This is a genomic window from Pseudomonas sp. AKS31 (genome assembly GCF_023634765.1).
Classification (GTDB): Bacteria; Pseudomonadota; Gammaproteobacteria; order Pseudomonadales; family Pseudomonadaceae; genus Aquipseudomonas.
This window is the reverse complement of sequence record NZ_JAMLFX010000001.1, coordinates 775789-832013: the sequence shown is the minus strand read 5'-3', so window position 1 is coordinate 832013 and position 56225 is coordinate 775789. Positions and strand designations below refer to the sequence as shown.

The window sequence follows — 56225 nt, the reverse complement described above, 5'->3', positions numbered from 1 at the left end:
AATGGCTATCGCGAGCAGGCTCACTCCTACAGGGGAATGCATTCCAATGTGGGAGTGAGCCCGCCTGTCAGCTAGTCGGTTTTACGGAAGACAAAAGCCAGTCCGACAATGATCAACAGCATGCCCAGCACACTTAACGCCGCCAGGCGATTGCCGAAAATCAGATAGTCCATCACTGCCGTCACCGCTGGCACCAGGTAAAACAGGCTGGTGACGTTGACCAGATTGCCCCGTGCGATCAGCCGATACAGCAACAGCGTCGCCAGCACCGAGACCACCAGCCCCATCCACAACACCGGCACGATAAAACCTGTGCTGTGCTCAAAGTGGAACGGCTGGAACGGCACGAAAATCCCGCACAACAACAGCCCGGCCAGGTATTGCACCGGCAGCGTACCGAGAGGATTGTCGGTGATGCGCTTCTGCATGATCGAGCCCAGCGTCATGCTTGCCAGCGCCAGCAAACCCCAAAGCATCCCCGCCCACGACATCCCGGCCAGACCAATGCCTTGGTAAACCACCATGATCAGACCGGCCAGCCCCAGCGCCAGACCGAACATTCGGCTCGCGGAACGCTGTCGCTCCATCAACACCACGGTGAGAATCGGCTGCACTCCCATGATGGTCGCCATCACTCCCGGGGTGACTCTGCTGTCCAGGGCCAGCAAATAGAAAATCTGATAGGCCCCCAACAACACCACGCCGGTGGCGATCGCAAACATCATTGGTTTGCCGCCCTTGGGCAACTTCAGTTTGAGCAACGGCGCCAGCAGCACCAGCCCGCACAAGGCAATCACAAAGCGAATCAGCAGAAAGGCAAACGGCGAAGCGTGGGCCAGGCCCCATTTGGAGAAGATCGCGCCGCTGCTCCACAGCAGAACGAACAGGCTCGTGGACGCGGCCGCGAGCGCGGATTTTTTCGACAGGACAAACATGAATACCACCTGTAGTCAGGCAAGAAGCCAACTCAGCCGAAGCTGAAATTCAGTAGGTTTTTCTGGCGGGCGCAGGGAGCAGCAGAAACTGCCGATCAGCCCGAAACGCCAACGCCCGGCGGTGATACGACTGCGCACACCGGCGTGCTACTGACAGGTGGAGGGTAATGACTGATCTGCTTGGGCTGCTGATTCCCGCACGGCACGACGCCAGCGTTGACCGCTGAATCGACTACCGCGTTGATGAGGGATGCAGGCATTTGCGCAGATCTTTTTTGAAGGGTTGGAGGGTGAGGCATACGTCTCACGTGCGCCGACTATAACCAGCGGGCGACATGGATTGCAATGATTTGGGCAAAGGGCCGGCAGGGACAACTGGACGCACGGTGAATAGGCTGGATTGCGATGGCGACACCCAACCATGGGGACAAGGGCTAATTGACTAAGACTAGTATCGAACAACTGCTCATTTAATGATCAACGCCGGAGGCACCATGAAGGCTGCCGTTGAAAAAAAGGCGCCAGGCGCCAGATCGATAAAAGCTGATAGAAAACGCTCATCCGGAAAATTGTCTGAGCGGGAGTTGCACCGAATCAGAGAAACGTTGATGAGTCCAGTCGTAGAAGAGCCCGGAGGCGTTCTCGCCGGCAACTCGTTCACCTTCTCCTCATAAAAAAAACCGCTCACAAGGAGCGGTTTTTTATTGCCTGATCCAGCCTCAACCAAACAGCCAATACCCCAACAACGTCAACACCACCACCGCCAGCACCGGCCGCATCACGCGGTAGGCCTTCGGATGACGGCGCTTCCACTGCTTGACCACGCCACTGAACCTGTCACTGAAGTTCTTGCTCCAGGCGTAGGCCTGGTTGATCCCGCCGACGCGTTCGTCGTCGAGGTTCTGCGGTGCGGTAGCACGACCGAGGAAAGCGCTGATGGAGCGGTTGATACGGGTCATCAGACGGTTGCTCAGCGGACGCTCGACGTCGCAGAACAGGATGACGCGGGTCTGGTCGGTTTCGTTCTTGACCCAGTGCACGTAGGTCTCGTCGAACATCACGTCTTCGCCGTCACGCCAGGCATAAACCTGACCATCAACGAAAATCCGGCAATCGTCGGAGTTCGGCGTCGACAAGCCGAGGTGATAACGCAGGGAGCCGGCGAACGGATCACGATGCGGGTTCAAGTGGCTGCCACCCGGCAACAGCGCGAACATAGCGCCTTTGACGTTGGGAATCGCACTGACCAGCGCCACGGTTTTCGGGCACAGGGTTTCAGCCGATGGCAGCGGTTTGTCGTACCACTTGAGGTAGAAACGCTTCCAGCCCTTCTTGAAGAACGAGCCGAAACCGGCGTCGTTGTTCTTTTCTGCGGCGCGGATATAGCCCTCGTCGAACAGGTGCATGGCCTCGTCGCGAATGGTTTCCCAGTTGTCGCGCAACACGTCCAGTTCCGGAAATTTGCTGCGATCCAGGTACGGCTTGGACGGCACGCCGGAGAAAAGGTACATCAGGGCGTTGTACGGAGCGAACAGCGCCGAGTGGTTGACGAACTGGCGCAGAACCGGCAAACGCGCCTTGCCGCGCAAATGCACATAGAGGATGCTGCCCACGAACAGCAGCAACACCAACACCTTGGCGGCTAACGAAAAGGTCATCAACGACTCCTTGAATAAAAACAACGCTGCGCAATGCCCTTTACCCGACATGGCAGCCGGCCATGATAAACACTACCGGCGCCGGGCAAAACCCGCCTTACACAAGATTCAGTGTTAAGAATTGCGCAACAAAGCATTTATTAGCATAAAGATCCTGAACCCCGGCTGATCTGAATCAACGCGGTTACTGCTGATTCTCCTGTTCGGTAAACAGATCGCTGAACAACATGCTCGACAGATAACGCTCACCGGAGTCCGGCAGAATCACGACGATGGTCTTGCCCTGCATTTCCGGCGTCTCTGCCAGACGCACCGCAACTGCCATCGCGGCGCCACAAGAGATGCCGCACAAAATCCCCTCTTCCTGCATCAAGCGCAGCGCCATGGCCTTGGACTCTTCGTCGCTGACCTGCTCGACCCGGTCGACCATCGCCAGATCCAGGTTCTTCGGCACGAAACCGGCACCGATGCCCTGAATCTTGTGCGGGCTGGGTTTGATTTCTTCACCGGCCAGCGCCTGGGTGATCACCGGCGACGACATCGGCTCCACAGCCACCGAGAGAATCGGTTTGCCCTGGGTATTCTTGATATACCGCGAAACGCCGGTGATGGTTCCGCCGGTGCCGACGCCCGCGACCAGCACATCGACGGCGCCGTCGGTGTCATTCCAGATTTCCGGACCGGTGGTCTTTTCATGGATGGCCGGGTTGGCCGGATTATCGAACTGCGCCGGCATGAAATATTTGTCGGCGTCGCTGGCGACGATTTCAGCCGCTTTCTCAATCGCGCCTTTCATGCCCTTGGCCGGCTCGGTCAACACCAGTTCGGCGCCCAGAGCCTTGAGGACTTTACGACGTTCGATGCTCATCGAAGCCGGCATGGTCAGCATCAACTTGTAACCACGGGCCGCGGCAACAAAGGCCAGACCGATCCCTGTGTTCCCCGACGTAGGTTCGACAATGGTCATGCCCGGCTTGAGTTTGCCGCTGCTTTCGGCGTCCCAGATCATGTTGGCGCCGATCCGGCACTTGACCGAATAACCGGGGTTGCGCCCCTCGATCTTGGCCAGAATAGTCACGCCTCGCGGTGCGATGCGGTTGATCTGCACCAGCGGCGTATTACCGATGGAATGGGCGTTGTCAGCAAAAATACGGCTCATGGCTGGGTCCTTATGCAGCGTTGAATTCAGCCTTCCAAGGTATGCCTGTTGCCTGGCGCAGTCCAGTCGGGTCGAACGACTGCGCGACGTAACAGTCAATCGCTTACATCGTCTGGGAAATGCTGTCATGAAGCGTCGCTACAGTTGGCCACTAGGGATTTTCACCGTCGTCGTTGTGCTGTTGATCGCACTGCATATCGCCCTGCCTTACATGGTGCGTGACTACCTGAACGGCAAACTGGCGGACATGGGTGACTATCGGGGCCAGATCACTGATGTCGATCTGGCCCTATGGCGCGGCGCCTACAAAATCAATGGACTGAAGATCGTCAAGGTCGATGGCAAGGTTCCGGTACCGTTCGTCAACGCGCCGCTGATCGATCTGGCAGTCAGCTGGCATTCGCTGTGGTACGACCACGCCGTTGTAGCGCAAGTAAAGTTCGTCAAACCTGAGGTCAACTTCGTCGATGGCGGGGCCAACAAACAGAACTCCCAAACTGGTCAGGGCACTGACTGGCGTGCGCAATTGGGGAAGCTGCTGCCGATCACTCTCGACGAGGTCCAGATTCAGGAGGGCAAAATCACTTTCCGTAATTTCAACTCCAGGCCACCGGTCAATATGAACGCCACCAACGTCGAGGCCAGCATCTACAACCTGACCAACGTGGTCGACAAGCAGGGCAAACGTGACGCGCGCTTCGAAGGCAAAGCGCTTTTGCTCGGCCATGCGCCACTGGAAACCACTGCCACCTTCGACCCGTTGAGCAATTTTGAAGACTTCCAGTTCCGCCTGCGCGCCAAAGATATCGAACTCAAAAGCATGAACGACTTCGCCTCGGCCTACGGCAAATTCGACTTCAATGCCGGTCACGGTGATGTGGTGATCGAAGCCCAAGCCAAAAAAGCCCAGGTCAACGGCTACATCAAACCCCTACTGCGCGACGTCGAAGTGTTCAATTGGCAGCAGGACGTGGAAAACAAGAACAAAAGCATCTTCCGCTCGGTCTGGGAAGCCATCGTCGGCGGCTCGGAAACCGTGCTGAAGAACCAGGCGAAAAACCAGTTCGCCACCAAGGTCGAACTCAGCGGTAACGTGCATCAGCAAAACATCAGCGCGTTCGAAGCGTTTTTGCAGATTTTGCGCAATGGTTTCATCCAGGCTTTCAATGCGCGGTATGAACGACCGAAGCCGGATGCGGGTTAGTTTTTTGAAATGGGAGACCAATTCCCTCGCCACAACCGTGTTGTCTGGCGTCAGGCCGAGACCGAGTCAACATGTGACGCCCCATTCAGAGACTGAATAAGCCGTCTGCGTTCACAGTCGACCGGGCTGCGCGTTATAGTCGGGCATCCGATTATTTCGCCCCCGCCCTGCCCGTCAGGTCGGCGTTACCGTTCGAGGATTAGCAGATGAAGTTCGAAGGCACCCAGGCCTACGTCGCCACCGATGACCTGAAGCTGGCAGTCAACGCCGCCATCACCCTGGAGCGGCCGCTGCTGGTCAAGGGCGAACCGGGCACCGGTAAGACCATGCTCGCCGAGCAACTGGCCGAATCGTTCGGCGCCAAGTTGATCACCTGGCACATCAAGTCCACCACCAAAGCGCATCAGGGCCTGTACGAGTACGATGCGGTCAGCCGTCTGCGCGACTCGCAACTGGGTAATGAAAAAGTCCACGACGTGCGCAATTACCTGAAGAAGGGCAAGCTCTGGGAGGCTTTCGAGTCCGAGGAGCGGGTCATTTTGCTGATCGACGAAATCGACAAGGCCGACATCGAGTTCCCCAACGACTTGCTGCAAGAACTCGACAAGATGGAGTTCTACGTTTACGAGATCGACGAGACCATCAAGGCCAAGAAACGCCCGATCATCATCATTACCTCCAACAATGAGAAAGAGCTGCCGGACGCTTTCCTGCGCCGCTGCTTCTTCCACTACATCGCCTTCCCCGACCGCACCACCCTGCAGAAAATCGTCGACGTGCACTACCCCGACATCAAGAAGGATCTGGTCAGCGAAGCGCTGGACGTGTTCTTCGACGTACGCAAGGTGCCAGGTCTGAAGAAGAAGCCGTCGACCTCGGAACTGGTGGACTGGCTGAAGCTGCTGATGGCCGACAACATCGGCGAAGCGGTTTTGCGTGAACGCGATCCGACCAAAGCCATTCCGCCACTGGCCGGTGCGTTGGTGAAGAACGAACAGGACGTGCAACTGCTTGAGCGCCTGGCGTTCATGAGCCGTCGCGGCACCCGCTAAGAGGCTGACGCCATGTTGCTCAACCTGTTCAATGAAATGCGTGCAGCCAAAGTGCCCGTGTCGGTGCGCGAGTTGCTCGACCTGATCAACGCGCTGAAACAGCGCGTGACCTTCGCCGACATGGACGAGTTCTATTACTTGTCGCGGGCGATTCTGGTGAAGGACGAACGCCATTTCGACAAGTTCGACCGCGCGTTCGGCGCCTACTTCAATGGCCTGGAAAAGCTCGACGATCACTTGCAGGCATTGATTCCCGAAGACTGGTTGCGCAAGGAGTTCGAGCGTTCGCTGACTGACGAGGAACGCGCGCAGATCCAGTCCCTCGGCGGTCTGGACAAGCTGATCGAAGAGTTCAAGAAGCGTCTGGAAGAACAGAAGGAACGCCACGCCGGCGGCAACAAATGGATCGGCACCGGCGGCACCAGCCCGTTCGGCTCCGGTGGGTTCAACCCGGAAGGCATTCGGGTCGGCGATGCCGGCAAACGCCAGGGCAAAGCGGTGAAGGTCTGGGATCAGCGCGAGTACAAGAACCTCGACGACTCGGTGGAACTGGGCACGCGCAACATCAAGGTCGCCCTGCGTCGTCTACGCAAGTTCGCTCGTCAGGGCGCGGCGGAAGAGCTGGACATCGACGGCACCATCGACCACACCGCCAAGGACGCCGGCCTGCTGAATATCCAGATGCGCCCGGAACGGCGCAACACGGTGAAGCTGTTGTTGCTGTTCGACATCGGCGGCTCGATGGACGCCCACGTGAAGATCTGCGAAGAGCTGTTCTCGGCCTGCAAGACCGAGTTCAAGCATCTGGAGTATTTCTACTTCCACAACTTCATTTATGAATCGGTGTGGAAGAACAACATGCGCCGCACCTCCGAGCGCACCTCGACCCAGGACCTGCTGCACAAGTACGGCGCCGACTACAAAGTGATCTTTATCGGTGACGCCGCCATGGCGCCGTATGAAATCACACAGGCTGGTGGCAGTGTCGAGCACTGGAACGAAGAGCCGGGCTACGTGTGGATGCAGCGCTTCATGGAGAAGTACAAGAAGCTCATCTGGATCAATCCGTATCCGAAAGATACCTGGGGCTATACCTCGTCGACCAATATCGTGCGGGATCTGATCGAGGATCAGATGTATCCGTTGACGTTGCGCGGGCTTGAGGAAGGGATGCGGTTTTTGTCCAAATAATCTGTTTTGTCAGTAATGGCCCCTTCGCGAGCAGGCTCGCTCCCACATTGGAATGCATTTCAATTGTGGGAGCGAGCTTGCTCCGGGCGGCGTTCCGACGAAGCTTTTAGCTATTCAGAAAACGCTGCAGATATTTGATGTGCTCACGGTGCGCAACGTCTTGCACCACCGGCCGCAACCGCACCTGCGTCCCCGGCAGACACTGCGCCAACCGCGCCAACGCCAACGGCGTCAATGCGCCCAATCGCGGATAACCACCAATCGTCTGTCGATCATTGAGCAACACAATCGGCTGGCCGTCCGGCGGCACTTGCACCGCACCGAGCGGAATGCCTTCGGAAATCATCGGTTGTCCCTGATAGTGCAAGGTGCTGCCCAACAAGCGAATGCCCATGCGATCGGCGCGGCTGTCCAGCGCCCAAGCCGTGTTGAACACGTCGAACAGACTCTGCCCGCTGAACTGGCCGATCTGTGCGCCGAGCACCAGATCCAACGGTGCATTCGATTTCAGATCCGGCCGCAACGGCAAAGGCACTTCACGCAGCAACCGCGATTCACCGCAATAACCCAGCGCAGCCCCTTTGGCCAACGGCAAGCCCATGCCATCCAGACCACCGAGTTCTTCGCGAACCACCGTGGCACTACTGCCCAACACCTGCGGTGCATCAAAACCGCCGGGCGCGGCCAGATAAGCCCGGGCACCGAGCAACGGCTGAGTGAGTTGCAACGTCTGCCCTTTGCCCAATTTGAAACTGCGCCACGGCGCCAGCGGCTGCCCGTCGATCCGTGCGCCAAGATCCGCACCGGCCAAGGCCAGCCAACATTCTTCTTCGGCCACCACGGCAAAGCCGCCGAGGTTGATTTCGATCACCGTTGCACCCAGCGCATTACCCAGCAACCAGTTGGCCCAACTCATCGAACACCAATCCGCCGCGCCGCCCTGGGTCACGCCCAGATGCCGCACGCCGAAACGCCCCGCGTCCTGCAACAGGCACAGCGGCGTACTCGCTTCAATCGTCAGTCGGCTCATGCCAGTGCCTCCAGTGGCGTATCGTCGCCGCCGAGGTTGATGAACTCGGCATGACTGACCGCTTCGAATCGTACCGTGTCGCCGGGCTGCATCAGGCTGTAACCATCGCGATTGCGGTCGAACAGTCTCGCGGGAGTGCGGCCGATCAGGTTCCAGCCACCGGGGGATACCACCGGGTAGGCCGCCGTTTGCCGCTCGGCAATGCCGACGCTGCCGGCTGCGACCTTCTTGCGAGGCGTGTTCAGACGTGGCGCGGCCAGAACCTCTTCAACCAGCCCCATGAAGGCGAACCCCGGCGCAAAACCGAGGGCGAACACCTGATACTCCCGCGCACTGTGCCGCCGGATCACCTCCGCCACCGCCAGACCGCTGCGCTCGGCGAGCAAGCTCAATTCCGGACCGACGCTCAAGTCATACCAGACCGGCAGCACATGGCACTGGCCAGCGGCTCGCGCATTCGGCGACAGGTCGATCATTGCCTCGGCGATCAACGCCCGCGCCTGATTCGGGCCCAGTGCAGTCAGATCGTAATGCACCATCAACGTCGTATAGGACGGCACCAGATCAATCAACTGCGCCCCGAACGCCGCACGCAAACGCTCACTGGCAGCGAGCATCCACGGCATGTTGACTTCGGCGATCTCATCAAACAGACGCAGCATCAGGCAATCCAGTGCCACCACTTCAATCCGTGGGTTCATGAGGCACGCTGCTGATTCAAGGCCTCGCGAATGCGCTGCACGGCGGCCACCGAACTGGCGTTGTCGCCGTGTACGCAAAGGGTGTTGGCGTGCAGACGCAAGGCGCTGCCGTCGCTGGCGGTGAGGTTGTCGCCACGGGCGATGGTCAGGGCCTGCTCGATGATTTTCTCCGGGTCGTGATGCACCGCGCCCGGCAATTGCCGTGAAACAAGTTTGCCGGCGCTGTCGTAAGCGCGGTCGGCGAAGGCTTCGAACCACAGGGTCACGCCATACTCATCGCCGATCTGCTGCGCTGTCGAGTTGTCGCGGGTGGCCATCAGCATCAACGGCAGGCTGCGGTCGTAAGCGGCTACCGCCTGAATCACCGCACGCAATTGCGACGGGTTGGCCATCATGTCGTTGTACATCGCGCCATGGGGTTTGACGTAACTGACGCACCCGCCTTGCGCCTTGCAGATGCCGTCGAGGGCGCCGATCTGGTAATGCAGAATGTCTTGCAGCTCTTGCGCCGAATACGCCATGGAGCGGCGACCGAAACCGACCAGATCCTGATAAGCCGGGTGTGCACCGATCTGCACGCCGTGGCTCAACGCCAGGCTGACGGTCTTGCGCATGATGCCTGGGTCGCCAGCGTGGAACCCGCAGGCCACGTTGGCGCAATCGATGAAGGGCATGACCTCGGCGTCCAGACCCATGGTCCAGCTGCCGAAGCTCTCGCCAATGTCGCAATTCAATAGCAGGCGGCTCACGGTGAACACTCCTGTAGGTGCTTGTCTTCTTATCTGTAGGACTGTGCTTCGCAGGTTATCAGTTACTGCGCATCGAGTTGCTTGCCGCGAGTTTCCGGCAGGCTCAACGCCGCGATAATCACCACGCCGTAAGACACCGCTGCAAAGGCGCCAATGCCGACGCTCAACGGTACTTTCTGGCTGAGCAGGCCGATCAGCAGCGGAAACAAGGCTGCCAGCGCGCGGCCGATGTTGTAGCAAAAGCCCTGCCCCGAACCGCGGATTCGCGTAGGGAACAGTTCAGTCAGAAACGCGCCCATACCGCTGAAAATCCCCGAGGCGAAGAAGCCCAGCGGAAAGCCCAGCCACAGCATCACACCATTGCTCACCGGCAGTTGCGTATAGAGCAGAACGATGGTGAACGAGCCGACCGCAAAGAGAATGAAGTTCTTCTTACGCCCCAGCAGGTCGGTGAGATAAGCACTGATCACGTAGCCGACGTAGGAGCCGACAATCACCATCGCCAGATATCCACCGGTGCCGAGTACGCTCAAGCCGCGCTCGTTTTTCAGGAAGGTCGGCAGCCAGGAAGTGATCGCGTAATAGCCGCCCAGCGCACCGGTGGTCAGCAGTGAAGCGCGAAACGTGGTGAAGAGCATGCCGGGCGCGAAGATCTCGTAGAATTTCGATTGAGTCTCCGGCGTTTGTTGGGCCTTGGCTTCGCGATAGATCTCCGGATCCTTCACCAGACGACGGACAAAAATCACAAAAATTGCCGGCACGATGCCGAGGATGAACAGTGCGCGCCAGGCATCTTCCGGCGGCAACACCGAGAACAACAACGCATACAGAATCGCCGTCAGTCCCCAGCCCAGTGCCCAACCGGATTGCACCATGCCTACCGCTTTGCCACGGTCCTTGGCGCGGATCACCTCACCGATCAGTACCGCGCCAGCGGTCCATTCGCCGCCGAATCCGAAGCCCATCAACGTGCGCGCGATCAGCAGTTGTTCGTAGTTTTGCGCGAAGCCGCAGAGAAAAGTGAAGAAGGCGAACCACAACACGGTGAGTTGCAGGGTGCGCACGCGACCGATGCGGTCAGAGAGAATCCCCGCCACCCAGCCGCCAATGGCCGAAGCAATCAACGTGCTGGTGTGAATCAGCCCCGCTTCACCAGTGGTGATGCCCCACATGGCAATCAGTGTCGGCACGACAAAGCTGAGCATCTGCGTGTCCATGCCGTCCAGACCGTAGCCGATCTTGCAGCTCCAGAACGTGCGGCGCTCCTGCTGGTTGATGTTGCGATACCAATCGAACGGACCAGGACGCGCCGTTGCCTTGGGGACTTCTAGGGTGTCGGGAGCACGCATGGCTTATCTCCGCAGGTTTTTTATTGGTCTTGTTCGTAGCCCCGACGACGCCTATCGTGGGGACCGGATGCGTCGATTTTTCGTCGCGCGGCCCTGCTGCGTCCAACGAATAAAAACCCGCCTTAGCCATAAGAAAAATTTGTCACCCGAGCCTTGCCCATGAACCTGAAGTTTCTCGAGACCTTTGTCTGGGTCGCCCGACTGAAGAGTTTTCGCCTGACCGCCGACAAGCTGTTCACCACTCAGGCGTCGATTTCCAGCCGCATTGCGGTGCTGGAAGGCGAGCTGGGGGTGAAGCTGTTTCTGCGCGATTCACGCGGTGTCAGCCTGACGCCCGAAGGCCTGAAAGTGCTGGAGTATGCCGAGCAGATGCTCGACACGATGTCTGCACTCAAGCAATCGATCGAGACCCGCTCGAGCAAGGTCGGCCGTGTACGTATCGGCGTGATGGACACGGTGATTCACACCTGGCTCAGCCCGTTGGTGGCGCAGATGACCGATCTGTATCCACGGGTCGAAATCGAGCTGGTGGCAGATACCTCGCTGAACCTCTGCGATCAGTTGCAAAAAGGCTTTCTCGACATCGTTCTGCAAACCGACCTGATCCGCCATGAAAGCGTGCGCAGTCTGGAGTTGGCCAGTCATCCGTTGGGCTGGATTGTTGCCAGTAACTCAATCTACAACCGCGATTACGCTGACCTTGCCGAACTGGCGCAGGAACGGATCATCACCTACTCGAAAAACTCCCGGCCACACCAGGATCTTTTGGCGCTGATGCAAGCCAACGGTGTGCTGGCGCCGCGCTTGAATTGCGTGAATTCGGTGTCAGCGATCACGCGGTTGCTGCGCGATGGTTTTGGGATTGGCGTGTTGCCACCGGTGTTAGTGGCTGAGGAATTGGCGCGGGGCGAGTTGACCTTGCTCGCCATCGATCAGCGCCCGCCGAACCTGCAGGTGGTGGTGTCGTGGCGGGTGGGCGTTGAGTGGGTCGAGGAGATTGTGACGTTGTGTCAGCAGGTGCTGGAAGGTTATGCGCGCAAGGTGGGCAAGGACTACATCGCGTTAAGTTGATCGTTCCTACGCTCTGCGTGGGAATGCAGCCCGGGACGCTCCGCGTCCCTCGAAAGCCGAACGCGGAGCGTCCGTTGAGGCGTTCCCACGCAGAGCGTGGGAACGATCATCAGAGGCCGCGCACGTCGCGGTCTTCGATCGGCCGGCTCTGGCGCAGGCGGCGGCCACCGAGAACGACCCAGTCGATCAAGCGGAACAGGCACTCGATGCCGAACGACAGCAACAGCGCACCGCTCATGCCCCAGATCATGGCTTCCGGGGTCAGTAGGATCTGGTAGCTGTAACCGTTCCAGGTTTCCTTGCGAATGTCCGGATCGGCGGCCAGCACCACTTGCAGAAAACGGATGTACCACGGGCCCTGCATCGCCTGGAACTGCTTGTCCAACGCCACCTGACGCGTGAGCAAGGTGTTCAGACTGTCGGCGTCGCTGCGGAAGATCGGATCTTCACTGGCGCGGTAATGCGCGACCAGCGCCTGCATATCGCCCTTGAAAAACTGCTCGGCCGTGCCCTGAAAGCCGCGCAGGCCGGTCTGCGCCTCGATCAGGTGCGCCTCGACACGTTTGGCGTAATCGTTGATGAACCCCGGCACCTGGACACCGATCAACAGGCCCGCCGCAAACAACACCAGCCGTACATAACTGAGCAACATGGGGTGCAATCCTTATTCGGTCTTGCCCTGACTGACGCATTCGCCGCGTCGCCACAGGCTCCATTGGCCCGGTTCGTAGCGGGTCCAGGTTTCGTTTTCGGTCAAAGGCTCGGTGGCGATCACCGTGACCACGTCGTTGGGCGTGGTTTCCGCCTGGAAATCGACGATGACATCGACGTCCTTCAAACGCGCCGGGCCGAACGGTGCGCGGCGGGTGATCTGTGCGAGTTTGGTCGAGCAATAGCAGAACAGCCAGTCGCCATCGCTGAGCAGGCAATTGAACACGCCTTTGCTGCGGTACTCGGCGCACGCCGCGACCAGATCCGGCAACAGTTCTTCTATATCGACCGGCTCTGGGAATGCTGCACGCACGCGGTTGAGCAAATCGCAGAACGCCGCTTCGCTATCGGTATCGCCCACTGGGCGGTAAAAGCTTTTGATCGGAGTGAAATCGGCAAGCTGGCCGTTGTGCGCAAAGCACCAGTTGCGCCCCCAGAGTTCACGGACGAACGGGTGGGTGTTGGACAGGCAGACCTTGCCGACGTTGGCCTGACGGATGTGGCCGATGACCACTTCGCTCTTGATCGGATAGCGTTGCACCAGATTGGCGACTTCCGATTCGCAACTGGCCGCCGGGTCCTGAAACAGGCGCAAGCCGCGCCCTTCATAGAAGGCAATGCCCCAGCCGTCGCGGTGCGGGCCGGTGCGACCGCCGCGCTGCATCAGGCCGGTGAAGCTGAACACGATATCGGTCGGCACGTTGGCACTCATGCCCAGTAATTCACACATGTGCGGACTCTCGGGTTACAGGCGCGGCTCGACCCGCATGCGCTGCGGATTGTTCGGCACTGGCGGGCGACCGTAGCGGTCATCACCGGCGCCGCCGAACGGTTGATCGTCGTCGCGGTCATCAGCGCGAGCGGCGGCCTTGGCGGCTTCTGCCTGTTCACGACGCGCACGGGAAGCACGCTCGATCGGGAAGCGGATCAACACGAAAATCAGGTAGATGCCGAACGCGATCATGCCGTACATGAACAGATCGGAGACCGCCCGCCAGGCGTTGTTGCCGACCTTGAAGGCCAGATCCAGTGCAGTGATGGCGATGGACGGCGCAACCTTGGCCTTCACCGGATCAATGATGGTCGGGCTGAACAGCAACACCGCCATCAACACCCGCAACGGTTCGCGCAACCAGCGCCACATCCAGGTGGTCAGGCGCATCCATACCAACAGGCAGCCCACAGCGGCAAAGGCGTAGAGGCCCCAGGCGATCAGATAGTCGTTCTCGGTCATGGTGTCCATGGCAAGGCAGGCAAAGAGGCGCTTATAGTAACGACTTTTCGCCCGCCAGGCTTGTCCCAATAGACACACGACCTGTGGGAGCGAGCCTGCTCGCGAATACGGACTGTCAGTTGAAACATTGTTGTCTGACCCACCGCTTTCGCGAGCAGGCTCGCTCCCACAAGGGTCTGCGACGGTTTCAAGCGCTGCGAAAACCCTATTTCCGAACTTTGTCCGAGAGCCTTCCATGCCCCAATCCGCCAACGTCATCAGTGCCCCGATTGCCCACAAGGCGCCTGGTGCCGACCCGTATGCCTGGCTGCAGGAGCGCGACACCGACGCGGTGCTCGATTACCTCAAGGCCGAAAACGCCTGGCAGGAAGCGCAAACCGCCGATCAGGCCGATTTGCGTGAAAGCCTGTTTGAAGAGATCAAGGGCCGGATGCTTGAAACCGATCTGTCCCTGCCCTCGCCTTGGGGCCCCTACCTGTATTACACGCGCACCACGGCGGGCGACGAATACGCCCGGCACTACCGCTGCCCGCGTCCGGCGGACGACAGCCTGACCCTCGACGAAAGTCGCGAACAACTGCTGCTTGACCCCAATGTACTGGCCAAGGGCGGTTTCTTCTCACTGGGCGCTTTCAGCATCAGCCCGGACCACCAGCGCCTGGCCTACAGCGTCGACGCCTCGGGGGATGAGATTTACACGTTGTTCGTCAAGGAACTGGCCAACGACAAAGTCAGCGAGCTGGAATTTCAGGACTGCGATGGCAGCATGACCTGGGCCAACGACAGCCTGACCCTGTTTTTCGGCGTACTCGACGACACCCATCGCCCACACAAACTGTTCCGCTATCGCCTCGACGGCACCGCGGCCGAAGAGGTGTTCCACGAGCCGGACGGGCGTTTCTTCCTGCACTGCTACCGTTCCAGTTCCGAACAGCAATTGCTGTTGTCGCTGGGCAGCAAGACCACCAGCGAAGTCTGGGCGCTCGACGCCCACCAGCCGCACCTGCCGTTCACTTGCCTGGCGCCGCGGGTCGAGGATCATGAATACGATGTCGATCACGGCCTGCTTGATGGCGTGTGGACATGGTTTATCCGCACCAACCGTGACGGCATCAACTACGCCCTGTATCAAGCGCCGGACACCGGCACCGCGCCGACTGAGGCCGAGTGGCAAAACCTGATCCCCCACAGCGATACGGTGATGCTCGACGGCGTCAGCCTGAACACCGAGGCGATGACCCTGAGCTTGCGCGAAGGTGGTCTGCCGATAATCGAAGTTCACCCACACGGTCTGGCGCCTTATCGCGTGCAATTGCCGGACGCGGCCTACAGCCTCTATGTGCAAAACAGTCTGGAATTTGAGAGCGACCGCATTCGCCTGCGCTACGAGGCGTTGAACCGCCCGGCGCAGGTGCGCCAACTGATCCTCGCCAGCGGCGAGCAAACGGTGTTGAAAGAAACCCCGGTGCTCGGCCCGTTCGACGCCGACGCTTACGTCAGCCAGCGTCTGTGGGCGACGGCGCCGGACGGCACGCAGGTGCCGATCAGCCTGGTGATGAAGCGCGAAATGGTCGGCCAGGCAGTGCCGCTGTACCTGTACGGTTACGGCGCTTACGGTTCGAGTCTTGATCCGTGGTTCTCCCACGCGCGCCTGAGCCTTTTGGATCGTGGCATGGCCTTCGCCATTGCTCACGTGCGTGGCGGCGGTGAACTGGGCGAAGCCTGGTATCGCGCCGGCAAGCAGGAACACAAGCACAACACCTTCAGCGACTTCATTGCTTGCGCCGAGTTCTTGATCCTCAACGGCATCACCACTGCGGAAAAACTGGCAATCAGCGGCGGCAGCGCCGGTGGTTTGCTGATCGGCGCCGTGCTTAACCAGCGTCCGGATCTGTTCGGCGTGGCGATTGCTGAAGTGCCGTTCGTCGACGTGCTCAACACCATGCTCGACCCGGAGCTTCCGCTGACCGTCACCGAGTACGACGAGTGGGGCAATCCCGAAGAGCCGGAGGTTTACGAGCGGATCAAGGCTTATGCGCCGTACGAAAACGTCAGCGCGCAGAATTACCCGGCGACGCTGGTGATCGCCGGCTACAACGACAGCCGCGTGCAGTACTGGGAAGCGGCCAAGTGGGTGGCGAAATTGCGTGCGACCAAAACCGACAACAATGTGCTGCTGCTCAAGACGGAACTGGGCGCCGGGCATGGCGGGATGAGCGGGCGTTATCAGGGATTACGTGACGTAGCGCTCGAATATGCATTTGTGTTCAAGGTTTTGGGCCTGGCCTGAGGAACTCCGTCGGTCACTTGGGTCTTAATTGCAGACCCAAGAGGCCGATCCCCCCAAGATCCCTGTAGGAGCTGCCGAAGGCTGCGATCTTTTGATTTTTTGAAAGGCAAGATCAAAAGATCGCAGCCTTCGGCAGCTCCTACATAGGGACCGTGTGAAGCCTGAAACAGTGAAAACAAAAAGACCGTGACGACATGTCAGAACCGACCTTCCTGAACAACGAAATCCGCGACTGGCTGATGGACTGCGGCCTCTTCGATCAATTGCAACTGGCTGACTTTGCGGCCGCTGCCGGCTACTTCAGCATCAGCACCGTGGCCGAAGGCGAAGCGATTTTCCGCGAGGGCGATGCCGGCAGTTTCATGTGCATCCTCCACACCGGCCAGGTCGCCGTGCAGAAAACCGGGCCCGATGGTCAGGTGATCACCATGGCCACCCTGCGCAGCGGTCGTGCGTTCGGTGAAATGGCTGTGCTTGATGGTGAGCGACGTTCGGCCACCTGCATTGCCGCGAGTAACTGCCAACTGCTGAACCTGGGCAAGGATTCGCTGGAAAAAATGCTCAACGACGCGCCGAAGATCGCCGCGAAGATCATCCGCGCCCTCGCCGTTTCCCTGTCGAAACGTCTGCGCATGGCCGACGGCCAACTGGCGGCGCAACAGGTTTAACCCCCGGGCGTTTTCGCCTTGGTGCCGCTCGGCTCGATGCCCGGCACCGGTTGATCCTTGCTCGGCGGGCTGGGCATTTCGATCGGCACCAGCGGCGGGCTGCCACTGCCGGCACCGGACTTGGGAATGTTGATTGGCGTGATCTGCGGATACGGCGTCGGTGTCGCGGTGCCGGGCGAGCCGGGTTGCGGCGCCGGGCTGACCGGAATGGCCTGTTGCGCCTGCACTGCAGTAATCGAGAGCGCGGCCAGGGCAATGACCGTTAGAATGGTGCGCTTCATCAAGGGCTCCGTTTGGCCTTAGTCTGCGCTCAGGCTACTCCCAACGCGCCTGCTTGCCTTCCCCCTTGTAGAGATTTCCATGAAACGTTTCGTTCTGCTCGACACCACCCCGATCCCTGAAAGCGGCGGTGCCCTGTGCCTGTTCGAATATGGCGAGGATTTCGTCATCAAGATCCAGGGCGGCGATGGCGGGCAATTGATGAACACGCGCATGCACGGTTCCGAAGATGCGCTGGCCGAAATTCCGTGCCGCAAGGTCGCTGGCCGGCCGGATTCGCGGGTGCTGATCGGTGGCCTGGGCATGGGCTTCACCCTCGCCTCGGCGCTCAAGCATCTGGGCAAGACCGCTGAAGTGGTGGTCGCGGAACTGGTACCCGGCGTGGTCGAGTGGAACCGTGGCCCGCTTGGGGAAAAGTCCGGCCGCCCGTTGCTTGATCCGCGCACGGTGATCCGTCAGGAAGACGTGGCCAAGGTGCTGCAAAGCGAGCCAAACGGCTTCGACGCGATCATGCTCGACGTCGACAACGGCCCCGAAGGCCTGACGCAGAAGGCCAACAGCTGGCTGTACTCCGCCGCTGGTCTGAATGCCTGTGCCAAGGCCCTGCGTCCCAAAGGCGTGCTCGCCGTGTGGTCGGCCAGTGCTGACCGGCAGTTCTCCGACAAATTGAAGAAGGCCGGTTTCAAGGCAGAAGAAGTCCAGGTCTTCGCCCACGGCAACAAGGGCACGCGCCACACGATCTGGATTGCCGAGAAGCTCAAAGGCTGAGCTAAACTCTGCCCATAACCGTCATCAGTCTTTTACAAAGGTGAACCCATGAGTTCGTCCACCCCAACCAATACGTCGAAGCTGGATCGCATCCTCGCCGACAACCAGCGCGACAAGGAAATGGGCTACCGCGACAAGGCCCTGAAAATGTACCCGCACGTCTGTGGCCGCTGCACCCGGGAATTTTCCGGCAAGCGTCTGAGCGAACTGACCGTGCACCACCGCGACCACAACCACGACAACAACCCGCAAGACGGCTCGAACTGGGAATTGTTGTGCCTGTATTGCCACGACAACGAACACTCGCGCTACACCGATCAGCAGTATTTCAGCGAAGGCTCGCTGAGCACGCCGAAGATCGCCAAGGCCACGCACAACCCGTTTGCCGCATTGGCCGGGTTGATGAAAAAAGAAGATTAAAAGCAAAAGATCGCAGCCTTCGGCAGCTCCTACAGGGTGTACGCCATCCAACTGTAGGAGCTGCCGAAGGCTGCGATCTTTTGATCTTATCCCCGTATAATCGCGCTCTTTTTCCCGAAGGCACCCCGCTCGTGGCAGACAAACGGTACAGCTGCATTGGTTTGTATAACCCCAAATCACCGGAAAACGTCGGTTCGGTGATGCGCGCCGCAGGCTGCTATGGCGTGGCCTCGGTGTTCTACACCGGCAAGCGATATGAACGCGCCGCCGACTTCGTCACTGACACCAAACGCGTGCACTACGACATCCCGCTGATCGGCATCGATGATCTGAAAAAGATCCTCCCGCTCAACTGCGTGCCCGTCGCTGTGGAGCTGGTCGAGGGCGCCCGACCGCTGCCGGAATACACTCACCCGGATCGCGCCCTGTACATCTTCGGCCCGGAAGACGGTTCGCTCGATAAAGAGATCCGCGACTGGTGCGAAGACGTCGTGTACATCCCGACCACCGGCTGCATGAACCTCGCCGCCACGGTCAACGTCGTGCTCTACGACCGCATGGCAAAGGGCTTGAACACCCGCTCCGGGCCGAAATTCCGCTGAAGCGTCGCACATCCGATGGAACGAGCTGACCGCTCTGGCAGTCAGCTTGTTTATCCATTATTCATTGCCTGGAGAAAGATCATGACCGAACTCAAACGTGTCGAACGTATCGAATCCACCCCGTTCCAGAGCCGTTCCGAGCAGAACGTCGAAGGCTGGGAGCGCATTGGCTCATTGGCCGGTGGCGTGATCATGGTCGGCAAAGGCCTACGCCGTGGCGGTGTGTTCGGATTGATTCAGGTGGCGATTGGCGGTGTGGCCATGGCGCGCGGGATTACCGGGCACAGCTCGGTGAAGAGCCTGATCGAGAAGAGCCGTCAGGACATGAACAATGTGCGGGCGAAAATCGAGCGGGCCGGGGAAGAACTGAGCAAGCTCAAGGCCAATGCCGAGGCGGCGACCAGCACCGCTACCGTGACCGGCAATGATTCAGTGAAATCGCCGAAAGCCGGGGTTTGATAGCTTAAAAGCAAAAGATCGCAGCCTTCGGCAGCTCCTACAGGGAAAACGCATTCCACAGGTAGGAGCTGCCGAAGGCTGCGATCTTTTGATCTTTACTGTAGCAACGCGGTATCAAGGACTTTCGAGGACTCGCCCAGCACGCTCTCGGCCAGTTGCACAAACGCCTTGGTGCTCACCGTCCCCAAATGCATCGCCCCGCGCAACACATCATCCAGCGAGCGCTTGTTGCGCGTCTTCAGGCGAATCTCGCCATCCAGTTCCTGCAACACCACCACCGCTTTCGCCACTTGCGCCGGGCTGATCTGCTCGCCGCGCAACGTCGTGACCTTCTGGCCATCCCTGGCCAGTTTCGCCTGTAACGCCTGATAACGGTCATCGCTCATGCCGCCGGCACGGCGCACCAGTTCAATGGCGTAATACTCGGCAAAACCCTCACTGATCCAGTCGCTGCGCTGCTCGTCGTTGATCCGCCCGAACACCTGCGCCAGCTCACGCACCAAAGCGCTGCTGCCACTTTCGCTGACCAGCGGCAATCGCGTGTTCACGTAGATGGATTCATGGGCACCGAGGCTGCCGCGCCACATCGGGTCATTGGCGCCGACGACCAACAGTTTCGCGGGATGGCGTGGATAAACCGCCTGCACCTGCGGCCAGACGAATGTCAGCAGGGTCAGCACGTCCATCCGGCGCATGCCCTGCCCTTGCGGCGAGGCCACGGTGACTTCGGTTTCGCCCAGGCGCGTACGGCGGCTACCGAGGTGGCCAGCGAGCATCCACCCGGTCGGACGGTCGAACAGGCGTGACGGGTTGTCGATACGAAATTTGTTTTTGCCGATACGTGGCCAGGCGGTTTCGATGCTTTTCCAGCCATCGGGCAATTCGAATTGCAGGCGCGCGACCAGTTCGGTGCCGTCTTGCTGATCGAGTTTGGCTGGCGGCACCAGTTCATCGCCACGCATCAACGCCCAGTTCGGGGTCATGCGGGTGTCGAAACTGCCGTTCTTGCGCCCGTGGCTGATGCGCACACGGTAAGTCAGGCTGGCCTTGTCACTGGTCGGGCGCCAGACGCCCCGTGCGTTTTTGCCCGGGGTCAGCAGCCATTGGCCGTCAGCCTTGAAATCGCTGTAATGGCTGCCGTCGCCAAGGTCGAAATCGAGACTGCGCACCGCCTCGCCTTTGGCCAGGGTCAGGCGCACCTCGGCCTGATCGCTTTGCGGCAACAGGCGCACGTGATAATCCAGATCGACTTTCTTCGCCGCCCACACCGGGGCGCTCAGCGCCAGCAGCGCCATCATCAACGCTCGCTGCAGTCCGACAGCCATACACACTCCTTGGTAAAGCTTGAATCAGCAGGTATTCAGCCCGCGCGGAAAATCAGGTGATCTTCCCAGTCATCCTCCGGCACGCTGCCCTCGGCGAGCATGCGCCCGGATTGTGAGATCCGCTCATGGTGCACCGCATCGCGATCGCCACACACCAGGTGGTGCCACAACGGCAGATCCTTGCCTTCGCTGACCAGTCGATACCCGCAGGTCGGCGGCAGCCATTTGAACTCTTCGGCCTGACCCGGGGTGAGCTGGATGCAGTCAGGGACAAACTTGATGCGGTTCGGGTAATCGCTGCACTGGCAGGTTTTCAAGTCCAGCAGTTTGCAGGCGATGCGCGTGTAATAAACGCTGTTGTCCTCTTCATCCTCGAGCTTTTGCAGGCAGCACAGACCACAGCCATCGCACAGCGATTCCCATTCCTCGTGATCGAGTTGATCGAGGGTTTTGCGTTTCCAGAACGGTTCGACTTTGGCGGCCATGGCTCAAGCATCAACATCAGGTGGTGAAAAGGCCGCCAGTCTAGTGCCCAAGGCCTTGCGGGCCAAGCGCTGGCGACCGCCGGTTGCGCAGGACTTGTCAGTTTTTGTGGCGGCGCGTAGCTTTGCCAGTCGCAAGGAGCCTTGCCCGCAAGCCATTAACGCTCGACCGCGTTGCATTGTGGTGAACCCTCAGGCTCGGAAAACCCCATCGTTCAGCGCAACTGATCCCGCCGGGTTTTCATTCAAATCCCTGACTCAAACGTAGCAAGGAATCTCTTGATGAGTGCCAACCCTCGCGTTGCCGATTACGCCATTCACCCGCAATTCACCGACCGCTGGTCGCCGCGCGCCTTTACCGGCGAAGCGATCCCGGAAGAAACCCTGCTGAGCTTCTTTGAAGCGGCACGCTGGGCGCCCTCGGCGTACAACTCGCAGCCTTGGCGTTTCCTTTATGCGCGTCGCGATACGCCGAACTGGGAGCGCTACTTGGGTCTGCTCAACGAATTCAACCGGAGCTGGGCGCAGCATGCCTCGGCGCTGGTGATCGTGATGTCGAAAACCACCTTCACCGCACCGGGCGCCAGCGAAGAAACGCCGGCGCTGTGGCACACCTTCGACACCGGTTCGGCGTGGGGCCACCTGGCGCTGCAAGCGAGCATCAGTGGCTGGCACACCCACGGCATGGCCGGGTTCGATCAGGAGCTGACGCGCAAGGAGCTGAATATTCCGGAAGGTTATGCGCTGCACGCGGCGGTTGCCGTTGGCAAACTGGGTGACAAGGCAACGTTGGCTGAATACCTGCAGGCCCGTGAAGAGCCGAGCCCGCGTCGTCCGCTGAGCGAGCTGGCGGCTGAAGGCGACTTCACCCTCTAAGCCACACCGCAAATGATCGTTCCCACGCTCCGCGTGGGAATGACTCAAGGGACGCTCCGCGTTCCAATGGGACGCAGAGCGTCCCCGGCTGCATTCCCACGCGGAGCGTGGGAACGATCTGAAGCAAGGAGATCAATACCCGCGACTGAAATCCACTTCCCCGCGCAACGCTTCACCCGCCTGATACGCCTTCAGGTTCTCGACAAACAGCTGCACCATCAACGCCGGTGACGTCGGTGCCGAGCTATGCCCGGTCAGCAGCAAGCCCCACGCCGTCCAGAATGGATGGCGCTGCGGCAGGGGCTCCTGACGGCAAACGTCGATCACCGCGCCTGCCAGATGACCTTCCTTCAATGCTTCCACCAGATCGGCATCGACCACCGCGACACCGCGCCCGGCATTGATGAACAACCCAGTCGGCTTGAATTGCTTGAACAGCGCCGCGTCGTAGATATCGTGGGTGTGTTCGGTGTTCGGCAGCAGATTGACCACGTAATCCACCTCGCCCACCAGTCGCGGCAGGTCAGCCATCGAGCCGACTTCGACAAACGGCGCCTGCTCACGGGCGCTGCTGGCAATACCGTACAGCTCGATGCCGAACGGCAGCAGGAACTGCGCCACGCTCTGGCCGATGTCGCCAGTGCCGACGATCAGCACTTTGCGCCCGACCAGGCTCTGGCCGCTGCGGTTGTCCCATTTGCGTTCGACCTGGCTGACCAGTCGCGCCAGCACTTCACGCTCATGGCCGAGGATGTAGGTCAGCACGTACTCGGCCATCACCTGACCGAAAATCCCCACCGCGCGGGTCAAGCGGTAATCGCGGCGCAAGCCGTCAGCGAGCAACGGCGTGATACCGGCCCAGGTCGATTGCAGCCATTGTGGTTGATGGCCCTGACGCAACAGGGTCGCCAGCAAGTCCGGTTGTCCCAGCCACACCGGGCAATCGGCGGCCTGACGGGCCAGCTCCGCGGAGTCACCGCTGGTCAGTACTTCAAGCTCGGGTGCTGCCTGACGCAGCAGCCGGGCGTATATCGCGTGGTCGTGTTCGGCAATCAGAACGCGCATCTTCAAACCTTTCGCAAACCGTGCAGACGGCCGCCGGATTCGGCTGGCCATCGCGGTAAAAACAGTTCCAGGGTAAACCGAGACTCAGAACAGAGCCTCGCAGATCAGACCGGGTCGTTGCGTCGCAGCAACTCTTCTGGCAAGTGCTCGATGTACTCGTCCTCGGCCGGCGGCATTTGCAGGTGGTAGCCCTGCTTGTCGAGGTTTTCCAGGACCACGACGATGTCCTCGCTGGCCAGTTTGCGCTCGGGTGAGAGCACCAGGTCGAAGGCATGCTTCGGTTTGCCGAACGCCAGCATCAGCGCTTCCGGCACACGCTCCAGCGCATCGCTTTTGAGCACATAAAGGTACATGCCGCTGCGCTTGGTGCTTTGGTAAATGGAACAAATACGTTTCAAGGCTGTTCTCCGGCGGTGGCCAGGCTGTCGAGCAGTTTCTGACCCATGAGTTCGCGGCGCCAGCCACGCAACGACTCAGGCAATTGGTAAGGACCCTCGGGAAAGCCGCTTTTGACCAGGGCTTCGAGGGTTTTCTTGCGCAGCATCAGTTCCGGGGCAATGCCCAGACGCTCGGCCTCAGCCTGGCCCAATGCGCGCAGTTGTTTGATCAATGCTGCGGCTTCGATCGGCAAGGGCTCCGGTACGGCGGGCGGCCATTGATCAGGCCCCACACTGCCAGAGCGCTTGATCAGATCAAGCAGAAATTGGCCGTCCTGACGCACGGTACGCGGGTGCATGTCTTCGATCTTGCCCAACGCCGCGAGGTTGTCCGGTTGTGTGCGGGCCAGCGGCCACAGCGAATGCTCGCGGACGATGCGGTTACGCGGCAGATCGCGGGCGCGGGCTTCCTTTTCCCGCCAGGCGCACAGCTCACGCAGAACCGCCAGTTGCGCACGGGAGAGTTTCCACGCCAGTTTGGCCTCGCGATAGACCTCGTACGGGTCGGTTTCACGGCGCAGGTTGGCGACCAGTTCAGCGCCGTCCTCCAGCACCCAGGCGAATTTGTCGTCAGACAGTTTCGGCCGCAGCTGTACGAAAACCTCCGCCAGATGCACGGCATCTTCGGCGGCGTAGCTGATTTGCGTGTCGGACAGCGGACGCTGCAACCAGTCGGAACGGGTCTCGCCCTTCGGCAGTTCGATGCCCAGCACTTCCTGCACCAGCCGCGAATAGCCCATCGAGAACCCGAGGTTCAGGTAAGCGGCGGCCAGTTGCGTGTCGAACATCGGCGCCGGCAGGCTGCCGGTCAGGCGCAACAGCACTTCGAGGTCTTCGCTGCAGGCGTGCAGGACCTTGAGCACCGCCGGGTTCTCCAGCAGCGCAGCCAGCGGTTGCCAGGCATTGATGGTCAGCGGATCGATCAGGTAGGCGCGCTTGCCGTCGCCCACCTGCAACAGGCCGGCAATCGGGTAGAAGGTGTCGACCCGCATGAATTCGGTGTCGAGGGCAACGAACGGCAGCTGCTGCCACTCGGCGCAAAACTGCGCGAGGCTTTCGTTGTCGCGAATCCAGTGAATATCGATGGCCACACGGCTCTCCCTTGAAGAATGGCGCGCAGTATATATCGCCACTGGCGATTTACGCGCCTGCGAAGGGCAAGAGCTGTAACGAAATGTCCTGCCCAAGGGAAAGAATAGTCTGACAGAGGATAAGGACAGCTCCGTCGCGTCAGAACGACGGAGCCGATTGGCCTCAGTCCTTGGCGAGCACGCCGTCGATCACCGCACCACGGCAACCGGCAAACATGTCCAGACCCGGCTGATAGACCTTGCTCTTGACCTCGAGCAGGCCAAGCATCGAGTGGAACAGGTTGTCCTGGCTCAGCGGTTTGTCGCGGCTCATTTGCAGGCAATGCGTGTCGACCGAATAAGCCTTCTGATAGTTATCGGAGAACCACGCCAGCATCGCTACATGCTTTTGTTGTTCAGGCGCCAGCATGTAAGGCGTGCCATGCAGGAACAAGTTGTACTCGCCCAGCGACTCGCCGTGGTCCGACAGATACAACATGGCGGTATCGACTTTGTCCTGATTGCTGCGCAATAGATCGATCAGGCTCGACAGCACATGGTCGGTATACACCAGCGTGTTGTCGTAACCGTTGACGATACTTTCACGGCTGCAATTGTTCAGCGCATTACTTTCACACACCGGGGTGAAGTGTTCGTATTCCTTCGGATAACGCTTGAAGTATTCAGGGCCGTGACTGCCCATCTGGTGCAGGACCAGCACGGTGTCCTTGTCCAGATGATCGATGAAGCTTTGCAGGCCTTGCAGGAGAATCTCGTCGCGGCACTCGCTGTTGGCACACAGCGCCGGGTCTTTCAGGTTGCTGACATCTTGCAGGGTGACTCGATCGCAAGTGCCTTTGCAGCCGGACTGGTTGTCGCGCCAGATCACGTCGATACCGGCACGCTTGAGTACATCGAGCAGACCTTCCTCATTCTTCGCCTTACTGGCGTCGTAATCCTTGCGGCCCATGTTGGAGAACATGCACGGCACCGATACCGCCGTTTCCGTCCCGCAGGAATGCACGTCAGTAAAAGCGATCAGCCCGGCTTCCTTATCAAGTGTCGGCGTGGTGTCACGGTGGTAACCGAGGATGCCGAAGTTCTCCGCCCGGGCACTTTCACCCACCACCAGCACAGTCAGGGATTTACGCGGTTGAAATTTAAAATCCGGGTTGCGCTCGGCGTCCTCGCCGATCTTGATGAAAGGCTGCCGCGCCGAGACCACTTGCTCACGTAGATAACCCGCCGAAGCGCCGATGTAATTGCTGGGCACCAGCATCAGGCGAATTTCGTGGTGATTGCGAAACAGCGAAGACAAGCCCTGATAGTTGGCCAGTGCCACCCCGCCAATCACCGCCGCCGAGGCGACACTGACTATAACTTTGCTGAACAACTCACGGTGCCAGCGACGATAGTTGACTGGAACTTTCCATAACAACCAGGATGGCAAAACACCGAGCAGCAGAATATAAGCAACCAACTTCAACGAGAGCAGATCGCGCACTTCCGTTGCATTGGTTTCGGCAAAGTTGCGAAACATGCCGGCGTCAATCATGACGCCATATTGGCTCATGAAGTAAGCCACACCGGCGCTGATCAGAAATATCAGGGTCAGCAGTGGTTTGAGCAACGGGCGGAAAGCCAAAAGCGTCAGCACGAAGTTGAATGCCGCGAGGATCATCACCCCGAACGCCACGCGCATGGCGATGCCCTTGCCATCGGCAGCGGTGATCTCGAACAGGTGCTGCCAGAGGACAACATTGCAGCCGATTAAAAGAAAGGCACTGGCAATCAACGTCACCCATTCCGGGCGCACGGCTTTTAACTTCAACATAGAAGGGGCGATTCCTGAAAAGAAGAGCCTCGGCCAATGAGCGAATATTCAATTGTGAAAATTTCATTAACTTAGGCACGACAAACTTTAAGCAGGCAACCATCAATTTTTTGTGAAAAAGACGCCAACGATTAGTTGGCTTTCGGCAATGCGATGAAACTTGCGAAGTATTTGAGAATGGTTCAGGTTCTATTCAGCAGACAATGCGCCCTCTGTAGGAGCTGCCGCAGGCTGCGATCTTTGATCTTGATCTTTAAAGCCAGATCAAAAGATCGCAGCCTCGTTGCACTCGACAGCTCCTACAGGGATCGGTATTTGATTTTTAAAAAGGGCTGTGGATTTTCTGGTTTGCCCGACACAAGCGGTTCCGCGCTTAATCATCTGCCCCGCTCAAAGGTCTGATGATGGAAAACGTCCGCGCCACCGCTCGCCCCGCTGCCTGGTTGATGCTCGCGATCATGCTCGTCGCCCTCAATCTGCGTCCGTCGATGGCGGCCGTCGGCCCGTTACTGTCGGCCATTCGCGCTGACATCCCGCTGAGTTTCAGCGTCGCGTCGCTGCTGACCATGCTGCCGGTGATGGCCATGGGGCTGGCGATGTTTTTCGGCATTGGCATCAGTCAGCGGCTGGGCGAACAACGGACGGTGTGGCTGTCCTTGCTGATCATTGGCCTGGCGACGTTGTCACGGCTGTTTATCGAGTCGGCGCCCCTGTTAATCGTTAGCGCGGTGCTGGCCGGCCTCGGCATTGCGTTGATTCAGGCGTTGATGCCGGCGCTGATCAAATCGCGCTTCGCCGACAATGTCGCGCTGTGCATGGGTTTATATGTCACTTCGATCATGGCTGGCGCGGCTATTGCGGCCTCGTTCGCACCGCTGGTGATGGTGCAAACCGGGAGCTGGCGCAGCGGTTTGGCGATCTGGGCGATCCTGGCATTCATCGCGCTGTTGTTCTGTAGGTCGCAACGCCGCCAGCAGTCCTCCACGGTGACGGCGACAATCGGAAAAGATTCGTTCTTCAGCCATTCCCGTGCCTGGTTGCTGGCCATCTTCTTTGGCCTGGGAACAGCGTCCTACACCTGCGTGCTGGCCTGGCTCGCGCCGTATTACGTGGAAAAAGGCTGGAGCGAACAAAACGCCGGGCTGCTGTTAGGCTTTCTGACGGCCATGGAAGTGATTTCCGGTCTGGTGGTTCCTGCTATCGCCAATCGCAGCCGGGACCGGCGCGTGATTCTGATGACGTTATTGGCGCTGATCATCGCCGGGTTTTGCGGCCTGATTGTCAGCCCGCAACAATTCAGCCTGCTGTGGCCATGCCTGTTGGGTTTGGGTATTGGCGGTTTGTTTCCGATGAGCCTGATCGTCTCGCTTGATCACCTCGACAACCCGCAACGCGCCGGTGGCCTGACCGCCTTCGTGCAAGGTATCGGCTACCTGATTGCTGGCCTCTCTCCGCTGCTGGCAGGAATGATCCGCGATCAACTCGGTAGCTTCGAATGGGCGTGGTGGTCGTTGACCGCAGTAATGGTGATGATGCTGCTGATGGTGTGGCGCTTCGATCCCCGGCATTACGCAAGGCACTTTTCCTGATCGGGCTAAAGGCCTCTGGCCATCTTTGTGCGGTTTGACCCGTGACGTCGTGTTAGTAAAAGTTTCTGTCCCACAACTGACTGTGAAACGTCCTACAGGGCTTTGTCCTGGCACCATCGTTCCGTTAGGATCATTCGCACACGTTTGCGCGGATTCAGCGCAAGGAGCACAGCGGGACGGAACGGATGCTGAACAGTAACTTGCTTCGAAAGCTCGACATGCAGGATCTCATGGTGTTTATCGCTGTTTATGAGCAGAGCAGCGTCACCGATGTGTCGGAAACCCTGTTCGTCAGCCAGTCAACGGTCAGTTACTGTTTGAAAAAACTGCGCACCAGTTTCGAAGACGAACTGTTTATCAACACCCGCACCGGCATGCGTCCGACCTACAAGGCCAGCACCATGTACGGCCATGTGCAGAAGATCCTCGAAAGCATCAACCTCTGCCACGCCGGTGCCCCCACGTTCGACCCGACCCGACAAGCCGTCACCTTCAACATCTGCGCCCCGGAATACTTCGAGCAACTGATCCTGCCGCGTCTGTTGAAGCGTTTCGATTTCGACGATTTGCCGGTGATGGTCAACATGCACAAATTCGAGACCGATGTCCCGGCGGATGAGCTGCGCGATGGCAGCCTCGATCTGGTGATCAGCTTCGGCCCCAACTTCCACCGTCATCACGCTGACCTGAAATCACAAATGCTGCTGGAGGACGATCTGGTCTGCGTCTTCGACAAACGTGCCACGCCACTGGAGCCGCGCCTGAGCCTGCAGGCTTTTACCGAACGCCGGCACGTGTTCCCGACGCCATGGACGTCGACCACCAACATGGTCGATGGCTGGCTGGCGCGGCAGGCGCAGAAGCGTCAGATCGTCGCGCGCTCGAACAGCTACAGCGCGGCATTGAAAATGATCACGGGGACCGACTTCATCCTCACCCTGCCCCGCCGCATCCAGCGCTTGCTGACCAACGAGGCCGTGTTCAATCACTGCGAGGCGCCAAACGGCCTGCCGGGCTTCACCCTCGACATGCAGTGGAGCCAGAGCGTTGATCAGGACAGCGCCAACCTCTGGTTGCGCGAGCAGGTGGTCAAGGTGTGCGGCGAACTCGAAGCAGCCTGATTCCTACACGCCAATGGCGGTTTTGCTGTAGGACTCACGGTCCATGTCGACCAGTTCGACACACAACTGCACCTCGACACCGGCCGGCCATTCGCACAGGTCCTGCAAGACTGCCAACAGGCTTTCTGACAATTGCTTCTTGACCTGCGGTGAACGCCCGCTGAGCAGCGCCAGCTTCACATAGACGAAGGCGCGCTCGGCCATCGCGGTGCCGACCTTGAAGGTCTCGACTTTCACCGCACGGCTCTTGATATCGAACTCCGCCGCGAACTGACCGGAGCCCACCAAGGTGTTGTTGAACCGCATCAACGCGACGTCGGCGTTCAACTGCGGCAGGTTGGCGGTGTATTCCATGTGCAGGTGTGGCATTGCAGGTCCCCGGTGGTTGGCAGAAAGGTCGTACGTATAGCACATGCAGCTCATCACTAATCCCTGTAGGAGCTGTCGAGTGAAACGAGGCTGCGATCTTTTGATCTTGGGATTTGAAGATCAAAAGATCGCAGCGTGCCGCAGCTCCTGCAGGGAAGTGTTGTAGCTCAGGATAGCGTCAGTGGCCGTTCGCTCATGAACTGCTCCAGCCTGGAACGCAACCAGCGCTCCGCCGGATCGCTGTCCACATGACTGAGCCAGACCATCGACAGGTCCAGCGTCGGCGTCTTGAACGGAAACGGTTCCTTGAACAGTAACCCGGAGGCCGCCATGGCGGCGGCGGTGTAATCCGGCAGACTGGCGATCAGGTCGGTGCCGGCCAGCAGTGCCGGCAACGCGCTGTATTGCGGCACCGACAGCACCACCTGACGGGTACGACCCAGCTCTGCCAGCCACTCATCCGCAAACCCACTGACGTTGGCCGTGTGCGAAACCAGTACGTGGGGGCGCGCGCAATATTCATCCAGCGTCAGCGGTGTATCGCTGGCGTCGGCGCGCAGGATGCTGGGCTGGATGTGCCGCAGCAGTTTGCGCTTGGCATTGGCCGGCAAGCCACGGGTCTGGCTGATGCCAACCGTGATATCACCCGCCGCGAGCAGATCGGGAATGCGCCAGTAATCGACGTGTTGCACCACGAACACCACGTTCGGCGCTTCCTGACGCAGCACACGCAACAGCGGCGGCAGCAGGCCGAACTCGACGTCATCGGACAGACCGATGCGAAACGTCATGGTGCTCACGGCCGGGTCGAAATCACGGGTCAGGCTCAGTGCAACCGACAGTGAATCCAGCGCAGGCTTGAGATGGCGGAAAATATCCTCGGCACGAGCCGTCGGTTCCATGCGGTGGCCGACGCGGATAAACAGTGGATCGTTGAGCATGGTGCGCAAGCGATTGAGCGCCGAGCTGATGGTCGGCTGGCCGAGAAACAACTTCTCGGCCGCCCGGGTCACGTTGCGTTCGAGCATCAAGGTCTCGAACACCACCATCAGGTTGATGTCGGCCTTGCGAAGTTCATTGCGGTTCATCCATTGCCCCCTGCCCCCCGGAATACCGGCAGTGTAGAAAGGCTAAGGCCCCGCCGTCCATCGCCACGCTGCGTCAGTTCACCGTCAGGCGCTTCAAGCCCAGTCCCATGATTCGCGAATCGTCATTGATGCCCAATTGTTCAGGGCTGACGGCGTCGGGCAATTGCAGCTCGATCGTCAGGCGATCATTGTCAGCCAGATGCTGACGGATCGCAGGACTGATCGGGATCTCCAGATGATTATCCTCAAGTTGTACCAGCCGCGTGCTCAGCACCTGCTCGCCATTCAAACTGACAATCACTCGCTGCGCCGGGTGTTGCGGCAAAACGAATGCCATGACCTCCAGCGCAATCGAGCGCGCCTCGGGTGTCACCCGCAAGTCGAGTTGCGCCTGCAGCCCCGTCGACCATGTTCCCCAGTTTTCCGGGATGGACCAACCACTGGTCAACTGCCGGGCGGCGTAGTTGAAGATCAGCGCCTGACCGGGACGCATCAACGCCAGCGATGACATCTGCCGCCCTTCATCCGGCATGCTCAGGCACCGCGAGCAACGCTTCCAGCCCGGCGCCAGCACCACCAGACCATCCACTCTGGTCAGCAGATCCGTTTCACTGTTGATGCTTTTGGCGGCATCGGCCAGTACGGAATCGTCGAGGATGTACAACGAGTCGGCATCGTATTGACCCGACTCAAGCATGCGCTGCGTTTTCTGCCGAGCCTGATCCAGTGCTTTGGCACTCATGCGTCCCAGATAAACAGCGTCGGTTTTCAGGCCATGGGTCGCGGCGAAACCGGCAATCACCTGCCAGCGTTCGGACTGATTCTGCGGCATCAGACTGCGCACCTTCGAGTAATGCGCCGCTGCACTCGCCCAGAACGGATCGCGCATCGGCGTTGGCCATTCTGCGGAGGGCGTCATCATCTTGCTGTTGCGCAAGCCCATCCAGCCGTTGCGCGTGTCGATGACCTGTATCGTCAACGCCACCGCGAGCAGCGCGACGACGATGCGCGGGCGGTAACCGCGCACCAGCAGGAAGATCACCATCAGGACGAGCGCGTACAACACCGGCCAGAACATCCGCCCCGAGGCGCGAAAAATATTGGCCAGTTTGAGGGCGATTTTCGGCAGCGGGTAGCTGAACGTGTGCGCACCGACACCGATCTGGTTCGATAGCGCGAACAGCCACAAACCGATCAGCGCCAGCAACAGCCAAGGACGAACGCGAAGCTCATCCTTCAGCGGCTGGCGATTTCTCAGAAAGGCAATCAGCGCCAACGGCACCAGCAACAGCACGCCGAGGCCCGGGTAGTTGAAGCCTTCGTAATCGCCGCTGGCTTTCGGCAGATCCGGCAAAATGAACGACCAGCCCGCCGGGTCGATGGGCGACAGCAGGTTCATCCGGTACAAACCGAAACCGCCGGACTGCGCGCCGTCGGCAATCGCGAAGTAACCGGCCTGCCAGCAACACACACTCACCACGGCAAACAGCAACAGGCCTTCCAGCAGCCCCTGACGCCGAGTCAATTGTTGGCTGAAGGTCTTGCCAAGCAGATCCGCCACCCAGATCAACGCCACCATCGCCAGCAGGTACGCATGCACCATCGCCGTCACCGCCAGCAGCGCGCCCCAGGCCAGACGACGTCGAGACAGGTTCGGCAACAACGCCAGGTACAGCGCTGCCAGAATCAGAAAATGCCCGGACAGGGAAAGGTGTCCGCCCATGCGCAGGAACATCGGCGGTGAAACCACCAGCAAACCGGTGCCCAGCAAGCGAATCAGCGGATTGCCCGTCATCAACCCCAGCAGTTTCCAGGCGAACCAGGCTTGCAGCACAAAACACGCCAGTAGCCACAGACCGAAATACTGGAAGGTCGCCGGCAACCAGGCATTGAACGGTTTGAACAGCAGCGCCAGCAGCGGATTGGAGTCGGAAAAAATGATCGAACTGCCCAGTTCCAGACCATAGGACGGGTTGAGTCCGAGCGGAAAGGTCCAGGGTGAATGGCGAAAATACTCCCAGCCCAGATAATGCGTCGCCGGATCACCCTGCTCCAGCCAGGCAATGTTTTGCGGATCCAGCGCTTGCGGCCCGATCACACAGAAAAATGCCAGTACGCCGAGCAGTAAAGGCAACAGGCCCAGCGCCGGATGGTTTCCTGAAGCCTTCATCGATACGTCCAGAAGTTGTGCAAGACAAAGGTGAACGCGGGAATCGTCAGTGCTACTGCAACGATGCCCAGTAGATAGTGCAGCCCGGCAGCCTGCGCGGCCCAGGCAACGAACATCGCGAGGAAAAAGCCGCCCATGGACACCAACAGAAAACGCACCAGGGTTCGTCCGTGCAAGCGGGCAGAAAAACTCCAGGTGGTGTTGATTACATAGGAAACCACCGTCGCCACGGCAAACGCCACGCCATTGGCCAGTGGCGGTTGCGCAGCAATGAAATTGATGAACAACACCGCCACCAACGCATGCAGCGCAGTGACGAACAATCCGGTCACGGCAAAGCGTAAACCCCGCTGAATCAATGCGTTTTTTTGCGTCGAGGTCACGGTTTGCGCGCCAGCACGAACACACTCAACCCGGCCAGACGGTTCATGCTCATCAACGGCAGTTCGAGGCGGCATAAAGTATTGAGGACGCCGTTCACCAGCGGATGATGACGCTTGAGCTGCGAGCGCGGCGCCTGGGCTTGCGCGCCCTGCGGCAGCAGGCGCAACGCCGCCGCGATCGGAAACACCGCGCCGAAATAATAGGCTCCGCGCTGCACCGTCAGACCGGCATCCCGCGCCAGGGTTTCGAACTGCGCCAGGGTGTAACGGCGCTTGTGCTCAAGAAAGTCATCGTGGCCACTCCACAAGAACTGGAATGCCGGCACCGTCATCAGAAACCGGCTGCCCGATGGCACTTTGTCGACATACATCTTGAGCAGGCCGAGGTCATCATCGACATGCTCCAGCACGTCCATCAACAGCACCAGATCGGCCTCGATGCTTTCAATCCCGCGCCGGTAGTGCACCGGTTTGCCGGCGGTGGTTGCACTGGAGTCGGCCGGATAGCTGATATCCACGCACCACGCTTCGCGGGCATCGGTATGCGTCAGCAAGTGGTGGGAGAAAAACCCTGAACCGGCGCCGACATCGAGGATTCGGCTGATGGGCGCATCCCCCAGCATACGCTTTGTGGCCGCAGCCTTTGAACGGTAATACCAATGCTCGTTGATGCTGTCGCCGAGGATGTCGGTTTCCTTGAGATCCATGTATCAGTCCTTGGGGTCGTAGACGCGACGCACCAGAAAAACCGGCCGGCGTTTGGATTCAATATACGTGCGGCCCAGGTACTCACCGAGCACCCCGATGCCAATCAATTGCAGCCCGCCGAGAAAGGTCACGGCCACCATCAGCGAGGCATAACCGGGCATGTCGATACCGTGAATCAGCGTGCGTAGGACAATGAATATGGCGAAGGCAAATGACACCAATGACACCAACGCGCCGACATACGTCCAGATCCGCAACGGTTCAGTGCTGAAACTGGTGATGCCTTCCAGCGCGAAGTTCCACAGGCGCCAGCCATTGAACTTGCTCTGTCCCGCGACGCGCTCCGGGCGCTCGTAATCGACGTGGGTGGTGCGAAAGCCGACCCAGGCGAACAGGCCTTTCATGAAGCGCCGGGACTCCGGCAGGGTCAGCAAGGCATCAACCACGCAGCGATCCATCAGACGAAAATCGCCGACATTCTCGGGCAAAGGCTGTTCAGCGATCTTGTTGTGCAGGCGATAGAACCAGTGCGCCGATGTCTGTTTGGCCCAGGTATCGCTGCGACGGCTGATGCGGTGACCGAGCACCACTTCAAAGCCTTCTCGCCAGCGCTCGATCATCTGCACAATGACCTCGGGCGGGTCCTGTAGATCAGCGTCGATCGGCACCACGATCTGCCCGGTCGCAATCTGCAAACCGGCGGACAATGCTGCTTCCTTGCCGAAGTTGCGGCTCAGGTCGACGATACGCAGGCGCGCATCATGCCGCTGCTGTTCGAGCAGACGTTCGAGCGTGGCATCGGTGCTGCCGTCGTTGACGAATACCAGCTCAAGATCGATCAACGCTTGCGCCTGAAAGACCTCATTGATGCGCCGCAGAAACGTGTCGAGACTGTCCTCCTCATTAAAAACGGGGACCACCAGCGATAACGTCACCTGCCCGGCCTGTTGCGTTCCGTGCTCAGTCAAAGGAGTGCTCTTCTTATAGTGATTGTCGGTCGTCGAACGATATTCGACGCCATGAGCCGTCCCGTATTAAGCAGTAGCGTCGGCGGCGTTGCAAGGGTCTAACGGCGTCATATTGGCCAATCCGCAGGCCTATTGCTGCGCTCTAGCTCGCGGCCTTCAGAAACATCCGCGAACGATTGGAAACAAATGTCCGATGGCCAAAAAAACCGTCTGCGCTAGGCTTGCGACCATGCGCCACACAGGCTGTCGCACTAACGAATCGCATGGAGCGAAGTGAATGTATTTCGAGATTTACAGGCAATCCAGAGGCACCCCGAGCACCGGCAAAGGACAATGGCGCTGGAGATTGCGGGCGGGTAACCACGAGACCATCGCCAGTGGCGAGTCGTATGTGAACAAGGCGGATTGTCTGCACGTGATCGGGTTGATCAAGGCTGTTCATGGGGAGACGCCGGTCAAGGAGATTTAGCCGCTCGGCAAGACAGTGCGGAAATGGAAAAGCCCCACAGCTTCAAGGCTGTGAGGCTTTTTTTCGGGCCGGCATCAAAAGACCAGAAAGCGCGCAGGCTTCTTGTTCAGTCCGCCAGCCAGGCGTTTCGCCACGCCAACAGATGTTCGTCCTTGAGCATCCAGTTCTCAAGCACAACGCTGCGCAGAGCCTCTCCAGCCTTGGCGCTGGCATCGGGTTCAGCAAGGTGTTCGCGTATGGCAGCAATCCAGTCTTGCGATCTGTTCCTGACCCTCGTCACCGGGAAATCACCACGATAACAAGGGATGTCCGAGCAGATCACGGGGAAACCACAGGCGCCATATTCCAACAAGCGCAGATTGCTTTTGCAGGCGTTGAAAAAGTTGTCTTTCAGAGGTGCCAAAGCCAGGTCCAGGTTCAGGCTGGCCAGTCTTTGCGGGTATTTTTCGATACTCACCCCCCTATGGAACTCATGAACATGGGGACGCAGTGCCGGTGGGCACATCCCCATGAACACCCATTCAACTTCCCCTGCCAGCGCACGAACCACTTCGGCAATGACTTGCAGGTCGGCGCTGTGACTCGAGCCGCCGGCCCAGCCGACTCGAGGCTTGCGGCCCTGCTGGCGATGGCTGGTCAGGCCGCTCCACCAATGGCTCGGCAGACGGTTTTCCACGACCCGAATGTCGGCGTTGAACCCCTTGAGCGCATTGGCCAGCGGCTCGGTCGATACCACCAACCGGTCGCACAGCCCTGCGGCTTTCTTCAAGCGTTTGGTGATGTCTTTGGGCAGCAATTCGTGGCTCAAATTGCCAGCAGGCACGTCAAGGATATAGTCATCCAGCTCGTAGACCTTGAAGGCCCTGGAAAACGCCTTGGTGGCCTGCATGTATTCCAGATGCGGCGTGGTGTGTTGCCCCTGGAAAATGATCGAGTCCGGCGCCATGCGCTCCAGTGCTGTCGGTTGAAGTCCCTCGTCGCTCACCGCGCCGCCGATCAACTGTGCGGCTTTCAGGGCCGCGAAAGGCTGACGCACGCGGTAATGTCCGCTGCCGAAAGAGTCGAGGGGGTGGCACAACACGTGAGGCAACTCACGACTGGCAAACGGGTGCCAGTCAGTATCGGTGCGGTATTTGGAGGAGAAACCACTGCCCTCCAGGGTCAGGTTGCGGTTATAGGCCGGATCATTGGCGATCTGTGCAAGCCAACGCTGGTACATCATCGACTGTTCGCGCTGGAAGCGTTTGCGCTTGGCTTCCTCCTTGGTGGTGTCGACGTTGTTCTGGCTCACGCTGGCTTCGTGAACGAGCACCGCGTATGGCGTCCAGACAATCAACCGCCCAGCCTGGCCGACTTTCAGGCACAGATCCACATCGTTAAAGGAAACGGCCAGGCCGACCTCGTCCATTCCACCCACTTGCTGGTACAGCTCGGTGCTGATCATCAGGCAGGCGGCGGTGACCGCGCTGTAGTTCTGATCAAGATGCAAGCGGTGAAGGTAGCCGTTGGACTGCATTGAATCACCGATAAACGGGTGGTCTGCAACCCCACGCAACCCGAGTACCACGCCAGCATGCTGAACCGTCCCGTCGAGGAATAACAGTTTGGCGCCCACTATTCCCACTTCTGGCCGCTGGGCGTGATGGAGCATCGCACCAAGCCAGTCGCCATCAATGACTACCGTGTCATTGTTGAGCAGCACCAGGTAATCGCCACGGGCATGGCTGGCGGCAAAATTATTGATCGCCGAATAGTTGAACGGGTGCGGATAACGCAGGATGCGCACTTTGGGATTGTTCAACTGCTCCATGCCGTTGAACCAGTCCCGTGCTTCGACGGTTTCGCTGTTGTTGTCGACGATGATCAGTTCGTAATTCGTATAGCTGGTTTTCTCCATGACGCTTTCGATGCAGCGCAGTAGCATCGGCAGGCAGTCCTTGGTGGGAATAAGGATAGAGACCAGCGGCTGTTCCGCATGTTGGTAGACCACGCGGTTAGCCATTGGCAAAGGTCCGGGCTGCAGCTCATGCGCCACGCCCAGGCGCTGCAAGTGCGCGCCGACGATAGCCGCCGAATTCGCGATGACCTGGGGTTCACCGAGCCACTGGGGGAAATTGATTGCCTGGTGCACCAGCACATCCGCGAGGTGCCCGACAGTACCCAGACCGTGAGTTTCAATCAGCCGAAAAAGCAAATCATGGGGCGCCAGTTCGCTGAAGGCGGGATCAAAGCCGTCGGCAGATAACGCGGCTTCGCGACTGAAAGCCAGTGCGCGGCCGACATAGGGATAACTGCGCAACATATCCAGATTCAAATCCGGCTTGAATACCGGACTCCGACAGCCTTCAGCAGTCAGTGAGTCTTCATCGCTGTAGCAGGCGCTGACACCGGGATTGAGGGCGATGCCTTCGGCGAGCAAAAGCAGTGCGTGGGGATCCAGTTCGTCTCCGCCACGCAACAGGTACCACCAGTCAACGTCGATCTCCTGCAACAGTTCATTAAGCTGGCTCGGCCAGGATTCGGCCAACGGCAGCCAGACCAGATTATCGGCCGGCGTCACGCCTACAGGTTCAGCATTGGAGAGCACCACGATGGCCGCCGCCCGATAAAGCTGGCGGTCGATGCTTTCCAGGCTGGAACGCAACAGTCCGATATCCCCCGTAGTATCGGTCAACACCAACAACACATCCGGTTGCCGCGGCCAGCTCGCCAGTCGCGCGGGTAGACCCTCGACCTCGACGGCGGCCAGTTGCCGGCTCGCAAGCCAGCGGTGGTAAAGGTCGATATTGCGCTGCTGGCGACCAACATTCGCCAGAACGCCGAAAAAACGCTCTAAGGTGTGGGCCAGGGTGCCGTCGAGCTGGCCATTTTCAGCTTCGAAATCGCTACCCGCGAGTTGCATCCGTTCCAGAGGCGCAAACACTTCAATGCGCGCAAAGAACATGGTGCCGGCAAAATAATCCGCGTCGTTGATGCCTTGCGGATCAATGCCGCCACGCTCGGCCAGGGTGACAAGCAACGCGCGATTGCTTTCGCTGAGGAATCGGGTGACGGGCACCAGGTATCGCTGAGGCCCCAGCATCGGCACATGCACCGGATCGGCAAGGTGTTCCAGCGCTCGACTGAAGCGTACCGGGCCCAGCAGATCATCGAATAGTTCAACGCCCCAATCGATCTCCCCGCCCAAGTGCAGCGAACGCTTGGTGTGCAGCTTGACCAGCATGCGGATGTTATCGGCACGCAAGAGCGGCAGCATCCGCAGAAACGGCAAAACGTCCCTGCCGTGATTCGGCACCCGGTATAGCGAATAACTCAATCCACTGGCCGTCAGCTGAGTACGGATCTCATCTTCACGTCCGGCTACGCAGGTTACGTAGAGATGCAGACGTTCGGACAGTTTAATCAAACGGCCCAGAATATCTTTCAGCACTTCGGGGTAATACGCATGGATAACCACGCCGACTGGCGGCTCGCCATCCTCGAACGCTGGCGGCTGCGCAACCAGCACTTCGCACTCTTCGACGCGGGGAGCAGCGCTGCCGCCTGACTTGACGGACTGACGTTCAGAAACGCGGTGAGCACCTTGGGCTGATGGTGGAATTTTCATATTCAAACCAATTCAAATAGGGAGCGAGGCTGGAACTCGCTGGATGCGCCTTTCACGGCCGAGGCGAGCAAGTATCCACTTTAGTGAAAGCGATGGCCTCATGGCTGGGCAGAGGATAAACGACGACAGGTGTGATTTGGCGGCTGATAGCTGGCCAATAAAGACAGCCCCCTACTCTGAGAACGCGACTTTAAAGGGGTCGGTGAGTCCTGTGAGCATTGTGTCTCTAATGTCGGCCGAGGCTGTGTTTACTTAAATTGCCTCTCTGCCGATGAGCTCACCGCGCACGACGCGCTTCAGCGCTATCGCCACGAATACTGGATTCGCAGAAACGAAAAAGCCCCGTAGATTTTCATCTACGGGGCTTTTTCCATGTTATGGCGGAGAGATAGGGATTCGAACCCTAGGTACCGGTGAAGGTACAACGGATTTCGAATCCGTCCCATTCGGCCACTCTGGCATCTCTCCAACGGCGCGCATCATAACAACACTTTTACCGAAAGCAAACCCTCTTTCGAAAATTTCTTCGTGCTATCAGATGCTTGCGTCGATTAAAGCGGTACGCCCAGACGATTGGCGACTTCTTCGTAGGCTTCGATGACGTCACCGAGGCCCTGACGGAAGCGGTCCTTGTCCATCTTCTTCTTGGTGTCCTTGTCCCACAGACGGCAGCCGTCCGGGCTGAACTCGTCACCGAGGACGATGGAGCCGTCGCTGAACACGCCAAATTCGAGCTTGAAGTCGACCAGCAGCAGGCCTGCGTCGTCGAACAGTTTGGTCAGCACTTCGTTGACCTTGAGCGACAATTCTTTCATGCGAGCCAGTTGTTCGGCGGTGCCCCAACCGAATGCCACGACGTGGGATTCGTTGATGAACGGGTCGCCCTTGGCGTCGTCCTTCAGGAACAGCTCGAAGGTGTAAGGATTGAGCTTCAGGCCTTCTTCGACGCCCAGACGCTTGACCAGGCTGCCGGCGGCGTAGTTACGCACGACGCACTCGACCGGGATCATGTCGAGTTTCTTCACCAGGCACTCGTTGTCGCCCAGCAGCTTGTCGAATTGGGTCGGTACGCCGGCCGCTTCGAGTTTCTGCATGATGAAGGCGTTGAACTTGTTGTTGACCATGCCTTTGCGGTCGAGCTGCTCGATGCGCTTGCCGTCGAACGCCGAGGTGTCGTTGCGAAACAGCAGGATCAAGCGGTCAGCGTCGTCGGTCTTGTAAACCGATTTGGCTTTGCCGCGGTAGAGTTCTTCACGTTTTTCCATGATGGGCTCCGCTTGCTAAGTAGGTGGGCTAGGCGATGTGGCGCCAGTCGAGCCCTGAATCTTGATCGGCCAGTTGCAGCCAGTCCGGGTCGCACCCGAGGGTGTCGACAAAACATTGCCGGGCCAGCTGCGGCATGTTGTTCTTGCTGCTCAGATGGGCCAGGACCAGGTGTTGCAAGCCCTGCCAGCCCAACTCGGACACCAGGAATGCCGCCTGATGGTTGTTCAAATGTCCCAGCTCGCCGCCCACCCGTTGCTTGAGAAAGTACGGGTAATGACCACGGGCCAGCATGTCGCGGCAATGGTTGGACTCGATCATCAACGCATCGAGGTCCCGATAACCGTCCAGCACCCGCTCGCAGTAGGAACCCAGGTCGGTCAGCAGGCCGAAGCGCCGCTGCTCGTGATCACTGAAGACATACTGTGTCGGTTCCTGCGCATCATGAGCCACGGCAATGACCCCGATGTTCAGTGCTCCGATCTGCAGTTGCTCGCCGCCGGCCAGAAAGCCTGCGGGTTCAATCGGTTTGCGCATCCCGCGCAGTGTGCCGCGACTGAGGTAGACCGGTAGATTGTAGCGCCGAGACAGTAAACCCACGCCATGCACGTGGTCGGCATGTTCGTGGGTTACGAGTATCGCGCTCAGTTGCGCCGGGTTCACACCCAGGCGCAACAGGCGTTTTTCGGTTTCCCGCAGGGAAAAACCACAATCCACCAGCACATACGTATCAGCACTGGCGATCAGCGTGCCGTTCCCTTGGCTACCGCTGCCGAGAACGGCAAAACGCATGGTTGATCAGCCCAGGTTGTCCTGAATCACGCTCAACACTTTGCGTGCCACTTCAGCCGGCGCGACGGTGTTGATGTTTTTCTCGACGGTTACCTGAATGTTCTCGCCAACCTTGCTCAGGCGAACCTGATAACGCTCGGCACGGGCTTCAACTTCTTCCTTGCTTGGCGCACTGCCGAACAGGCTGCTGAAGAAACCAGGCTTGTCGTCTTTCTTCTCGGCTTTTTCAGCCAGGTTGATGTAGTACAGGCCCAGGCTGCGGTTGATGTCTTCAACGCGCCATTCGCCTTGTTCCAGTGCGCGGCCAACGCTCGACCAGGCGCGGTCCAGATCGGTACCGACGTTCAACACCGGGTTGCCGCTGCCGTCTTCACTGAGGCTGACACGGCTCGGGGTATCGAAATCACGCGAGGCCAGCATCGACACCGAACCGCCCTTCTCGGAGATCCGGCTCATGCTCGCGAGCATGTCGTCGACCAGCGCCGCGTCGAGGCCAGTGTTGACCGAACGGTTGGTGAAAGCGACGTCGGCAGTGCTGCCGGCAGGACGCTCGGCGCTGACCACGTAAATTTCACTGGTGTTGCGCTGCACGCCCGGCTCGATACGCACACGCACACGGGTTTCGCTGTCGCTGGCGATACCGGCTGCGCTCAGGCGCTTGGCCATGGCCGCAGACAGTTCGTCGGAATGCTGCCAGGTGGTGGTGAACTCACCGGTCTGCGGGCGCTGTTCATCCAGGCGGAAACCGTTGTCCTGGAAGAATTGCACAGCCACTGGCCAGACTTCGGCCGGCGGATGCTGAGCCACGACCCAACGCGAATCACCGCTCTTCTGCAGCGAATAATCGCTGGCATCGGCAACGGCCGAAAGCGGCTGAGGACGCGGCACAATGTATTCGCCCTTGGCGGTGTCATCAGCGACGTTACGCGGGATCGGCAACAGCGGATCCAGACGCTTGGAGGTGCTGACATCCGGTGGCAGTTGCATCGGTGCAGTCTGTTGCGCTTCCAGGTAATCGCTACCACGGTCACGGAAATAACCTTCCGGGCCCCAGACCCATCCGCAGCCGCTGGTGCTGGAGATAATCAAGGCAAGTGCGGAAAGTCCGGCCATTCGCTTCATGCGTTGTACTTCCTCAATTAAACCAGGACGCTGCACTGGCGCAGGGCCGAGCGGAGCGTTTCGTGACAAGGTGTGCTCAGCCAGGTCAGTGGCAGGCGGATGCCTTCGTGCATCAGGCCCATTTCTACCAAAGCCCACTTCACCGGAATCGGGTTGGCTTCAATGAACAGGTCTTTGTGCAGCGGCATCAGTTTTTCGTTGATGGCCCGTGCGGTGTCGGCGTCGCCCTTGAGCGCAGCCTCGCACAGGTCGGCCATTTCGCGCGGAGCGACGTTGGCGGTTACCGAGATGTTGCCTTTGCCGCCCAGCAGGATCAGCTCAACGGCGGTCGGATCATCGCCAGACAGCACGATGAAGTCCTTGCTCACACCATCGATGATCGCTTTGGCGCGTTTCAGGTCGCCGGTGGCTTCCTTGATACCGATGATGTTCGGCACGGTGGACAGGCGAATCACGGTCTCGGCCTGCATGTCGCAAGACGTGCGGCCAGGAACGTTGTAGAGAATCTGCGGAATGTCGACCGCTTCAGCGATGTGCTTGAAGTGCTGGTACAGACCTTCCTGAGTCGGCTTGTTGTAATACGGAACCACCAGCAGGCAGGCATCGGCACCGGCTTCCTTGGCATTGCGGGTCAGCTCGACAGCTTCGCGTGTCGAGTTGGCGCCAGTGCCGGCGATGACCGGAATGCGTCCGGCAACCTGTTTGACCACGGCTTTGATGACGGCGATATGTTCTTCTACATCAAGGGTTGCCGATTCGCCGGTAGTACCGACCGCGACAATGGCATGGGTGCCGTTCTTGAGATGGAAGTCCACGAGTTTGCTGAGGCTGTCCCAGTCAAGACGCCCTTGTGCATCCATGGGAGTGACCAGTGCCACCATACTGCCCGCAATCATGAAACCGCTCCTGCCGGAAAAAGAGAGCGGTAATGGTACTGGCGCCAAGATGCTTGCACAAGCGAAGTACTGCGCTGCCGCCATTCCCCTTGGCGCCGCTTTTCGCTACCCTTCAGACTTTGATCGGTACTGATCAGCTTGTACGCCGGGTTCCAGCCTCCCTTTACGGCCTCCCAGACCCCGTTCCTGCGTCGCATCGACGCGCTCCCGCCATAGTGGAGCGAGCCGCGAGCGCTTGCCGGGCCTCTTTGTACGGACAGCCAGAACAGGCACTCCCCGGTGGCCAACGCCCGTAAACCTACCGACCGCTCATCGCTTTAGGAATGCTGCATGTCCACCCCCACAGTTCGCGAACAATTCCTTGTCATCAGTGCCCTCGGCGCCAACCCCATGGAGCTGACCAACGTCCTGTGCCGCGCCAGCCATGAAAATCGCTGCGCCGTGGTTACTTCGCGCCTGACTCGCCACGGCGAGTGCAGCGCTTTGGTCCTCGAGGTCTCCGGCAGCTGGGACGCCCTCGCCCGCCTGGAAGGCAGTCTGCCGGGCCTGGCCAAGAAACACGCTTTCACCGCCAACGTGGTGCGCAGCGCGCCGCTGGAAAATCGTCCGCAGGCCCTGCCGTATGTGGCGTATGTCAGCTCGGCGTATCGCCCGGACATCATCAATGAGCTGTGCCAGTTCTTCATGGATCACAACGTCGAACTGGAAAACCTGACCTGCGACACGTACCAGGCGCCGCAGACCGGTGGCACCATGCTCAACGCCACGTTTACCGTGACCCTGCCAGCCGGCACCCAGATCAGTTGGCTGCGCGACCAGTTCCTCGACTTCTCCGACGCGATGAACCTGGACGCACTGATCGAGCCTTGGCGCCCACAGAACCCAATGTAAGGAAGCTTTCATGGCCGTTGTCATCGACCAACCGGTTGCCGATTTCGAAGCACCTGCCACCAGCGGGCAGACTGTCAGCCTGTCCGCCCTCAAGGGCAAACAAGTGGTGATCTATTTCTACCCTAAGGACAGCACCCCGGGTTGCACCACTGAAGGTCAGGGCTTTCGTGATCAGTACGGCGCATTCAAGGCCGCCAATACCGAGATTTTCGGTATCTCCCGCGACAGCCTGAAGTCCCACGAGAACTTCAAGTGCAAGCAGGAGTTTCCGTTCGAGCTGATCAGCGACAAGGACGAGGCCGTTTGCCAACTGTTCGACGTGATCAAGTTGAAGAAGCTCTACGGCAAGGAATACCTGGGCGTTGATCGCAGCACATTCCTGATTGATAAGGACGGTGTGCTGCGTCAGGAATGGCGCGGCGTGAAAGTGCCGGGGCATGTGGATGCGGTTCTGGCAGCCGCTCAGGATCTGAATAAAGCCTGATGTTTCGCTGACGCCATCGCTGGCAAGCCAGCTCCCACAGGTTTTGTGTGCACCGAAAACCCTGTTGGGAACTGGCTTGCCAGCGATGAGGCCCTGAGCCACAACGAATAATGCTGATCAGTCACTAAAGCAGCGGCGAAACTTCGGGCTCCTTGCGCGGCCACGCATCGAGCACAGCCTTGAACAGCGTCGCCAACGGGATCGCAAAGAACACGCCCCAGAATCCCCACAACCCGCCAAACAACAGCACCGCGCAGATGATTGCCACCGGGTGCAGATTGACCGCCTCCGAGAACAGCAGCGGCACCAGCACGTTGCCATCCAGTGTCTGAATGATCCCGTACACCGCCATCAGATAGATGAACTGGTCGCTCCAGCCCCACTGGAACAGCGCAATCAGCGTCACCGGCACGGTCACCACCACCGCGCCCACATACGGCACCACCACCGATATACCGACCAGCAATGCCAGCAGCGCCGCATAGTTGAGTCCGAGGGTGACAAACGCGATGTAGGTCACGCCGCCGCAAATCACGATTTCAATGACCTTGCCGCGGATGTAGTTGGCGATCTGCCGGTTCATCTCCTGCGCAACCCGAGTGATCAGCGCGCGCTCACGCGGCAGGTAGCCACGCACCCACTCGCCGATCATGACCCGGTCCTTGAGAAAGAAGAACACCAGAATCGGCACCAGCACCAGATAGATCATGATGTTCACCAGCAGCGGCAGACTCGACAGCGAGAATGTCAGCGCCCACTGGCCGAACTTGCCGATCTCGCCACGCGCCGCTTCGATCGCCTGCAACACTTGCTCATCGGATACCAGGTGCGGATAGCGCTCCGGTAACAGCAACAGCAGCGACTGCCATTTGGCGAGCATGCCTGGCAGCTCGTTGAACAGCGTGATCAACTGATGCCAGAGCAACGGCAGCACCACGACGATAAAAAGCAGCAGCACGCCCATGAACAGCGCGAACACCAACCCTACCGCCACGCCACCCGGCACGCGCATACGTTCCAGCGTGACCACCAGGCCCTGCATCAGATACGCCAGCACCATCCCCGCCAACACCGGCGCGAGCATGCCGCCGAGCGTGAGCACGGCTGTGAAGGCGAGAAACAGCAGCACCGCCAGCACCACCGCTTCTTCGTCGGAGAAGTAGCGCTGAATCCAGTCGCGTAACACTTTGAACATCAATAATCCTTAGATTTAACGCTGTCGGTTTCAGGCCTTTTTCAACCAGTAACGGTAGACGCCTGCTTCGTCTTCTTCGCGCAGCAGCGTATGACCGGCCAACTTGGCAAAGGTGCGGAAGTCGCGCTGTGAGCCCGCGTCGGTCGCGATGACCTTGAGGACTGCGCCACTCTGGAGCTTGTTGAGTTCCATTTTTGCCTTGAGCAACGGCAACGGACAATTCAGGCCACTGGCGTCCAGTTCCACGTCATGGGCTACAGCGTCAGTCATTGCGTCACTCCGGTTCAGGTCGTCGAGCTGCCTAGAATATCTGGTCGCAGCTCCGGTGTCCGGCTACAGTAAGGTCTTTGTCTTCTAAGGCTTTGTGCATGACTTTTCTGCGCCCTACCCTGCTGACGCTCGCTTGCCTGCTCGCCTCACCAGGCTTTGCCGACGATCTGCCGTCACTCGGCGACGCCAGTTCTGCCATTGTCTCGCCGCAACAGGAATACCAGCTCGGCCGCGCGTGGCTGGCCATGTTGCGTAGCCAGGTTTCCCAGCTTAACGACCCACAGCTCAAGGATTACGTCGAGTCCAGCGTCTATAAGCTAGTAGAAACCAGTCAGGTCAGTGACCGGCGTCTTGAGTTCATCCTGATCAACAGCCCGCAGCTCAACGCCTTCGCGGCGCCGGGTGGCGTGGTCGGGGTCAATGGTGGCTTGTTCCTCAATGCGCAGACCGAGGGTGAATACGCTTCGGTACTGGCGCACGAATTGGCGCACTTGTCGCAACGCCACTTTGCTCGCGGTGTAGAGGCCTCGCAGCGGATGCAGGTGCCGATGATGGCCGCGCTGTTGGCCGGGATCGTCATTGCGGCGGCCGGTGGCGGCGATGCCGGTATTGCGACCATCGCCGGTACGCAGGCAGCGGCTATTCAGTCGCAACGCACCTTTTCCCGCCAGAACGAACAGGAAGCCGACCGCATCGGCATCCTCAATCTGGAAAAGGCCGGGTATGACCCGCGCTCGATGCCGACCATGTTCGAACGCCTGATGCGTCAATATCGTTTCGATGCCAAGCCGCCGGAATTCCTGCTGACTCACCCGGTGACAGAATCGCGTATTGCCGACACCCGCAACCGTGCCGAGCAGGCCAAACCGGGCGGCATTGAAGATTCCAAGCGCTATCAGTTGATCCGCGCGCGCGTGCAGTTGATCTACGAAGAAACCCCAGGCCTGGGCGCCAAGCGCTTCCGCGCGCAGCTGGATGAAAACCCGAAAAACGATGTGGCGCGCTACGGTCTGGCGATTGCCCAGATCAAGGGCGGTCAGTTGAATGAGGCCCGCGAGAATCTCAAGCAACTGTTGGCCACCTCGCCGAACGAAATCATCTACAACCTCGCTCAGGTCGATCTCGACATCACCAATAATCGTTTGCCCGACGCGCAATCGCGGGTTGACCGGATGCTCACGCAATATCCGGGCAACTACCCGTTGAATCAGGTGCGCGTCGATCTGCTGCTGAAACAGAATCGCGCTGCCGATGCCGAAAAAGCGCTGGAAGCGTTGCTCAAATCACGCCCGGATGATCCGGATGTCTGGTATCAGGTCGCCGAAACCCGTGGTTTGTCGGGGAACATCATTGGTCTGCACCAGGCACGCGCCGAGTATTTCGCCTTGGTTGGCGATTATCGCCAGGCGATCCAGCAACTCGATTTCGCCAAGCGCAAGGCGGGCAGCAACTTCCCGTTGTCGTCGCGTATCGATGCTCGCCAGCGTGAGCTGATGGAGCAGGAACGCATGATCAAGGACATGATGGGCTAAGCCTCAAGCCATCCAGACAAAAGCTTCAGGCATAAAAAAACCGCCTCTTTCGAGGCGGTTTCTTTTTTACCTTGGCGCTGGATTATTCAGCCAGTTTGAAGGTGATGAAGCTGGCACGACCTTGACGCAGAACGCGCATCGACACCGAACGGTTCTTCGGCAGCGCCTTGGCGATCTCGCCGAACTCCTTGCTGGAGCCAATAGCCTGGTTGTTCAGATGGGTGATCACGTCACCTGGCTGCAGACCAATCAGCGCCGCAGGACCGTCCTGCACTTCCTTGATCACCACACCACCTTTGAGGTCGTAGGTTTTCTTCTGCTCGGCGGTCAGCTCGCCCACCGACACTCCGAGGCGGTTGCTGGTGCTTTCAGTACCGGACTTCGGCAGCGCATCCAGCTCTTTGTCTTCGTCCGGGATCGCGCCGACGGTCAGTTCGACATTCTTGCGTTTGCCTTCACGAATCACTTCCAGATTGGCTTTGGCGCCAGCTTTCAGTGCGCCGACCAGATGTGGCAGGTCAGCCGACATGACGATCGGCTGGCCGTTCATGCTCAGGATCACGTCACCGACTTGCAGGCCACCCTTCGCGGCCGGGCCGTCATCCTGAATCTGTGCAACCAGCGCGCCGGCCGGTTTATCCAGACCGAACGACTCGGCCAGATCCTTGTTCACTTCCTGGATGACCACGCCCAGCCAGCCACGGCTGACCTTGCCACCGGTCTTCAGCTGATTGGACACATCCATCGCCACGTCGATCGGGATCGCGAACGACACGCCCATGAAGCCGCCCGAACGGGTGTAGATCTGCGAGTTGATGCCGACCACTTCGCCGTTCAGGTTGAACAGAGGGCCACCGGAGTTGCCCGGATTGATCGGCACGTCGGTCTGAATGAACGGCACGTAGTTTTCGTTTGGCAGGCTACGGCCCACGGCACTGACGATGCCTTGGGTCACGGTGTGGTCGAAGCCGAACGGCGAACCGATAGCGACGACCCACTGGCCGGCTTTCAGGTCCTGGGATTTGCCAAGCTTCAATACCGGCAGATCCTTGCCTTCGATTTTCAGCAGCGCCACGTCGGAACGTGGGTCGGTGCCGATCAGCTTGGCTTTCATTTCGCTGCGGTCGGCGAGGCGGACGAGGATTTCGTCGGCATCGGCGATCACGTGGTTGTTGGTGAGGATGTAGCCATCCGAGGAGATGATGAAGCCCGAACCCAGCGACTGCGCTTCACGCTGACGACCGCCACCGCCCGGCGAACGCTGCTGAGGCGGCATGCCACGTTCGAAGAACTCGCGCAGCATCGGCGGCAGGCCCTCCAGATCAGGCATCTGCTGGTTCACTTTGCGATCCGGCAGTTTCTGCGTGGTACTGATGTTCACCACGGCTGGCGAAGCTTGTTCGACCAATTGGGTGAAGTCAGGCAGATCGGCTGCTTGCGCCGCAGGCACCGCCTGACCGAGCAACAGCACAGTGGCGAAGATGGAGAGATAGGATTTCAAACTTGGTATCGACATACAGCTCCCGTTACGACGAGCAGGGTTAAGCGATATGGAGCAAGGAACACCGGAAACCACCGACCGGCATTTTTGTTCCGGCAACAACAAACAAGGCCAGAGCCGTGAGGCACTGACCTATAAAAAATTTTCGGGTTATTTGCAAATGAAAATGCTCAGCAAACATTTCATCTACGTCTCGACGAAGAAGTGGTAATGACTGAAATCAGCTCACTGCTTGCTGGTTGCAGTGCCATCAGTATTACGCATCGACAGAGCAATTCGTTCGGCGGTGCCAATCGGGATTTCGCCAACCACCGTGACCATCATTTCGCCATCGGGCGTGGTCAGGCGACGGGAAACAGCCACGGTCGGACCGAGTTGAGTGCGGGTATCGGTAACCGTCGCACCGTTCAACGGCTCGAGGAACACCGAGAAACGCGCCAGCCCGTCGTCATACATCAGGCTGTTGACCTGAGTCTTGGTCTCCGGATCTCTGTGCGAGGTACTGCTGGTCAGTTCAAAACCCGGCGGCAGCCAGTCTGAATGCCAGACTTGAGCGGTCTTGACCGCCGAAGCCTTGTCACTGTCGAGCGTTATCGCTTTACAGTCGGCATCAGCCTGCAAATCTTTGTCCGACGGTACTTCGTCAGTATCGAGACTGGTGAACTGGAAGCGTTCGAGCAACTGCCCTTTGTCATTCAGCAGCAAAGACTTCAGCGGCAAGCCGGTTTTCTTGTCCAGATGCAATTCAAAACCGTACCGATGCTGATCGCGAGGCGTCAGCGATACGATCACTGCGTCTCGCCCAGCCACGCGCGACTTGCCGATGACGGCAAGGTCATACCAGTTTTTCAGCTTTTTCGGATCGAGAGGACGAGCGGCCGAGTTGGGGGAATCCCCCAGACCGGCAATCAGGGTGCCGCTGACGCATTGAGTGTGTCCATCAATGCGCACGACTTCCTGCGCCGAACCGTCGAGCTGGAGTAAACGCTCACGGACTTGGCCATTCTGGACGCGATGCCAGATGTTATGGGTAGAGAAGCTACCGTTACGCTCGTAAACGAATGTGCCGTGAAAGCTTTGCTGCTGCTCGGCTTGGCCCAGACGGGTCAACCAGTCCTGGGCCTCGTCAGCGTGGGCTGGAACTATGAACCAGCCACTGAGCAGAAGCGAAAGTAGAGGTATGGCGCGCATGATCCTCCTTAACGGTTTTCCAGACTTGCTGCACGTGCGTATGGCAACGCGCTTTCAGTGCCTTTCAATGCAGCCTGTTGGGCGTGCTGGCGCAAGTACCCTGGCAGACGCTGATCGTGCCAGCCTGGCTGACCTTGCAGAACGCCGTTAGCCATAGGGCCAGTCGCTTCCGAACTCTCGCTGTAGCCTGCCAGAACAGCCGGGCCTTTGACCTGTGGGGTGGCCAGGGTTGGCTGATTGGATTGCTGAGCCAGCTCAACACCGGCGATTTCATCCTGGTTGTACAGACGAACACCAGCCAGAACGGCAACAGTCACCGAGGCTGCAACAGCCAGACGGCCGAGGTTGCGCCATGGGCTGCGAGATACTTTGGCCGGGGCCGTTTCGTCTTCCAGTGCAGCAGACACTGCCGCAGCGATATCCAGACGTGGAAGCAGCAGATCCTTGTGCATGGCTGCCCGAGCGATCTGGTAACGAGCCCAAGTCTCACGGGTATCAACATCATCCAGTGCATTGAGCACTCGACGCAATTCCAGTTCGTCCGCTTCGTTATCCATCACTGCGGACAGCGATTCCTGCAGGGCTTCACGACTCATGGCGTTCCTCTCTTGGCTGTCGCCGCTGTCTCAGTTTTCCTGCAACAACGGCTGCAGGGCTTTATCGATGGCCTCCCGAGCGCGGAAAATCCGGGAGCGCACGGTACCCACCGGACATTGCATGACGCTCGCAATGTCCTCGTAACTCAGACCATCGAACTCACGTAAAGTTAAAGCTGTACGTAAATCTTCTGGCAGTTGCTGGATGGTTCGATGGACGGTGCCTTCGATCTCATCCCGCAGCAGTGCACGTTCTGGTGACTCGAGATCCTTGAGGCCGTGATCGCCATCGTAGAACTCTGCATCTTCGGAACTTACATCGCTATCCGGCGGCCGGCGGCCGCGTGAAACCAGGTAATTCTTCGCCGTGTTAATGGCAATACGGTACAGCCACGTATAAAACGCACTGTCGCCGCGAAAGTTTCCAAGTGCTCGATACGCCTTGATAAAGGCTTCCTGAGCCACGTCCTGGGCTTCATGGGTGTCGTGCACGAAACGCACGATCAACCCGAGAATCTTGTGCTGATACTTCAGCACCAACAGATCGAAAGCTCGCTTGTCGCCGCGTTGAACGCGCTCGACCAGCTGCTGATCCTCTTCCTGGGTTAGCATGAACACTCCTCGATAAGCCCGAAGGAGACTTGCATAACTAAACGACCAGACTTGCAAACATAGACTCGGGCTTTTCGCAAAAGTTCTCCCCCTCCAGGCAAGTTTCCTGCGAGCTCTGATTTGGCACGCACGAAAAACGCAGCTCGGGATAAACCGGCTGCGCGAATAATCTTGTCATCGGTTTCGCCGGCAGGAATCCAACCGCAGATTCCGCACTGAAGCCGACACTGTCCCTTATCTCTGGCACCGACTATTGATCTTGGGCCTTTGGCAAAAGTTCCAATTATTTATAGCCGTCGCCACCCGACATTTGGCAACCCTGTGCAGAAAAAGTCTGTTTCAGCACCGATACAGTCGCCTTTTCCCCCAACGGGTGAAAAAAACTTCCGACGAAGCACACGGTTTTTTCGGTCACAGTAGTTTCACAATGCCATATCGGCCCGGCTATTGTGCCGCTCCCCCCCTCTATATACTAGTGGGCTGTGTGGCTGTCTTGACTCGCCGATCCAGCTGTCTTGCACCACCCCCGACCCGGGTCGCTTTGAGCGGAATCCTGTAATGAGCCAACAATTCCAACATGATGTTCTGGTCATAGGCAGCGGTGCTGCCGGTTTGAGTCTCGCGCTGACCCTGCCGGGTCATTTGCGCATTGCCGTATTGAGCAAAGGCGATCTCGCCAACGGTTCCACCTATTGGGCCCAGGGCGGGGTCGCTGCCGTGCTGGATGACACCGACACTGTCGAATCCCACGTCGATGACACCCTCAACGCAGGCGGAGGCCTGTGCCATGAAGACGCTGTGCGTTTCACCGTCGAGCACAGCCGCGAAGCCATTCAGTGGCTGATTGATCAAGGCGTGCCCTTCACCCGCGACGATCAGTCCGGCACTGAAGACGGCGGGTTTGAATTCCACCTGACCCGTGAAGGCGGCCACAGTCACCGCCGCATCATCCATGCGGCCGATGCCACCGGTGCGGCCATCTTCAAAACCCTGCTGGCCCAGGCCAAAGAGCGTTCGAACATCGAACTGCTGGAGCAGCGGGTTGCCGTCGATCTGATCACCGAACGGCGCTTGGGCATGGAAGGCGAACGCTGCCTCGGCGCCTATGTACTCAATCGCAAAACCGGCGAAGTCGACACCTACGGCGCACGCTTCGTGATTCTGGCCTCGGGCGGTGCCGCCAAGGTCTACCTCTATACGAGTAACCCCGACGGCGCTTGCGGTGATGGCATCGCCATGGCCTGGCGTTCGGGCTGCCGCGTGGCGAACCTGGAGTTCAACCAGTTCCACCCGACCTGCCTGTATCACCCGCAGGCCAAGAGTTTTCTCATTACCGAAGCCCTGCGCGGCGAAGGCGCCCATTTGAAGCTGCCCAATGGCGAACGCTTCATGTCCCGCTTCGACAAGCGCGCCGAGCTGGCACCGCGCGACATCGTCGCCCGAGCCATCGACCATGAAATGAAGCGTCTGGGGGTCGATTGCGTCTATCTCGACATCAGCCACAAACCCGAAGCATTCATTAAAAGTCACTTTCCGACTGTTTATGAGCGCTGCCTGGGCTTCGGCATCGATATCACCAAGCAGCCGATCCCGGTCGTGCCGGCCGCGCATTACACCTGTGGCGGCGTGATGGTCGATCAGAACGGTCGCACTGATGTGCCCGGTCTGTACGCCATCGGTGAAACCAGCTTCACCGGCCTGCACGGCGCCAACCGTATGGCCAGTAATTCACTGCTCGAATGTTTCGTCTATGCCCGCTCCGCAGCAGCCGACATCCTCGCGCAACTGGACCATGTCACCGCCCCAAACGCCCTGCCCGTCTGGGACGCCAGCCAGGTCACCGACTCGGACGAGGACGTGATCATCGCGCACAACTGGGATGAATTGCGGCGTTTCATGTGGGACTACGTCGGCATCGTGCGCACCAACAAGCGCCTGCAACGGGCACAGCACCGCGTGCGCCTGCTGCTGGACGAAATCGACGAGTTCTACAGCAACTATAAGGTCAGTCGCGATCTGATCGAACTGCGCAACCTGGCGCAAGTCGCCGAACTGATGATCTGCTCAGCCATGGAGCGCAAGGAAAGTCGCGGCCTGCATTACACCCTCGACTATCCCGATCTGTTGCCCGAGGCGCTCGACACTATTCTGGTGCCGCCCACCTACGTCGGCTGAACTTGAGCCGTACTCGCAGGCGTCGGTGCAGATCCGCCGCCTGCGAGTCCCGTGGCACACAGATCGATCGGACCTGCCATTCGCCACGCAATCTGAACCTCAGCACCACAATCAGCGGAAGCGCGAGACTGTCCGGGCGCAGCTGTACCGCCTGCCATCCGTCCGCCTGATTCCACAACTGCCAGCCATCGGCGTCGCGGCGCAATCCGCGAAACGCCTTGGGATGACTCAGCAGAATCTGCCGAGGCAGCACCCAAATTCCGTGAAGCAGGCAAGCGAAAGCGCCGAGCAGACTGGCCCAGAGTGGAATAGAAAGCAGAAACAAGGAGCCCATTGCGAACGCCTGGGCCAACAGATACGCCGCCAGCAGCTGCCGTGAGGCATGCCAGCGGCATTCAAACGTATTACTTGGGCTGGACACGGTCCAGGATCATGCGAACCATGCGCTGCAGTTCCGGATCTTCAGACTCGCTGCGCTCCATGAACCAACCGAACATGTCCTGATCCTCGCACTCCAACAGGCGAACATACAACGCACGATCCACCTCGTTTAGATCGGCATAAACCTCTTTCACGAATGGCACCAGCAACACGTCAAGCTCAAGCATGCCGCGACGGCTGTGCCAAAAGAGGCGATTCAGTTCAACTTGTTCGACCATGGAGCCCTCCTCAAATTTGGCGGCAAGTATACAGCGCCGAGGCGGGTCGCACAGTCGGCTTTGGTCGGGCACCACCGATCCTTTATCAACTACCCATTTCACCAACGCGCCCTTATGATGTGCCCCAGTCTATTTACCCTGCGAAGACCCATGGCCGATTCTGCTTTTTTCTGCACCCTGTCTCATGAAGGCGTTCTCGCGGTTCGCGGCGCGGATGCCGGAAAATTCCTGCAAGGCCAGTTGACCTGCAATCTCAATTACCTGAGCGACAATCGCGCCAGCCTCGGCGCCCGTTGCACACAGAAGGGCCGGATGCAGTCGAGCTTCCGCATTCTGCTCGAAGGTGACGGTGTAGTCCTGGCAATGGCCAGCGAGCTGCTCGAGCCGCAACTGGCGGACCTGAAAAAGTACGCGGTGTTCTCCAAATCGAAACTGACCGACGAAAGCGCCGCTTGGGTGCGCTTCGGTCTGGAGCTCGGCGACAGTGCCTTGGCCAGCCTAGGTCTGGACCTGCCCGCGGAAACCGACAGCGTTGCACGTCACGAAGGCCTGATCGCGATTCGCGTCTCGCCCTATCGCGCCGAACTCTGGGCCCCGGCCGATCAGGCTGACGCGATCAAAGCCAAAGTGTCCGCTGCCCTGCCTGAAACCGAGCTGAATCAATGGCTGCTGGGCCAGATCCGCGCCGGTATCGGCCAGGTCATGCCAAGCACCCGCGAGCTGTTCATCCCGCAGATGCTCAACCTGCAGGCCGTCGGCGGCGTGAGTTTCAAGAAAGGCTGCTACACCGGCCAGGAAATCGTTGCGCGCATGCAGTACCTGGGCAAACTCAAACGGCGACTGTATCGCTTGAGCCTGGACGCTGCTGATTTGCCGGAGCCTGGCACACAATTGTTCGCGCCAAGCCACAACAGCGCCATCGGCGAAGTGGTGCTGGCCGCCAAGGCCGGGCAAAACATTGAACTCCTGGCGGTGCTGCAGGCCGAAGCTGCCGAAGCGGGCGATCTGCACGTGGGTTCTCTCGAAGGCCCGGCGCTGCACCTGCTCGACCTGCCTTACGAACTGGATCGCGACCGCGAAATCCAGCGCTGACCGCAGCATTTGTTGCAACACCCTAGAGAGTTTAAATGAGCGAACTGGCGGAAAAAGTCCAACAGGATTTGGTTGCGGCCATCGATAACGATGACCTGGTTCTGCCCACGTTGCCGGAAGTGGCCCTGCAGATTCGCAAGGCCGCGGAAGACCCGGAGATCAGCGTCAGTGACCTGAGCAAAATGATCGGCCGTGACACGGCGCTGTCGGCGCGCCTGATCAAAGTGGTCAACAGCCCGCTGCTGCGCGCCGCTCAGGAAGTCACCGACCTGCACACCGCCATCACCCGTCTGGGTATCAACTACAGCAGCAACCTGGCCATCGGTCTGGTGATGGAGCAGATCTTCCACGCCCGCTCCGAGGTGGTCGAGCAGAAGATGCGCGAGGTCTGGCGCAAGAGTCTGGAAATTGCCGGGGTCAGTTACGCGTTGTGCCGCCGCTACACACAACTCAAACCCGACCAGGCGGCCCTCGGCGGGCTGGTGCATCAGATCGGTGTGCTGCCGATTCTGACCTACGCCGAAGATCACTATGAACTGCTGTCGGATCCGGTCAGCCTGAACCATGTGATCGACCATATTCACCCGTTGCTCGGCGACAAGCTGCTACGGGTCTGGGAGTTTCCGGAGCGGTTGGTGGAGCTGCCGGGGCTGTATCAGGATTTCAAACGCGACTCGGCGGACATCGATTATGTTGATCTGGTGCAAGTGGCAAGCCTGTATTGCCACAAGGGCACTGATCATCCGTTTGCGCGAATTGATCCGCTGACTGTACCGGCGTTCAGAAAGCTCGGGATTGATCCGGAGAACAAAGCGCTGTGCGAAGACCTGGAAGAGTCGCGGACGATGTTTTACTGATACGAG

57 protein-coding genes and 1 tRNA gene are annotated in these 56225 nt (G+C 59.2%); 21 read left to right on the top strand and 37 right to left on the bottom strand.

The features are described from left to right. Positions 1-71: 71 nt before the first annotated feature. From M9827_RS03770 to cysK, 3 genes are all read right to left on the bottom strand, one after another. Positions 72-935 (bottom strand): DMT family transporter, encoded by an 864-nt coding sequence (locus tag M9827_RS03770; RefSeq protein WP_250603576.1) that lies wholly within the window; start codon positions 933-935, stop codon positions 72-74. Between the two features lie 719 nt (positions 936-1654). Further along, the gene (locus tag M9827_RS03765) at positions 1655-2593 is read right to left on the bottom strand and encodes an aspartyl/asparaginyl beta-hydroxylase domain-containing protein (protein WP_250603573.1); all 939 of its coding nucleotides are present in this window, start codon (positions 2591-2593) and stop codon (positions 1655-1657) included. Positions 2594-2777: 184 nt separating this feature from the next. After that, positions 2778-3752 carry a cysteine synthase A gene (gene cysK / locus M9827_RS03760; protein ID WP_250603571.1) on the bottom strand — a complete coding sequence of 325 codons (975 nt, stop codon included), beginning with the start codon at positions 3750-3752 and terminating at the stop codon, positions 2778-2780. Between the two features lie 127 nt (positions 3753-3879). Here cysK and M9827_RS03755 point away from each other — a divergent pair, with 127 nt between their 5' ends. The 3 genes from M9827_RS03755 (at position 3880) to M9827_RS03745 (ending at position 7199) form a co-directional block, all read left to right on the top strand. Then, entirely contained in the window at positions 3880-4956 is a 1077-nt protein-coding gene (locus tag M9827_RS03755; protein ID WP_250603569.1) for a DUF748 domain-containing protein, read from the top strand. A 206-nt stretch (positions 4957-5162) separates the two neighbouring features. Continuing rightward, positions 5163-6008 carry an AAA family ATPase gene (locus M9827_RS03750; protein WP_007911294.1) on the top strand — a complete coding sequence of 282 codons (846 nt, stop codon included), beginning with the start codon at positions 5163-5165 and terminating at the stop codon, positions 6006-6008. Between the two features lie 12 nt (positions 6009-6020). After that, positions 6021-7199: a vWA domain-containing protein gene (locus M9827_RS03745; protein WP_007956512.1), complete on the top strand. Its 1179-nt coding sequence runs from the start codon at positions 6021-6023 to the stop codon at positions 7197-7199. 106 nt (positions 7200-7305) lie between these two features. On the opposite strand, the gene M9827_RS03740 is transcribed toward M9827_RS03745, so the two are convergent. From M9827_RS03740 to M9827_RS03725, 4 genes are all read right to left on the bottom strand, one after another. Beyond that, entirely contained in the window at positions 7306-8229 is a 924-nt protein-coding gene (locus tag M9827_RS03740) for a 5-oxoprolinase subunit C family protein (protein WP_250603567.1), read from the bottom strand. Next, positions 8226-8930, bottom strand: a complete 705-nt coding sequence (locus M9827_RS03735) for a 5-oxoprolinase subunit B family protein (RefSeq protein WP_250603565.1) — start codon at positions 8928-8930, stop codon at positions 8226-8228. The genes M9827_RS03740 and M9827_RS03735 overlap by 4 nt, the downstream gene beginning before the upstream one ends. Then, positions 8927-9679, bottom strand: coding sequence for a 5-oxoprolinase subunit PxpA (locus M9827_RS03730; RefSeq protein ID WP_250603563.1), 753 nt, complete (start codon positions 9677-9679; stop codon positions 8927-8929). Before M9827_RS03730 ends, M9827_RS03735 begins: the two co-directional genes overlap by 4 nt. A gap of 62 nt (positions 9680-9741) precedes the next feature. Further along, entirely contained in the window at positions 9742-11028 is a 1287-nt protein-coding gene (locus M9827_RS03725; RefSeq protein WP_034153180.1) for an MFS transporter, read from the bottom strand. Positions 11029-11187: 159 nt separating this feature from the next. Here M9827_RS03725 and M9827_RS03720 point away from each other — a divergent pair, with 159 nt between their 5' ends. Further along, on the top strand, positions 11188-12099 hold the full coding sequence (locus M9827_RS03720) for a LysR family transcriptional regulator (RefSeq protein ID WP_250603561.1): 912 nt from the start codon (positions 11188-11190) through the stop codon (positions 12097-12099). Between the two features lie 109 nt (positions 12100-12208). Here the strand turns inward: M9827_RS03720 and M9827_RS03715 are convergent, their stop codons facing one another. The 3 genes from M9827_RS03715 to M9827_RS03705 are packed head-to-tail and all read right to left on the bottom strand — an operon-like array spanning position 12209 to position 14053. Continuing rightward, positions 12209-12751 (bottom strand): DUF2937 family protein, encoded by a 543-nt coding sequence (locus tag M9827_RS03715; RefSeq protein WP_034153178.1) that lies wholly within the window; start codon positions 12749-12751, stop codon positions 12209-12211. A 12-nt stretch (positions 12752-12763) separates the two neighbouring features. Continuing rightward, positions 12764-13540, bottom strand: a complete 777-nt coding sequence (locus tag M9827_RS03710; RefSeq protein ID WP_007911322.1) for a class II glutamine amidotransferase — start codon at positions 13538-13540, stop codon at positions 12764-12766. A gap of 15 nt (positions 13541-13555) precedes the next feature. Continuing rightward, positions 13556-14053, bottom strand: a complete 498-nt coding sequence (locus tag M9827_RS03705; RefSeq protein ID WP_250603560.1) for an MFS transporter — start codon at positions 14051-14053, stop codon at positions 13556-13558. A gap of 226 nt (positions 14054-14279) precedes the next feature. Here M9827_RS03705 and M9827_RS03700 point away from each other — a divergent pair, with 226 nt between their 5' ends. Together M9827_RS03700 and M9827_RS03695 are read left to right on the top strand one after the other, a co-directional pair. After that, positions 14280-16334, top strand: coding sequence for a S9 family peptidase (locus tag M9827_RS03700; protein WP_250603559.1), 2055 nt, complete (start codon positions 14280-14282; stop codon positions 16332-16334). A gap of 194 nt (positions 16335-16528) precedes the next feature. Then, positions 16529-17002, top strand: coding sequence for a Crp/Fnr family transcriptional regulator (locus tag M9827_RS03695; protein WP_250603558.1), 474 nt, complete (start codon positions 16529-16531; stop codon positions 17000-17002). Here M9827_RS03695 and M9827_RS03690 read toward each other — a convergent pair. Continuing rightward, entirely contained in the window at positions 16999-17283 is a 285-nt protein-coding gene (locus M9827_RS03690) for a hypothetical protein (RefSeq protein ID WP_123452464.1), read from the bottom strand. The two genes, M9827_RS03695 and M9827_RS03690, sit on opposite strands and share 4 nt — an antisense overlap. 79 nt (positions 17284-17362) lie before the next feature. Here M9827_RS03690 and M9827_RS03685 point away from each other — a divergent pair, with 79 nt between their 5' ends. From M9827_RS03685 to M9827_RS03670, 4 genes are all read left to right on the top strand, one after another. After that, on the top strand, positions 17363-18049 hold the full coding sequence (locus tag M9827_RS03685; RefSeq protein WP_250603557.1) for a spermidine synthase: 687 nt from the start codon (positions 17363-17365) through the stop codon (positions 18047-18049). A 48-nt stretch (positions 18050-18097) separates the two neighbouring features. After that, positions 18098-18469: a YajD family HNH nuclease gene (locus tag M9827_RS03680; protein WP_007911336.1), complete on the top strand. Its 372-nt coding sequence runs from the start codon at positions 18098-18100 to the stop codon at positions 18467-18469. A 131-nt stretch (positions 18470-18600) separates the two neighbouring features. Next, on the top strand, positions 18601-19071 hold the full coding sequence (locus M9827_RS03675) for an RNA methyltransferase (RefSeq protein WP_007911337.1): 471 nt from the start codon (positions 18601-18603) through the stop codon (positions 19069-19071). A gap of 81 nt (positions 19072-19152) precedes the next feature. Beyond that, complete coding sequence (locus M9827_RS03670; protein ID WP_007911338.1) at positions 19153-19530, top strand: YgaP family membrane protein; 378 nt, start codon at positions 19153-19155, stop codon at positions 19528-19530. A gap of 95 nt (positions 19531-19625) precedes the next feature. Here the strand turns inward: M9827_RS03670 and M9827_RS03665 are convergent, their stop codons facing one another. Together M9827_RS03665 and M9827_RS03660 are read right to left on the bottom strand one after the other, a co-directional pair. Beyond that, complete coding sequence (locus M9827_RS03665; RefSeq protein WP_250603555.1) at positions 19626-20855, bottom strand: hypothetical protein; 1230 nt, start codon at positions 20853-20855, stop codon at positions 19626-19628. A gap of 35 nt (positions 20856-20890) precedes the next feature. Beyond that, entirely contained in the window at positions 20891-21340 is a 450-nt protein-coding gene (locus M9827_RS03660; protein WP_003222605.1) for a YcgN family cysteine cluster protein, read from the bottom strand. A gap of 279 nt (positions 21341-21619) precedes the next feature. On the opposite strand from M9827_RS03660, the gene M9827_RS03655 reads away from it, so the two are divergent. Continuing rightward, entirely contained in the window at positions 21620-22213 is a 594-nt protein-coding gene (locus M9827_RS03655) for a nitroreductase family protein (RefSeq protein WP_250603553.1), read from the top strand. Between the two features lie 132 nt (positions 22214-22345). Here the strand turns inward: M9827_RS03655 and M9827_RS03650 are convergent, their stop codons facing one another. From M9827_RS03650 to M9827_RS03635, 4 genes are all read right to left on the bottom strand, one after another. Further along, positions 22346-23278 carry a D-2-hydroxyacid dehydrogenase gene (locus tag M9827_RS03650; RefSeq protein WP_194933712.1) on the bottom strand — a complete coding sequence of 311 codons (933 nt, stop codon included), beginning with the start codon at positions 23276-23278 and terminating at the stop codon, positions 22346-22348. A 104-nt stretch (positions 23279-23382) separates the two neighbouring features. Beyond that, positions 23383-23676 (bottom strand): YcgL domain-containing protein, encoded by a 294-nt coding sequence (locus M9827_RS03645; protein ID WP_250603551.1) that lies wholly within the window; start codon positions 23674-23676, stop codon positions 23383-23385. Further along, positions 23673-24806: a ribonuclease D gene (rnd, locus tag M9827_RS03640; protein WP_123452454.1), complete on the bottom strand. Its 1134-nt coding sequence runs from the start codon at positions 24804-24806 to the stop codon at positions 23673-23675. The genes M9827_RS03645 and rnd overlap by 4 nt, the downstream gene beginning before the upstream one ends. Before the next feature lie 163 nt (positions 24807-24969). Further along, entirely contained in the window at positions 24970-26619 is a 1650-nt protein-coding gene (locus tag M9827_RS03635; protein ID WP_250603549.1) for a phosphoethanolamine transferase, read from the bottom strand. Positions 26620-27023: 404 nt separating this feature from the next. Between M9827_RS03635 and M9827_RS03630 the strand changes: the two genes are divergently transcribed. Beyond that, positions 27024-28208: a cyanate transporter gene (locus tag M9827_RS03630; RefSeq protein ID WP_250603547.1), complete on the top strand. Its 1185-nt coding sequence runs from the start codon at positions 27024-27026 to the stop codon at positions 28206-28208. A gap of 185 nt (positions 28209-28393) precedes the next feature. Further along, complete coding sequence (locus M9827_RS03625) at positions 28394-29329, top strand: LysR family transcriptional regulator (protein ID WP_250603545.1); 936 nt, start codon at positions 28394-28396, stop codon at positions 29327-29329. A gap of 3 nt (positions 29330-29332) precedes the next feature. Here the strand turns inward: M9827_RS03625 and M9827_RS03620 are convergent, their stop codons facing one another. The 6 genes from M9827_RS03620 to M9827_RS03595 form a co-directional block, all read right to left on the bottom strand. After that, entirely contained in the window at positions 29333-29698 is a 366-nt protein-coding gene (locus tag M9827_RS03620; RefSeq protein WP_250603544.1) for a 5-carboxymethyl-2-hydroxymuconate Delta-isomerase, read from the bottom strand. A 167-nt stretch (positions 29699-29865) separates the two neighbouring features. Further along, complete coding sequence (locus tag M9827_RS03615) at positions 29866-30786, bottom strand: LysR substrate-binding domain-containing protein (protein ID WP_250603542.1); 921 nt, start codon at positions 30784-30786, stop codon at positions 29866-29868. Positions 30787-30859: 73 nt separating this feature from the next. Then, the gene (locus tag M9827_RS03610) at positions 30860-32956 is read right to left on the bottom strand and encodes a DUF6311 domain-containing protein (RefSeq protein WP_250603540.1); all 2097 of its coding nucleotides are present in this window, start codon (positions 32954-32956) and stop codon (positions 30860-30862) included. After that, positions 32953-33339: a GtrA family protein gene (locus M9827_RS03605; RefSeq protein ID WP_250603538.1), complete on the bottom strand. Its 387-nt coding sequence runs from the start codon at positions 33337-33339 to the stop codon at positions 32953-32955. Before M9827_RS03605 ends, M9827_RS03610 begins: the two co-directional genes overlap by 4 nt. Continuing rightward, positions 33336-34046, bottom strand: coding sequence for a class I SAM-dependent methyltransferase (locus tag M9827_RS03600; RefSeq protein WP_250603536.1), 711 nt, complete (start codon positions 34044-34046; stop codon positions 33336-33338). The genes M9827_RS03605 and M9827_RS03600 overlap by 4 nt, the downstream gene beginning before the upstream one ends. Positions 34047-34049: 3 nt before the next feature. Then, positions 34050-35015 (bottom strand): glycosyltransferase family 2 protein, encoded by a 966-nt coding sequence (locus M9827_RS03595; protein WP_250603534.1) that lies wholly within the window; start codon positions 35013-35015, stop codon positions 34050-34052. A 277-nt stretch (positions 35016-35292) separates the two neighbouring features. Here M9827_RS03595 and M9827_RS03590 point away from each other — a divergent pair, with 277 nt between their 5' ends. Next, entirely contained in the window at positions 35293-35484 is a 192-nt protein-coding gene (locus M9827_RS03590; RefSeq protein ID WP_250603532.1) for a YegP family protein, read from the top strand. 106 nt (positions 35485-35590) lie between these two features. On the opposite strand, the gene M9827_RS03585 is transcribed toward M9827_RS03590, so the two are convergent. The 6 genes from M9827_RS03585 to dapA all read right to left on the bottom strand — a co-directional run bounded on the left by M9827_RS03585 (position 35591) and on the right by dapA (position 43164). Further along, positions 35591-39091, bottom strand: coding sequence for a glycosyltransferase (locus M9827_RS03585; protein ID WP_250603530.1), 3501 nt, complete (start codon positions 39089-39091; stop codon positions 35591-35593). Positions 39092-39469: 378 nt separating this feature from the next. Next, positions 39470-39559 (bottom strand) — tRNA-Ser (locus M9827_RS03580). Positions 39560-39642: 83 nt separating this feature from the next. Next, positions 39643-40356, bottom strand: a complete 714-nt coding sequence (gene purC / locus M9827_RS03575; RefSeq protein ID WP_250603528.1) for a phosphoribosylaminoimidazolesuccinocarboxamide synthase — start codon at positions 40354-40356, stop codon at positions 39643-39645. A gap of 28 nt (positions 40357-40384) precedes the next feature. Continuing rightward, on the bottom strand, positions 40385-41146 hold the full coding sequence (locus M9827_RS03570) for an MBL fold metallo-hydrolase (RefSeq protein WP_129390454.1): 762 nt from the start codon (positions 41144-41146) through the stop codon (positions 40385-40387). A 6-nt stretch (positions 41147-41152) separates the two neighbouring features. After that, entirely contained in the window at positions 41153-42268 is a 1116-nt protein-coding gene (bamC, locus tag M9827_RS03565) for an NlpB/DapX family lipoprotein (protein ID WP_250603526.1), read from the bottom strand. Between the two features lie 17 nt (positions 42269-42285). Further along, the gene (gene dapA, locus M9827_RS03560) at positions 42286-43164 is read right to left on the bottom strand and encodes a 4-hydroxy-tetrahydrodipicolinate synthase (RefSeq protein WP_093438308.1); all 879 of its coding nucleotides are present in this window, start codon (positions 43162-43164) and stop codon (positions 42286-42288) included. A 330-nt stretch (positions 43165-43494) separates the two neighbouring features. Here dapA and M9827_RS03555 point away from each other — a divergent pair, with 330 nt between their 5' ends. Next, positions 43495-44055: a glycine cleavage system transcriptional repressor gene (locus M9827_RS03555; RefSeq protein ID WP_034153153.1), complete on the top strand. Its 561-nt coding sequence runs from the start codon at positions 43495-43497 to the stop codon at positions 44053-44055. 10 nt (positions 44056-44065) lie between these two features. Continuing rightward, positions 44066-44539: a peroxiredoxin gene (locus tag M9827_RS03550; protein WP_250603524.1), complete on the top strand. Its 474-nt coding sequence runs from the start codon at positions 44066-44068 to the stop codon at positions 44537-44539. 124 nt (positions 44540-44663) lie between these two features. Here the strand turns inward: M9827_RS03550 and M9827_RS03545 are convergent, their stop codons facing one another. Together M9827_RS03545 and M9827_RS03540 are read right to left on the bottom strand one after the other, a co-directional pair. After that, positions 44664-45734 carry an AI-2E family transporter gene (locus M9827_RS03545; protein ID WP_250603523.1) on the bottom strand — a complete coding sequence of 357 codons (1071 nt, stop codon included), beginning with the start codon at positions 45732-45734 and terminating at the stop codon, positions 44664-44666. A 30-nt stretch (positions 45735-45764) separates the two neighbouring features. Further along, complete coding sequence (locus M9827_RS03540; protein ID WP_007911399.1) at positions 45765-46004, bottom strand: sulfurtransferase TusA family protein; 240 nt, start codon at positions 46002-46004, stop codon at positions 45765-45767. A gap of 98 nt (positions 46005-46102) precedes the next feature. Between M9827_RS03540 and M9827_RS03535 the strand changes: the two genes are divergently transcribed. Then, the gene (locus M9827_RS03535; RefSeq protein ID WP_250603521.1) at positions 46103-47536 is read left to right on the top strand and encodes a M48 family metalloprotease; all 1434 of its coding nucleotides are present in this window, start codon (positions 46103-46105) and stop codon (positions 47534-47536) included. A gap of 82 nt (positions 47537-47618) precedes the next feature. On the opposite strand, the gene M9827_RS03530 is transcribed toward M9827_RS03535, so the two are convergent. After that, positions 47619-49052, bottom strand: coding sequence for a DegQ family serine endoprotease (locus M9827_RS03530; RefSeq protein ID WP_250603519.1), 1434 nt, complete (start codon positions 49050-49052; stop codon positions 47619-47621). 34 nt (positions 49053-49086) lie between these two features. Here M9827_RS03530 and M9827_RS03525 point away from each other — a divergent pair, with 34 nt between their 5' ends. Continuing rightward, a complete protein-coding gene (locus M9827_RS03525) occupies positions 49087-49248 on the top strand; it encodes a hypothetical protein (RefSeq protein ID WP_007911405.1) in 162 nt (53 codons plus the stop codon). Between the two features lie 14 nt (positions 49249-49262). Here M9827_RS03525 and M9827_RS03520 read toward each other — a convergent pair whose 3' ends face one another. From M9827_RS03520 to rpoE, 3 genes are read right to left on the bottom strand one after another with little or no spacing between them, the layout of a single operon-like run. Next, the gene (locus tag M9827_RS03520; RefSeq protein ID WP_250603517.1) at positions 49263-50228 is read right to left on the bottom strand and encodes a MucB/RseB C-terminal domain-containing protein; all 966 of its coding nucleotides are present in this window, start codon (positions 50226-50228) and stop codon (positions 49263-49265) included. 8 nt (positions 50229-50236) lie between these two features. Then, positions 50237-50824 carry a sigma-E factor negative regulatory protein gene (locus tag M9827_RS03515; RefSeq protein ID WP_034153146.1) on the bottom strand — a complete coding sequence of 196 codons (588 nt, stop codon included), beginning with the start codon at positions 50822-50824 and terminating at the stop codon, positions 50237-50239. Positions 50825-50854: 30 nt separating this feature from the next. Then, a complete protein-coding gene (gene rpoE, locus M9827_RS03510; RefSeq protein WP_003172477.1) occupies positions 50855-51436 on the bottom strand; it encodes an RNA polymerase sigma factor RpoE/AlgU in 582 nt (193 codons plus the stop codon). Between the two features lie 558 nt (positions 51437-51994). Here rpoE and nadB point away from each other — a divergent pair. Next, on the top strand, positions 51995-53611 hold the full coding sequence (gene nadB, locus M9827_RS03505) for an L-aspartate oxidase (protein ID WP_250603515.1): 1617 nt from the start codon (positions 51995-51997) through the stop codon (positions 53609-53611). Here nadB and M9827_RS03500 read toward each other — a convergent pair. Both M9827_RS03500 and M9827_RS03495 read right to left on the bottom strand, forming a co-directional pair. Beyond that, positions 53580-54032 carry a protein YgfX gene (locus M9827_RS03500; RefSeq protein WP_250603514.1) on the bottom strand — a complete coding sequence of 151 codons (453 nt, stop codon included), beginning with the start codon at positions 54030-54032 and terminating at the stop codon, positions 53580-53582. The genes nadB and M9827_RS03500 overlap by 32 nt on opposite strands. After that, positions 54016-54270 carry an FAD assembly factor SdhE gene (locus M9827_RS03495; protein WP_095049216.1) on the bottom strand — a complete coding sequence of 85 codons (255 nt, stop codon included), beginning with the start codon at positions 54268-54270 and terminating at the stop codon, positions 54016-54018. The genes M9827_RS03500 and M9827_RS03495 overlap by 17 nt, the downstream gene beginning before the upstream one ends. 150 nt (positions 54271-54420) lie before the next feature. Here M9827_RS03495 and ygfZ point away from each other — a divergent pair, with 150 nt between their 5' ends. Beyond that, a complete protein-coding gene (gene ygfZ, locus M9827_RS03490) occupies positions 54421-55362 on the top strand; it encodes a CAF17-like 4Fe-4S cluster assembly/insertion protein YgfZ (RefSeq protein WP_250603512.1) in 942 nt (313 codons plus the stop codon). 35 nt (positions 55363-55397) lie between these two features. Next, positions 55398-56219, top strand: coding sequence for an HDOD domain-containing protein (locus M9827_RS03485; RefSeq protein ID WP_250603510.1), 822 nt, complete (start codon positions 55398-55400; stop codon positions 56217-56219). Positions 56220-56225 lie beyond the last annotated feature (6 nt).

Coding starts and splice junctions, on each gene's coding strand:
- M9827_RS03770 (WP_250603576.1), bottom strand. CDS start 935: ATGTTTGTCCTGTCGAAAAAATCCGCGCTCGCGGCCGCGTCCACGAGC.
- M9827_RS03765 (WP_250603573.1), bottom strand. CDS start 2,593: ATGACCTTTTCGTTAGCCGCCAAGGTGTTGGTGTTGCTGCTGTTCGTG.
- cysK (WP_250603571.1), bottom strand. CDS start 3,752: ATGAGCCGTATTTTTGCTGACAACGCCCATTCCATCGGTAATACGCCG.
- M9827_RS03755 (WP_250603569.1), top strand. CDS start 3,880: ATGAAGCGTCGCTACAGTTGGCCACTAGGGATTTTCACCGTCGTCGTT.
- M9827_RS03750 (WP_007911294.1), top strand. CDS start 5,163: ATGAAGTTCGAAGGCACCCAGGCCTACGTCGCCACCGATGACCTGAAG.
- M9827_RS03745 (WP_007956512.1), top strand. CDS start 6,021: ATGTTGCTCAACCTGTTCAATGAAATGCGTGCAGCCAAAGTGCCCGTG.
- M9827_RS03740 (WP_250603567.1), bottom strand. CDS start 8,229: ATGAGCCGACTGACGATTGAAGCGAGTACGCCGCTGTGCCTGTTGCAG.
- M9827_RS03735 (WP_250603565.1), bottom strand. CDS start 8,930: ATGAACCCACGGATTGAAGTGGTGGCACTGGATTGCCTGATGCTGCGT.
- M9827_RS03725 (WP_034153180.1), bottom strand. CDS start 11,028: ATGCGTGCTCCCGACACCCTAGAAGTCCCCAAGGCAACGGCGCGTCCT.
- M9827_RS03720 (WP_250603561.1), top strand. CDS start 11,188: ATGAACCTGAAGTTTCTCGAGACCTTTGTCTGGGTCGCCCGACTGAAG.
- M9827_RS03715 (WP_034153178.1), bottom strand. CDS start 12,751: ATGTTGCTCAGTTATGTACGGCTGGTGTTGTTTGCGGCGGGCCTGTTG.
- M9827_RS03710 (WP_007911322.1), bottom strand. CDS start 13,540: ATGTGTGAATTACTGGGCATGAGTGCCAACGTGCCGACCGATATCGTG.
- M9827_RS03705 (WP_250603560.1), bottom strand. CDS start 14,053: ATGGACACCATGACCGAGAACGACTATCTGATCGCCTGGGGCCTCTAC.
- M9827_RS03700 (WP_250603559.1), top strand. CDS start 14,280: ATGCCCCAATCCGCCAACGTCATCAGTGCCCCGATTGCCCACAAGGCG.
- M9827_RS03695 (WP_250603558.1), top strand. CDS start 16,529: ATGTCAGAACCGACCTTCCTGAACAACGAAATCCGCGACTGGCTGATG.
- M9827_RS03690 (WP_123452464.1), bottom strand. CDS start 17,283: ATGAAGCGCACCATTCTAACGGTCATTGCCCTGGCCGCGCTCTCGATT.
- M9827_RS03685 (WP_250603557.1), top strand. CDS start 17,363: ATGAAACGTTTCGTTCTGCTCGACACCACCCCGATCCCTGAAAGCGGC.
- M9827_RS03680 (WP_007911336.1), top strand. CDS start 18,098: ATGAGTTCGTCCACCCCAACCAATACGTCGAAGCTGGATCGCATCCTC.
- M9827_RS03670 (WP_007911338.1), top strand. CDS start 19,153: ATGACCGAACTCAAACGTGTCGAACGTATCGAATCCACCCCGTTCCAG.
- M9827_RS03665 (WP_250603555.1), bottom strand. CDS start 20,855: ATGGCTGTCGGACTGCAGCGAGCGTTGATGATGGCGCTGCTGGCGCTG.
- M9827_RS03660 (WP_003222605.1), bottom strand. CDS start 21,340: ATGGCCGCCAAAGTCGAACCGTTCTGGAAACGCAAAACCCTCGATCAA.
- M9827_RS03655 (WP_250603553.1), top strand. CDS start 21,620: ATGAGTGCCAACCCTCGCGTTGCCGATTACGCCATTCACCCGCAATTC.
- M9827_RS03650 (WP_194933712.1), bottom strand. CDS start 23,278: ATGCGCGTTCTGATTGCCGAACACGACCACGCGATATACGCCCGGCTG.
- M9827_RS03635 (WP_250603549.1), bottom strand. CDS start 26,619: ATGTTGAAGTTAAAAGCCGTGCGCCCGGAATGGGTGACGTTGATTGCC.
- M9827_RS03630 (WP_250603547.1), top strand. CDS start 27,024: ATGGAAAACGTCCGCGCCACCGCTCGCCCCGCTGCCTGGTTGATGCTC.
- M9827_RS03625 (WP_250603545.1), top strand. CDS start 28,394: ATGCTGAACAGTAACTTGCTTCGAAAGCTCGACATGCAGGATCTCATG.
- M9827_RS03620 (WP_250603544.1), bottom strand. CDS start 29,698: ATGCCACACCTGCACATGGAATACACCGCCAACCTGCCGCAGTTGAAC.
- M9827_RS03615 (WP_250603542.1), bottom strand. CDS start 30,786: ATGAACCGCAATGAACTTCGCAAGGCCGACATCAACCTGATGGTGGTG.
- M9827_RS03610 (WP_250603540.1), bottom strand. CDS start 32,956: ATGAAGGCTTCAGGAAACCATCCGGCGCTGGGCCTGTTGCCTTTACTG.
- M9827_RS03600 (WP_250603536.1), bottom strand. CDS start 34,046: ATGGATCTCAAGGAAACCGACATCCTCGGCGACAGCATCAACGAGCAT.
- M9827_RS03590 (WP_250603532.1), top strand. CDS start 35,293: ATGTATTTCGAGATTTACAGGCAATCCAGAGGCACCCCGAGCACCGGC.
- M9827_RS03585 (WP_250603530.1), bottom strand. CDS start 39,091: ATGAAAATTCCACCATCAGCCCAAGGTGCTCACCGCGTTTCTGAACGT.
- purC (WP_250603528.1), bottom strand. CDS start 40,356: ATGGAAAAACGTGAAGAACTCTACCGCGGCAAAGCCAAATCGGTTTAC.
- M9827_RS03570 (WP_129390454.1), bottom strand. CDS start 41,146: ATGCGTTTTGCCGTTCTCGGCAGCGGTAGCCAAGGGAACGGCACGCTG.
- bamC (WP_250603526.1), bottom strand. CDS start 42,268: ATGAAGCGAATGGCCGGACTTTCCGCACTTGCCTTGATTATCTCCAGC.
- dapA (WP_093438308.1), bottom strand. CDS start 43,164: ATGATTGCGGGCAGTATGGTGGCACTGGTCACTCCCATGGATGCACAA.
- M9827_RS03555 (WP_034153153.1), top strand. CDS start 43,495: ATGTCCACCCCCACAGTTCGCGAACAATTCCTTGTCATCAGTGCCCTC.
- M9827_RS03550 (WP_250603524.1), top strand. CDS start 44,066: ATGGCCGTTGTCATCGACCAACCGGTTGCCGATTTCGAAGCACCTGCC.
- M9827_RS03545 (WP_250603523.1), bottom strand. CDS start 45,734: ATGTTCAAAGTGTTACGCGACTGGATTCAGCGCTACTTCTCCGACGAA.
- M9827_RS03540 (WP_007911399.1), bottom strand. CDS start 46,004: ATGACTGACGCTGTAGCCCATGACGTGGAACTGGACGCCAGTGGCCTG.
- M9827_RS03535 (WP_250603521.1), top strand. CDS start 46,103: ATGACTTTTCTGCGCCCTACCCTGCTGACGCTCGCTTGCCTGCTCGCC.
- M9827_RS03530 (WP_250603519.1), bottom strand. CDS start 49,052: ATGTCGATACCAAGTTTGAAATCCTATCTCTCCATCTTCGCCACTGTG.
- M9827_RS03525 (WP_007911405.1), top strand. CDS start 49,087: ATGGAGCAAGGAACACCGGAAACCACCGACCGGCATTTTTGTTCCGGC.
- M9827_RS03520 (WP_250603517.1), bottom strand. CDS start 50,228: ATGCGCGCCATACCTCTACTTTCGCTTCTGCTCAGTGGCTGGTTCATA.
- M9827_RS03515 (WP_034153146.1), bottom strand. CDS start 50,824: ATGAGTCGTGAAGCCCTGCAGGAATCGCTGTCCGCAGTGATGGATAAC.
- rpoE (WP_003172477.1), bottom strand. CDS start 51,436: ATGCTAACCCAGGAAGAGGATCAGCAGCTGGTCGAGCGCGTTCAACGC.
- nadB (WP_250603515.1), top strand. CDS start 51,995: ATGAGCCAACAATTCCAACATGATGTTCTGGTCATAGGCAGCGGTGCT.
- M9827_RS03495 (WP_095049216.1), bottom strand. CDS start 54,270: ATGGTCGAACAAGTTGAACTGAATCGCCTCTTTTGGCACAGCCGTCGC.
- ygfZ (WP_250603512.1), top strand. CDS start 54,421: ATGGCCGATTCTGCTTTTTTCTGCACCCTGTCTCATGAAGGCGTTCTC.
- M9827_RS03485 (WP_250603510.1), top strand. CDS start 55,398: ATGAGCGAACTGGCGGAAAAAGTCCAACAGGATTTGGTTGCGGCCATC.